Origin of the sequence: Streptomyces sp. R11, from assembly GCF_041051905.1 — a bacterium.
In the GTDB taxonomy this organism is placed as follows: Bacteria; Actinomycetota; Actinomycetes; order Streptomycetales; family Streptomycetaceae; genus Streptomyces.
Genome location: NZ_CP163432.1, coordinates 6,023,046 through 6,080,340 on the forward strand (window position 1 = coordinate 6,023,046; position 57,295 = coordinate 6,080,340).

Consider the following 57,295-nt stretch of genomic DNA (forward strand, 5'->3'; position numbering starts at 1 on the left):
CGACCTCACGCGCGTGACGACGAATTTCCGCAGGAACGGCACAGACGTCACCACGAGCACCAGCACCGCCACCGTCAGCAGACCCGCGATGACGGTCCGGGACGGCGACAGCGACGGCGTCTTTTCGGTGCCGGTCAGATAGCCGAAGGCCAGCAGCATCAGGATGTGGCAGCCGAGCCCGAACAGCTGTGACGCGCCGACGCTCGCCACCGCAAGCCCCGGCCGCACTCCCGCGCGCTGCAGGAACCGCGTGTTGAGGGCGACCCCACCGACCGCGGCCGGTGCGACGATCTTCACGAAGGACCCGGCGACCTGCGCCGACACGGTCCGCCGGAACGGTACCCGCTCGGGCACGAACCCCAGCAGCGCCATCGCCGCCGCGAAGTAGCTGGCCGCCGAGAACAGCACCGCCGCGGCCACCCAGCCCCACTGGGCGTTGGCGATGAGCGGACCGAACTCGATGTGTGTGAGCTGCGTCAGCAGGAAGTACGCGCCGATGGCACCGGCGATGAAGCTGATCAGCGTGCGCGGCCGCACGCGCTCCAGTCGAGCCGGTTCGACGGGTGCCTGCGGCCTGATGAGCAGCACCTCATGGCGGATCTGCGTGAGCAGATCCTCCTCGCGCGCCTCGTCCAGTGCCTCGTCGATGGCCCGCTTCTCGGCCCGCGCCTGCGCCCGTACGGCCTTCTTGTCCGGCTTTTCCGGTTTGTCGATCTTCTTGTCGAGTTCCGTGTCCGGCTTGTCGAGTACCGGCCCGCCATCGTCCGCGGCCTCCTCGCTGCGCGCGTGCTTGGCGTGCCGCGACGCCTCCAGCACCGCCTCACGCTCGCGCTGGGCCCTGTCCCGGGCGAGTCTGCGCAGCGTCGCGCGCGTGGAGCGGCTCAGCGCGATGGGCTGCAGCATCGGCAGGCAGTCGGCCACGGCGTCCGGACCGAGCACGCCCACCGCCGAGGCCACCGCGCGCTCCGCGCCCACGCGCAGGCCGAGCGTCACCAGCAGCTGGGAGATGTCCATGCGCAGCAGCAGATTGTTCGCCGCGATCTCGCCGATCCGCAGGTCGGTGATGATCACCTTGCCGGAACGATCCACCAGAATCGCGTCACCCACCAGCCTGCGGTGGGCGATGCGGCGGGACTGCAGCGCCTTCACCTGGAGCCAGGTGTCGCGTAGCAGGTCGTCGGTGATTGCCTCGTCCGGCAGCGAGTCCAGGGTGTGCCCGCCGGTGTGCTCGTAGACCAACATCACGGCGTCCGGGCCGAGCTCGGAGGTGGCGATCAGCTTGGGCGCGTTGGCGCCGGCCGCGATCGCCGCGTAGGCGAGCAGCGCCTCCTGCTCCAGGGCCTGGCGCAGCGACTGGAGGCTGCTGCGGGTGGCGAAGCCGCGCAGCGTCAGATTGCGCCACGCGCGGTAGAAGAAGCCCTGGGCCTGCTGCTCCCGGTCGACCACCGTGACATCGAGCGGCGGACCCTCCTCGAGGGTGACGAAGTAGCGCCGGCCGCGGTCTCCGGACTCCTCGGCCACCTCCTCGCGGGCCGCGCTCACCGGGCGGAAGCCGACGTGCCTGAGGCCCGCCATCAGGGTCCGCCCCGTGGGCCGGACGTTGGGCGAGCCGACCGCGTACAGCGTGCCGTAGGCGACGGTCCAGCCGATCAGCAGCGTCAGGAGGATCGAGAACGGCGTGGTGTAGCCGGTGACCAGCATGGAGAAGGCGTACAGGACCAGGACCGCCCACAGGACCGCACGCCAGCGGGGTCTGCGGGACATGCCCACGGCCGTCATGTACGCGATGACCGGAGCGAGGTAACCGTGCACCGGGTCGGTGAGGGAGCCGACGTCGCCGGGCGACGGCTGGGTGAGCGCGTCCCGGATGGAGTCCGGGGCGGCACGCGCGACCCACAGGTCGGTGGCGAGCGTCACGCCGTGAGCGAGGACGGCGGCGAGAACGCCGTCGGCGATCCGCAGCCCGTCCCGCTTGATCAGGCGCTCGATGGCGAAGGCGACGGGCACCAGCAGGATCGCGATGCTGGACACGAGCCCGGCGATCTTGCTGAACAAGTCGGGCGCCTGCCCGGTGCCCTTGTTGATGTCCTGCTCGAGACCCGAGGTGGTGCCGTGCGCGAACGCGGCGATCGCGAGCAGCAGGGCGATGCCCAGCACACCCACGAGGAGCCGCATGAGGTCGGAGGGACGGTGCACGCGCGCGGGGAGCAGCGGTTCGTCGCCCTCGACCTCGTCGGCGTGCACCTCTTCGAGGTCGTACCCGGCCTTGCCCTCGACGGCCTTGCGGCCGGCGTCGCTCGTGCCGGGCTCGTCCTGCTTGCCGCCGTCGCTGTCGCCGGAGTCCTTCTTGTCGGCGTTCGCGGCGTTCGCGGCGTCCGGGCGCGACGAAGCGTCAGAGGTGCTTTCCGCGTCCTCCGGGTGCACACCCTGCTGCTTCATCGTCTCTTCTTGGTCTCGTATCACCAGTCACCGCCCGCACGATGGTGGCATGCCCCACCGACACACGGGGGCATCAGGGTGCAAATGCGGGGGCGCACAGTCTGCCCGAAGCTTCGCCTCCGGGCGAGGCACACGCACAGTGGCGAGCGCGTCACATTGTCGGTGGGGTGCGGCAGGATGGGCCGGATGAGCGAGGAGAGCCTTCCGGACGGTACCCGCCCGGAGTACGACCGGGCCCACCCGGAGCACGCGGACGCGCTGCCGGAGTACGCCGAGCGCGTCCTCGAGGTCGCCGACCTGATTCCGCCCGGACGTGTCATGACGTACGGGGACGTCGCGGAGTGGCTGGAGCAGGGTGGTCCGCGGCAGGTCGGCCGGGTGATGGCCCTCTACGGGGGCGCCGTTCCGTGGTGGCGGGTGGTCCGCGCGGACGGGGCCCTGCTGCCCGGACACGAGTTGCGGGCGCTGGAGCACTACCGCGCGGAAAGCACACCGCTGAAGGAGGCGAGCAGGGCCGCCGAGGGCCACCTGCCGCGCCTCGACATGAGACGGGCGCGCTGGGACGGCGGCGAACGCGCACAGGGTCACACCTGACAGCTTCCGCCATCGGACGGCCCGCTGTGTGACCTGTGATCCGTACGGGGGAAAGAGGGCACGCCCGTGGCATGACGTACGTTCGTGAGTCGAGGGACGCACGTGCCACGAGTGCCCGGAGGGATGAACCGGAAGCCCTGCTTCCACGCCACCCCGCGGCGTAGCGTCGGCTGCACGTGTCGCCCTCACCTCGCAGCCACCGCCCTCCACGCGGGAGAGGCGACCCACCAGCACACCCACCAGGACCGGCGAACCACGTGAGCTCCTCTTTCTCCACCAGGCGCCTGTCGCACCCCCAGGTGCGACAGGGAGCCCGTGGCGCTTACCGGCTGGTGCGTACCCCGCCGGTCCGAGTGGCTCCCCCTCGTCTTGACGCGGCACAGCGCTCCGTGGTTGACCATGCCGGCGGTCCGCTTCTCGTTCTCGCAGGTCCGGGCACCGGTAAGACCACCACGCTCGTCGAGTCGGTGGCGGAGCGCATCGCCCGCGGCTCGGACCCCGAGCGCATCCTGGTGCTGACCTTCAGCCGCAAGGCCGCCGTGGAGCTGCGCGACCGCATGGCGCTGCGCATAGGGGCGGCGCGGGCGCCCCAGGCGACCACGTTCCACTCGTTCTGCTACGCACTGGTCCGCGCCCACCAGGACAGCGATCTGTTCGTGGAGCCGCTGCGGCTGCTGTCCGGCCCGGAGCAGGACGTGGCCGTGCGGGAGCTGCTCGCGGGCCAGCCGGACCTGGAGCGGCTCGGCCTCGCACATGTGCGCTGGCCGGACGAGCTGCGCGCCTGCCTGACCACCCGTGGCTTCGCCGACGAGGTCCGCGCGGTCCTCGCCCGCAGCCGCGAACTGGGCCTCGGCCCAGACGCCCTGGACGCCTTCGCCCGCCGCATCGGCCGCCCCGACTGGCGCGCCGCGGCGTCCTTCCTCGCCGAGTACCTCGACGTGCTCGACATGCAGGGTGTGCTCGACTACGCCGAGCTCGTCCACCGCGCGGTGCTCCTCGCCCGCCGCCCCGAGGCCGCCGAGCGGCTCGCCGCGCAGTACGACGCCGTGTACGTCGACGAGTACCAGGACACCGATCCGGCCCAGGTGCGGCTGCTGCACGCCCTCGCCGGCGGCGGGCGGACCCTCGTGGCCTTCGGCGACCCCGACCAGTCGATCTACACCTTCCGGGGTGCCGACGTGAACGGCATCCTGGAGTTCCCGCACGCCTTCCCCCGCGCGGACGGCCACCCCGCGCGCGTGGAGGTCCTGCGCACCTCCCGCCGCTCCGGCGCCGCCCTGCTGGCCGCGACCCGGCTGCTGACCCAGCGCATGCCGCTGACCCGTCTGCCGGCGGAGAAGGTACGTGCCCACCGCGAGCTGGCGCCGGTCCGCGAGGGCGGCCGCGTGGAGGTCTTCACGTACCCGACTCCCGGCACCGAGCTGGACAACGTCGCCGACATCCTGCGCAGGGCGCATCTGGAGGACGGTGTTCCGTGGGGCGAGATGGCCGTGCTCGTGCGTGCCGGGGCGCGCACGATCCCGACCGTGCGCCGGGCGCTCACGGCGGCCGGAGTGCCCCTCGACATCGACGGCGACGACCTGCCGCTGAGGCATGAGCCGGCGGTGGCGCCACTGCTGACTGCACTCCGGGCGGTGGCCACGGCCGAGGCGGCCCAGGCGCCCGAGGGGGGCGTACGGCGGGGCGGCGACCCCGTCGGCGACGACTCCACGGACGAACCCGCCACCTCCTGGCTCGACACCGAGACCGCCCTGACCCTCCTCGCCTCGCCCCTCGCGGGCATGGACGCCGCCGACCTGCGCCGCCTCGGGCGGGCCCTGCGTGACGAGGAGCGGGCGGCTGGAAACCCCCTGCCGCCGCCCTCGGACGATCTGCTCGCGCGTGCGCTCGCCGAGCCGGAGCGCCTGGCGGTGCACGACCCCACGTACGCGCGTGGCGCCCAGCGCCTCGGCGCGCTGCTGCGCAAGGCCCGTGAGCGCCTCGCGGGCGGCGGTACGGCCGAGGAGGCGCTGTGGGATCTGTGGGAGGGCACACCGTGGCCCACGCGCCTGGAGCGGACCGCCCGCCGCGGCGGCGCGGCCGGCCGCAACGCCGACCGTGACCTCGACGCCGTATGCGCGCTGTTCGCGACAGCGACCCGCGCGGAGGAGCGCACCGGCGGCCGTGGCGCACTGAACTTCCTGGAGGAGATCGAGGCCGAGGACATCGCCGCAGACACCCTCACGCGGCGGGCCGTACGCCCCGACGCCGTGCGCCTGATGACCGCGCACCGCTCCAAGGGCCTCGAGTGGCGCCTGGTCGTCGTTGCGGGCGTCCAGGAGGGCCTGTGGCCGGACCTGCGCCGTCGCGGCTCCCTCCTGGAGGCCGACCGCATCGGCCGCGACGGACTAGCCGAACCCCTCACGCCGGGCGCGCTGTTGGCGGAGGAGCGCCGCCTGTTCTACGTCGCCGCCACACGCGCGCGTGAACGCCTTGTCGTCACCGCGGTGAAGGCCCCGGCGGACGACGGCGACCAGCCCTCCCGCTTCCTGACCGAACTCGGTGTGGAACCGAGGGACGTGACCGGCCGCCCACGCCGCCCGCTGTCCGTCGCCGCACTCGTCGCCGAACTCCGGGCGACAACGGTCGACCCGCGCGCGTCGGACACCCTCAGGGAGGCCGCCGCCCGCCGCCTGGCTCGGCTCGCCGCGCTCGCCGACGAGGACGGCCGCCCGCTGGTCCCCGCCGCGCACCCCTACCGCTGGTGGGGCATGTTCGACCCGACCGAGTCCAAGGTGCCGCTGCGCAACCGCGACCAGCCCGTCGTGCTCTCCGGAAGCGCCCTCGACCAGCTCGCCAACACCTGCGCCCTGCAGTGGTTCCTGGGCCGCGAGGTGAAGGCCGACGCGCCCGCGACGGTCGCCCAGGGCTTCGGCAACGTGGTGCATGTCCTCGCCGACGAGGTCGCCTCCGGACACACCCCGGCCGACCTCGCCGTCCTCATGGAGCGCCTCGACTCCGTGTGGAACGCGCTCGCGTTCGACGCGCCCTGGAAGTCGGCGCAGGAGAAGGACAACGCGCGCGTGGCGCTCGAACGCTTCCTCAAGTGGCACGTGATGGACCGCGCGGGGCGAACTCCGGTGGCGAGCGAGCACGACTTCGACGTCACCCTGGGCGCGGGTGACTTCGAGGTGCGCATCCGTGGTCAGATGGACCGCGTCGAGGCCGACGGCGAAGGGCGTGCCTACGTGGTCGACTTCAAGACCGGCAAGCAGGCCCCCAGCGCGGCCGAGGTGACCCGCCACCCGCAGCTCGCCGTCTATCAGCTCGCTGTCAGCGAGGGCGCCGTCGACGAGGCCTTCGACGGCGTACGCCCCGAGCCGGGCGGGGCCGAACTCGTCCAGCTGCGCCAGGGCGCCGCCAAGCGCGACGGCGGCGAGACGCTTCCCAAGGTGCAGGGCCAGGAGCCCCTGGAGGGCGCCGAGGGGGAGTGGGTCGGCGATCTGCTGGCCACGGCGGCCGGCAAGGTCCTGGACGAGCGGTTCACCCCCACAGCGGGTCAGCACTGCACCCACTGCGCGTTCCGGGCGTCGTGCAGCGCGCGGCCCGAGGGACGGCACGTGATCGAGTAACGCACCGTCAGTAACCGGAGTGACCGATCGCACCACCCGTGCTGACCTGCGCTTCTTCCGGCCCGCAAGGTGATCCGGCATCGACTGTCAGTGCCCGCCGCTAGCCTCTCTGAGGTGTCCGCCCGTATCACCGATCCCGAGCAGCTCAAAGAGCTCCTCGGCATCCCGTTCACTCCGGAGCAGACGGCGTGCATCACCGCGCCGCCCGCCCCGCAGGTCATCGTGGCCGGAGCCGGATCGGGCAAGACGACGGTGATGGCGGCACGCGTGGTGTGGCTGGTCGGCACCGGCCAGGTCGCCCCCGAACAGGTCCTCGGCCTGACCTTCACCAACAAGGCCGCCGGTGAACTCGCCGAGCGTGTCCGCAAGGCGCTCATCAAGGCCGGCGTCACCGACCCCGACGTCATCGACCCGGACAACCCGCCGGGCGAGCCCGTGATCTCGACGTACCACGCCTTCGCCGGCCGCCTGCTGACCGACCACGGCCTGCGCATCGGTCTCGAACCGACGTCCCGCCTGCTCGCCGACGCCACCCGCTACCAACTCGCCGCGCGCGTGCTGCGCGAGGCCCCGGGCCCGTACCCGGCACTCACCCGCTCCTTCGCCGACCTGGTCAGCGACCTCCTCACCCTCGACGCCGAACTCGCCGAGCACCTCGTACGGCCCGAGGCCCTGCGCGCGTACGACGCCGGGCTGCTGCTCACCCTGCAAGGCGCCAAGCTCACCAACGCCGATCTGCGCAAGGTCCCCGAGGCGGCCGCGGCCCGCCGGGAACTCGCCGACCTCGTGCGCCGCTACCGCGCGGCCAAGAGGGAGCGGGACCTGCTCGACTTCGGTGACCAGATCGCCCTGTCGGCGCAGCTGGCCGGGATCCCCGAGGTGGGCCCCATCCTGCGCGACGAGTTCCGTGTGGTCCTCCTGGACGAGTACCAGGACACGTCCGTCGCCCAACGCGTCCTCCTGGCGGGCCTGTTCGGGGGCGGCACCGGCCACCCGGTGACCGCCGTCGGCGACCCCTGCCAGGCGATCTACGGCTGGCGCGGCGCCTCCGTCGCCAACCTCGACGACTTCCCCGAGCACTTCGCGCACGCAGACGGCCGCCCCGCCGCCCGCCAGGCGCTCAGCGAGAACCGCCGCAGCGGCGGCCGCCTCCTCGACCTCGCCAACGGCCTCGCCGAGCCCCTGCGGGCCATGCACGCGGGCGTGGAGGCCCTCCGCCCGGCCCCGGGCGCCGAGCGTGACGGCACGGTCCGCTGCGCCCTCCTGCCGACCCATGCCGAGGAGATCGACTGGATCGCCGACTCCGTCGCGCATCTCGTGCGCACCGGCAAGGAACCCGGCGAGATCGCCGTCCTGTGCCGCACGGCGACCGACTTCGCCGAGATCCAGGCCGCGCTCGTCGCCCGGGACATCCCCGTCGAGGTGGTCGGTCTGTCCGGGCTGCTCCACCTGCCCGAAATCGCCGACCTGGTCGCCGTCTGCGAGGTCCTCCAGGACCCCGGCGCCAATGCCGCCCTGGTCCGCCTCCTCACCGGCCCGCGCTGGCGCATCGGCCCGCGCGACCTCGCCCTCCTGGGGCGCCGCGCACGGCGGTTGGTGTCCCACGCGCGCGTGGACGGCGACGACGACCCGGACCGCCGCCTCGCCGAGGCCGTCGAAGGGGTCGATCCCGCCGAGGTCATCTCGCTCGCGGACGCCCTCGACACGTTCCTCGAGACGCCGATGGACGGCGACGGTGACGGGCTGCCCTTCTCGCCGGACGCGCGCGTGCGGTTCGCGCGCCTGGCCACCGAACTGCGCGACCTGCGCCGCTCCCTGTCCGACCCGCTGATGGACGTCCTCCACCGCGTCCTCGCGGTCACCGGCCTGGAAGTGGAGCTGTCGGCGTCCCCGCACGCGCTGGCCGCCCGCCGCCGCGAGACCCTGTCCAACTTCCTCGACATCGCCGCCTCCTTCGCGGCCGGCGACAACGAGGCGTCCCTGCTCGCCTTCCTGGGCTTCCTGCGCACCGCAGCCCAGTACGAGAAGGGGCTCGACAACGCCCTCCCGGGCGGCGAGAACACCGTCAAGGTGCTCACCGCGCACAAGTCCAAGGGACTGGAGTGGGACGTCGTCGCCGTCCCCGGACTGGTCACGGGAACCTTCCCCAGCACCCAGGGCCGCGAGAAGTGGACCGCGCAGGGCAAGGTCCTCCCGCACGAGCTGCGCGGCGACACCGACACGCTCCCGGACGTCGCCTCCTGGGACTCCCGCGGCCTGAAGGCCTTCCACGAGGCCATGAAGGACCACCAGCACACCGAGGAACTCCGCCTCGGCTACGTCACCTTCACCCGCCCCCGCTCCCTGCTCCTCGGCTCCGGCCACTGGTGGGGCCCCACCCAGAAGAAGCCCCGCGGACCCTCCGACTTCCTGCAGGCCCTGTACGACCACTGCGCGGCCGGGTACGGCGAGATCGAGGCCTGGGCCGACGAGCCGGGCGACGGCGAGGAGAATCCGGCCCTGCACCGGGAGAACGCCGACCAGCTGTGGCCCCTGCCTCTCGACGAGACGGCCCTGGCCCGACGCCGGGCCGCGGCCGAGACGGTCCTGGCCCACCTGGAGACCCTCACCGCCCAAGAGGACGGCCACCCGGCTGTCATGCACGACCCGGACACGTACGACGATCCGGACTGGCCTCCGCCGCCGGACGACGACGCGTTCGCGGACCATTTGCCCGACGAGGACGATCCTTTCGCCGACGAGACCTTCGGGGACGAGTCCATCGAGGACGAGTCCTTCGCCGACGAGTCCTTTGTGGACGGATCCCGCCGAGACGGATCTCTCACGGACGGGCCCCCCGGTGACAAGCGCTTCGCGGACGACCACGACGAGTCCTTCGCCGGCGACCAGCCGTCCGAGGCGGACCCCGGCGACTGGGACTCCTGGCGCACCGGCCGCCCGACCATCCCGCACCAGGCGACCTCCCCGGAGCCCCCTGCCGGACCGCCCGCACCCCGCCACCGGACGGAACCGGAACCGCTCACCCCCGAGGAGACCCGCACCCTCGCTTCCTGGGACCGCGACCTCGACGCCCTCACCGGAGAGCTCCTGCGCGCCCGCGCGAGCGTCACCGACGTGCCTCTGCCCGCGTCGTTGACCGCGTCCCAGCTGATGCGGCTGGCCGCCGACCCGGAAGGGTTCGCGCAGGAGCTCGCGCGCCCGATGCCGCGTCCTCCACAACCTGCCGCGCGCCGCGGCACCCGATTCCACGCCTGGGTCGAGGCCCGCTTCGAAGAGCTCACACTGCCGATGCTGGAGCCGGACGACCTGCCCGGCAGCGAGGCCGAGATCGCCGACGAGCGCGACCTGGAGGCCCTCAAGGACGCCTTCGAGCGCACCGAGTACGCGCACCGGACGCCGTACCGGGTCGAGGCCCCTTTCCAGCTCGCGATCGCGGGCCGCGTCGTGAGGGGCCGTATCGACGCCGTCTACAAGGAGGGCGACGGCGACGGGGCGACGTACGAGATCGTCGACTGGAAGACCAACCGGACCCGCACCGCCGACCCGCTCCAGCTGGCCCTGTACCGGCTCGCCTGGGCCGAGCAGGAGGGCGTGCCGCTGGGATCGGTCAACGCCTCGTTCCTTTACGTCCGCAGCGGCGAGGTCGTACGACCGGACGACCTGCCGGACCGGACGGCACTGGAGCGGTTGCTGACCGAGGACCCGGTCACGGAGGCGGAGTGTGAGGAACCGCCCACCGAGGATGTCGGTGCGGGCCGATAGGCTCGTGACCATGAGCCAGACCCCGGACAGCGCTGTCCGCACGTACATCGAGCAGCACCGCGCCGCCTTCCTCGACGACCTCGCCGAGTGGCTGCGCATACCGTCCGTGTCGGCCCAGCCCGACCACGCGCCCGACGTACACCGCAGCGCCGACTGGCTCGCCGCCAAGTTCAAGGAGACCGGCTTCCCGACCGCCGAGGTCTGGCCGACGGCGGGCGCGCCGGCCGTCTTCGCCGAGTGGCCCTCCGACGATCCCAAGGCGCCCACGGTCCTCGTCTACGGCCACCATGACGTGCAGCCCGCCGCCCTCGAGGACGGCTGGGACAGCGAGCCCTTCGAGCCCGTCGTCCGCGAAAGGCGCCTCTACGCGCGCGGGGCCGCCGACGACAAGGGCCAGGTGTTCTTCCACACACTCGGCGTCCGCGCCCACCTCGCGACCACGGGCCGCACCACCCCGGCCGTGCACTTGAAGCTGCTGATCGAGGGCGAGGAGGAGTCCGGCTCCCCGCACTTCCGCGCTCTCGTCGAGGAGAACGCCCAGCGGCTCGCGGCCGACGCCGTGATCGTGTCCGACACCGGCATGTGGTCCGAGGACACCCCCACCGTGTGCACCGGCATGCGCGGCCTGGCCGAGTGCGAGATCCGGCTGTACGGCCCCGACCAGGACATCCACTCCGGCTCCTTCGGCGGCGCCGTCCCCAACCCGGCGACGGCGGCCGCCCGCCTGGTCGCCGCCCTGCACGACGAGCACGCACGCGTGGCGATCCCCGGCTTCTACGACGGCATCGTCGAACTGACCGACCGCGAGCGCGAACTCTTCGCCGAGCTGCCCTTCGACGAGCAGCAGTGGCTGCGCACCGCCAAGTCGTACGCCACCCAGGGCGAGGCCGAGCACACCACCCTGGAGCGTGTCTGGGCCCGCCCCACCGCCGAGGTCAACGGCATCGGCGGCGGCTACCAGGGTCCCGGCAGCAAGACGATCATCCCGTCCTCCGCCATGGTGAAGCTCTCCTTCCGGCTGGTCGCGGGACAGGAGCCCGACCACATCGAGAAGGCCGTCCGCGCGTGGGCCGACACTCAGGTGCCCGCCGGTATCCGCTGCGAGATCACGTTCAGCGGGGCCACGCGTCCGTGCCTGACGCCGCTGGGCCATCCCGCCCTGCAGTCCGTAGTACGCGCCATGAGCCGCGCCTTCGAGGGCCCGGTGCGCTTCACCCGCGAAGGCGGCTCGGGCCCCGCCGCCGACCTCCAGGACGTCCTCGGCGCACCCGTGCTCTTCCTGGGCATCTCCGTCCCCTCCGACGGCTGGCACGCCCCGAACGAGAAGGTCGAGCTCGACCTGCTGCTCAAAGGCGTCGAGACCACCGCCTACCTGTGGGGCGACCTGGCCGCGAACTGGCGTCATGCGCCCTGACCCGCCTTGGCCGTCCGGACGGGCATCGCGCGCGGGGCACACTGAAACAGCCGTCCCGCACCGCCGAGCCCCGATGGACCCGGTCGCCTCCCGTCGCACGTCCCGCCGATCCACCCGCCGAAGCACACCGTTCCACTGGGGGAGTTGGAAGCACCCGTGACCACTTCGACCGACCACACCGCCGACCGCCCCATCTCGCTCACCGCATCGAGCGGCATCGACCGCGCCGCCCACCACCGGCTCGACGAGGCCTGGCTCGCGGCGGCATGGAGCCACCCCACGACCCGCTGCTTCGTGGTCTCCGGTGGTCAGGTCCTCGTCGACGAGACGGCGGACGGGCGCACCGAACTCGTCATGACCCCCTCCTTCGAGGCCCCTCTCACCGAGGCGCACCGCTACTTCCTGGGCATCGACGAGGACGGCGTCAGCTACTTCGCCCTCCAGAAGGACGCGCTGCCCGGCCGTATCGACCAGTCCGCCCGTCCGGCCGGCCTGCGCGAGGCGGGCCTGCTGCTGTCGCCGCGCGACGCCGGCCTGATGGTGCACGCCGTCGGCCTGGAGAACTGGCAGCGCACCCACCGCTTCTGCTCCCGCTGCGGCGAGCGCACCGTGATCGCCGCGGCCGGCCACATCCGCCGCTGCCCCGCCTGCGGCGCCGAGCACTACCCGCGCACCGACCCCGCAGTGATCATGGCCGTCACCGACGAGGACGACCGCATCCTGCTCGGCCGCCAGGTCCACTGGCCCGAGGGCCGCTTCTCGACGCTCGCCGGATTCGTCGAGCCAGGCGAGTCCATCGAGCAGACGGTGCGCCGTGAGGTCTACGAGGAGGCAGGTGTCAGCGTCGGCCAGGTCGAGTACGTCGCCAGCCAGCCCTGGCCCTTCCCGTCCAGCCTCATGCTGGGCTTCATGGCCCGCGCCACCTCCACCGAGGTCAACGTCGACGGCGACGAGATCCACGAGGCCCGCTGGTTCTCACGCGAGGAACTGCGCGCAGCCTTCGAGTCCGGCGAGGTCATGCCGCCGTACGGCATCTCGATCGCGGCCCGTCTGATCGAGCTCTGGTACGGCAAGCCGCTGCCGACCCGCAGCGTCTGAGCGCAAAGAGAGGGTGGCCTCCCCCCGGGGCGGCCACCCTCTCTTTACGCTTCGATGCGCTCCGGTCACACGCCGATCTTCTGCTTCACCTGAGCCAGCGACGGGTTCGTCAGCGTCGAACCATCCCCGAACAGCACGGTAGGCACCGTCTGATTCCCGCCATTCGCCTTCTCGACGAACGCCGCGGACTCCGGGTCCTGCTCGATGTTGATCTCGGTGTACGCGATGCCCTCACGTTCCAGCTGCTTCTTCAGCCGCTGGCAGTAGCCGCACCACGTGGTGCTGTACATCGTCACAGTGCCCTGCATGTCTCGCGCGCTCCTCTGATGGCTCGGGGAAACAGGTCGTCCGATGAGGGAACGTACGCGACAGTGGCGCCATTCCCGCCCGGGGTATGCCCGGGCACGTGACGCCTGCCGCATTGGTACGACTAACAGTGCCTGCCTGTGGACAACCGGCACAGCCGTCTCCGGCGACCTGGCAGCATGGCCGTGTGACAGCAGCAACGCACTCCACCCTCTTCCCGCAGGTACCGGACTCTGCCGACGCGGTGCTCGAAGGGCTCGACCCCGAGCAGCGCGAGGTGGCCACCGCCCTGCACGGACCGGTGTGCGTGCTCGCGGGCGCCGGCACGGGCAAGACCCGGGCGATCACCCACCGCATCGCCTACGGGGTGCGTGCCGGAATCCTCCAGCCCTCCAGCGTGCTCGCCGTCACCTTCACCAACCGGGCCGCCGGAGAGATGCGCGGCCGACTGCGTCAGCTCGGCGCCGCCGGGGTGCAGGCGCGTACGTTCCACTCGGCCGCCCTGCGCCAGCTCCAGTACTTCTGGCCGAAAGCGGTCGGCGGCTCCATGCCGCGGCTCGTCGACCGCAAGATCCAGCTCGTCGCCGACGCGGCCGCCGCCTGTCGCATCCGCCTCGACCGCAACGAGCTGCGGGACGTCACCGCCGAGATCGAGTGGTCCAAGGTCACCCGGACCGTCCCCGCCGACTATCCGCCCGCCATCGCCAAGGCAGGCCGCGACGCCCCCCGAGACCCGGCCGAGATCGCCCAGATCTACAACGTCTACGAGGACCTCAAGCGGGATCGCTCGGTCATCGACTTCGAGGACGTCCTGCTGCTCACCGTCGGCATCCTCCAGGACCGGCACGACATCGCCGACCAGGTCCGCTCCCAGTACCAGCACTTCGTGGTCGACGAGTACCAGGACGTCAGCCCGCTCCAGCAGCGCCTGCTGGAGCTGTGGCTCGGCGACCGCGACAACCTGTGTGTGGTCGGCGATGCCAGCCAGACGATCTATTCGTTCACGGGAGCAACTCCCGACCATCTGCTCGACTTCCGTACCCGTCACCCCGGCGCCACCCTCGTCAAGCTGGTCCGCGACTACCGCTCCACCCCCCAGGTCGTCCACCTCGCCAACGGTGTGCTCGCCCAGGCCCGGGGCCGCGCCGCCGACCACCGCCTGGAACTGGTCTCCCAGCGCGACCCGGGTCCCGAGCCGGTGTACACGGAGTACACCGACGAGCCCGCCGAGGCCGAGGGCGCCGCCCGCCGCATCCGGGAACTCATGGACTCCGGAGTTGCGGCCGGCGAGATCGCCATCCTGTTCCGTACGAACTCTCAGTCCGAGACCTACGAGCAGGCCCTCGCCGACGCGGGCGTCCCCTACCAGCTGCGGGGTGCCGAGCGGTTCTTCGACCGTCCCGAGGTGCGCAAGGCGGGCATCGCCCTGCGCGGCGCGGCCCGCTTCGGCGGCAACGACTCGCTTCTCGACGACGCCGTCGACCTGCCCTCGCAGGTGCGGGCCGTGCTGTCGGGCGAGGGCTGGACGACCGAGCCACCCGCCGGTTCCGGCGCCGTCAGAGAGCGCTGGGAGTCGCTGGCCGCCTTGGTGAACCTCGCCCACGACTTCGCCGCCGCCAAACCCGGCGCCACCCTCGCCGACCTCGTCGCGGAGCTCGACGAGCGGGCGAACGCCCAGCACGCCCCGACCGTCCAGGGCGTCACCCTCGCCTCCCTCCACTCGGCCAAGGGTCTGGAGTGGGACGTCGTCTTCCTGGTCGGCGTCGCCGAGGGCATGATGCCGATCACCTACGCAAAGACGGACGAGCAGATCGAGGAGGAACGCCGGCTCCTCTATGTCGGTGTCACCCGCGCCAGGCTGCACCTCCATGTCTCCTGGGCGCTCACCCGCGCACCCGGCGGCCGCCCGAACCGCCGCCCCAGCCGCTTCCTCGACGGACTGCGCCCCGGCTCGGTCGCCACCGCAGGACGCACCGCCGCCGTCGGTTCCGGAGGCGTCGAGCGCGGCTTCACGAGCAGGCCGGACGCCGCCCCGAGACGCATCCAGCGCTCCCCGGCCCGCTGCCGTGTCTGCGGGCGCACCCTCACCGACGCCGGCGAGATGAAGCTGATGCGCTGCGAGGGCTGTCCCTCGGACATGGACGAGGGCCTCTACGAACGACTCCGTGAGTGGCGTGCGATCCAGGCCCGGCTCAGCGGGCAGCCGGACTTCTGCGTCTTCACGGACCGGACCCTGATGGCCATCGCAGAGGCGGAGCCGGCCAGTCCGGTTGAGCTGTCCCGTATCTCCGGCGTCCTCAAGCGGAAGCTGGAGCGCTACGGAGCCGATGTGCTGGCCATCTGTGCAGGCCAGGAGGTTGGGGAGGACTCCGACGGGGAATGACACGAACTCGTCGAAAAAATAGTTTGCGCATGCCCCAGCAATCCCCATAGGTTCTTAGCCACGGGAACGGAGGCCTTCTCGGAGGCCCCAATTCCGTGTTCTACTTGCATACCCGTCGGACTGGTTCACCCCAGTCCCCCTAGACGCCGAGAGGAGGCGAGTCCAGTGATCAGCATCAACACCAGCTCCATCAGCACCGTGAAAATGACCGATCGCTCGGTCGTCGCTTCCCTGTGCATGCTCGGCGTCTCGAACCAGGGCACCGGTCTGTCCGGCATCCGTGCCGCGCGTCCGGCGTCCGCCCTGTCTCTCGCGGGTCTCCCTGTCCGCGAGGGCAATGAGCGACCGACCAAGGCACTGGAAGCGGCAGTAGTGGCACAGGCCAAGGCCTATGCCTTTACGGCGACCGGTGCCGGATTCCGGAAGCAGACGAAGCACCACCACCTGATGTGGGCCTTCCGTGGGCCAGAACCCTGGAGTGATCCAGCCTGATCGTCGATCAGGCCGGCGCCTTCAGGGCCGCGGAACCCCATCCGGGATCCGCGGCCCTTCTGTTTGTCCCCCACCAGGGATGACGGAGCGAAGGGGCCTCGGGACAAGAAAGACCCGGTACCAGCCGCCACCCGGCCCAACAGGGCCGGAACGACCAGACGAGGAAGACGAACCGTGCAACTCGAAGCGCACGCCCCGTCCGTACCGCCTTCAGACGTGATCCCCAAGCCCGGCCTCACGGAGGACCCCACCTTGACCCCGCTCACTGCGCTCACCGCGCTCGACGACGCCATCGAGAACCTCGGCGTGCCCGTCCCCTGCCGTTCCTACGACCCGGAGGTCTTCTTCGCCGAGTCGCCGGCGGACGTCGAGTACGCCAAGTCCCTCTGCCGCACCTGCCCGCTGATGGAGGCCTGCCTCGCCGGCGCCAAGGAGCGGCGTGAGCCCTGGGGCGTCTGGGGTGGCGAGCTGTTCGTCCAGGGTGTTGTCGTCGCCCGGAAGCGGCCGCGTGGTCGCCCGCGCAAGAACCCGGTCACGGCATGAACACCGTAGGAACAATCGACCGTCCCTTCACGCACGACCCCCAGAAGCAGGCCCCGATGAAGCCGTCCACCCACGAGCTCGCAGGCTCCGCGCCTGAAGACTTCACCACCAGTGGCGCGAACGACTCGCGTCAGAACAGGAACCGAGAGATGCAACTCATCCAAGAAGCCCTGGCCCGTGCGCATATGCACGAGCGCCGGTACGTGGCCGAGCAGGAACGCCGGGCCGTGCGCCTGGCGACCGCTCGCCGCATGCAGCGCCGGGCCGAACGGGCCTCGCTGCGTGCCCGCCGCGCGCTCGCCATGGCGGTCATGCAGTAACCGACTCCACCGCCAGACGGTGGCCTCCCGACCCGGGAGGCGGTAGTCCCCGCGGGGGCCGGTTCCGTGTGAACGGGACCGGCCCCCGCAGTGCGTTGTGACCGCCGATCAGCGGGCGGCGGCGATATCGTCGCGGAGTGACGAGTCTTCCCGGAGGCAGTGACAACGGCGGTTCCGCCATGGAGCCCCAGCCCCTTGTGTGCGCCCGCTGCGGCACCCGGGCCGAGGCCTCGCAACCCACCTGGACGTGCTCCGTGGAGAACGGCACCCGCCGCTACTTCTGCGACACCTGCTCCCGGGAGAACCTCAGAGCGATCGAGGGACGGCTGGACTCGGCCTGGTGGTAGAGCCGCTCACGCCTCCGCCGCCGACTCCTCCTCGTCCGGTTCCTCCGGCACGAATCCGGGCAGCCAGTCCTCCAACTCCTCACGCAGTCGCACCGTCGCTCCCAATTGGCACAGCACGCCGATGGTGCTCAACGTCACCCGATGGATGAGGAGATACGCCGGGGGCAGGTTGAGCTGCTTGGCCAGCTGGTAGGCGGGCGAGCGGGGATCTGCCACACGACCGGCCTGACTGCGCATCCAGCCGCGGGTGAAGGTGAACTCCTCGACCTGAGCCGGTTCGATGATCGGCAGCAGATAGTCGAGGACGGCGTTCGGATCGAGGTCGATCGACTCCTTGACGAAGCCCTCGGCGCAGAGGAGTTCGTAGACCGCCTCCGCCTCGCCGTCCAGGGTCATGCGCAGGGAGTCGCCGATGGGGGTCGGCAGACCGCCCGGGAGCCGGTCGACCGTGCCGAAGTCCAGCACACCCAGCCGCCAGTCGTCCTCACCCTCCGGGCCGCCCGGCAGGAGGCGGAAGTTCCCCGGGTGCGGGTCGGCGTGCAGGAGCCCGGTGCGGGCCGGGCCGGAGAAGAGGAAGCGGGCCAGGAGCTGACCGGCGCGGTCGCGCTGCTCCTCGGTGCCGTCGGAGATCACCTCCGAGAGCGGGACACCGTCGATCCACTCCGTGACCAGGACCTGCTCGCACTGGTGCACCACCGCGGGGACGACGACATCCGGATCGTCGGCGAACTCCTCGGCGTGGGCCTGCTGGGCCTGCGCCTCCAAGCCGTAGTCCAGTTCCTCGGAGACCCGGTCCTTCAGCTCCGCGATCAGAGGCTTGATGTCCATGCCCGGAATCAGCGGGCCCAAGAGTCGGGCGAAACGGCTCAGTTGGTTCAGATCGGACAGCAGGGCCTCGCCGGCTCCCGGGTACTGCACCTTGACGGCCACCTCGCGGCCGTCGTGCCACACACCCCGGTGAACCTGGCCGATCGAGGCCGCGGCGGCGGGCTTGTCCTCGAACTCCAGGAACAGCTCCTGCCAGTCGTCACCGAGCCGCTCCGCCAGCACCGAGTGCACGGTGCGCGTCGGCATCGGGGGCGCGGCCTCCTGCAGCTTGGTGAGCGCGGCGCGGTATGGGCCGGCGATCTCCTCGGGCAGGGCCGACTCGAAGACGGACAGAGCCTGCCCGAACTTCATCGCGCCGCCCTTGAGCTCGCCGAGCACCTTGAACATCTGCTCGGCGGTGCGCTGCTGCAGCTCGCGGCCGACGATCTCCGCGGACTCGCCGACGATCCGCTTGCCCAGTCCCCAGGTCGCCCGTCCGGCGAAGCCGAGCGGGAGCGCGGCGAGCTTGGCGGTACGGGTGACCGCCTTGCGGGGAAGATCAGACATGCGCCCTCCAGGTACCAGCCGACCGCTCCGAGTCTGCCGCACGGCGTGACTCCTTCGGCGGCCGTTGCTCCGTCATTGTCTCGCGCTACTGCTCGTCCTCGGAGGGGTGTTCTCCCTCACCTTTCTCCGTGGCGCCGCACGCGCATGCGTGGTGCGCCCACACCGGCCGTGCGTGCCAGCTCAGAACGGGTAGGGACACCTCCCAGCGTGCACCGGCGCTCGACGGAATCCGTCCATCCAGAAAGGCTAGGGCGTGTGCGGCCGTCAGTCCGGCGACCGTGGTGGCCAGCGCGAGATCGCAAGCGCGTACGTCGCGTGTCCGTACCGTGCCGGAGCGCCACTGCGCGACCAGGCGGGGCCAGGCAGGGTCCCGCTCGGCGCGCCCCTCGTGGAGACAGCCGGCGCAGGCCGTCTCACCGGGCAGGACCAGCGGGCCGACCACGCCGGTGCCCTCCACCACGCCGGCGTACAGATGGGGCGTACCGGAAGCGATGAGGGGTTCGGCGGCGGACGGGGAGGGGGCGTGCACAGCTACGTCGTCCCGGGGCGCGATGATCACCAGGGAGTGGCCGGCGCTGTCCTGCCCCAGAGGTGACTCGGAGCTCCGGCGCGGTGGCCGGTCCGGTGCGCAGCGGCGTGCGGCCCGCCGGGCGGCCTCGTCCCTGCGGTCGCCGACCGCCTCCGCGGGCAGCCCGCCCGGTGCGACGTCCCATGGCTCGACCCGGCCCACGTCGCGCACGTCGACCTCGCCCACCCCCGCGCCCGAGAGCAGCGAGGCCACCATGGAGCCGACCCGCCCGGCGCCCCTCACCTGTACGCGCAGTGAGCGGCGGGCGGCCAGGCGGCCGATCGCCTCGCCCGGCTCGGACGTGGTCAGAGACAGGGAGGCCAGGTCGGGGCGCAGCCGGTCCAGGGCATCCTCCTTGCGCCGCAGGGCGTCGCCGGCCGGACCGCCTCCCTTCGCGTCGTCGAGGAGCCCCGCCCGTGCCAGCCGGCGCACCAGCCCGTCGACATGGCCGTCCGGCAGGTCCATGCGGCGGCCCTCTTCACGCAGCAGCTCCAGCCCGCGCGTGCCGTTGAGCAGATCGAGGAAACTGCCTGTCGCGGTGTCCATCGGACCCAGCGTCAGAGCGTGCGCCGGAGTCATCCCGAACTGCACCGTGTTGAGATCCCGCCAGCCACGCTTGAGCGCGGGCTTCAACAGCGGCGCCAGCAAAGCCGATGGAGCCGGCGGTGCCGGTGAAGTCGGCGTGGTCGATGTAATCGACGGAACCGTCGAATCTCCTGAAACAGCCGAAACCGTCGCTTGCATGAACAGGCCCCCGTAGCCGTCGTTGAACGTCCCCGTGTGCCGGTGGAGCTCGGTCGCAGCCCCGCCGGTGACAGCCAGCATGCCCCGACCGGGCACCCCGAGCCGAAAGTTGTCCACAGGCGGTGGATATTCGTCGTACAAATCAAACGCACGGTGGGGGATCGGCATGGAACCGTCCCGGAGTCGGGACTTACCCCATGCGCAGCGGGTAACGTCGGGGCGTGTCCGCCGACCCACTGCACCGCGCCGGAACGCCACAGCGCAGTACGACGAGTCCGCCGTCGAGCGGCTCGGGGGCGAGCGCGATCGAGGTCCGCAGAAGCGCCCGGCGCCGCCGGACGGTGTCGGCGTACCGCGAGGGCGATCGCACCGTCGTGCTCATCCCCGCCCGGATGTCCGAGGCCGAGGAGCAGCGCTGGGTGAACGTCATGCTCGACAAGCTGGCAGCCCAGGAGAGCAAGCGGGTCCTCGGTGACGCCGAACTGGCCGAGCGCGCGGAGCGGCTGTCGGCGCAGTACTTCGACGGCCGGGCGCGGCCCAACTCGGTCCGCTGGGTCACCAACCAGAACACACGCTGGGGCTCGTGCACCCCGGCCGAGGGCAGTATCCGGCTCTCGCACCGCCTGCAGGGCATGCCCGAGTACGTCGTCGACTACGTCCTCCTCCATGAACTCGCGCATCTTCTGGTGCCCGGACACGGGCCCCGCTTCTGGCGGCTGCTGGAGGGGTACCCCCGCACAGAGCGGGCGAAGGGTTACCTGGAAGGCGTGGTCGCCGCCGAACGGTTGCCTCATCTGCCCGGTGCGCGCGGCGAATGACCGCTCCCTGAGGGCCCCCGGAGACAGCGCTTCCGGTTCGCTTGGGCGAGGGTTGTGTACCGGGTCTGTACCGGCTTGGCTCGATGTCCGAGTTTGCCGTTAGCCTGGCGCGACGCAATCACATTCGGGATGGGGGACGGTCGTTACGCATGGCCAGGGAATTCCAACGCGGCCACAAGGCCAGGATCAGTGACCTCACCGCGGGCACGGATCTGTACGTAGGTGTACAGATCGCCGCTCCGGGGCTGTCGTTCGACATCAGCTGCTTCGGTCTCGACGCCGATGAACAGCTCTCGGACGACCGCTACTTCGTCTTCTTCAATCAGCCGAAGTCACCTGAGGAGTCCATCCAGCTCCTCGGCGCCCAGGCGGGCGACACGGAGTCCTTCCGCGTCACGCTCGACAAGATCCCCCCGCAGATCCAGAAGCTGTCCTTCACGGCGACGATCGACGGCACCGGACAGATGTCGCAGGTCAGCCCCGGGTACATCCGCATCGTCGCCGGCGGCGAGGAGGTGGCCCGGTACGCCTTCAGCGGCTCGGAGTTCTCCACCGAACGCGCCGTGATGCTGGGCGACTTCTACCTCAAGGACGTCTGGCGGTTCGCCGCCGTCGGACAGGGCTTCGACGGTGGCCTCGATGCGCTGCTGAGGAACTTCGGCGGCGAGGTCGCCGAGGAGGAGACGCCGGAAGCCCCGCAGCAGGCCCAGCAGCCGCAGGCCGGTGCGACCCCTGGCTTCGCGCCGCCCGCCCAGGCCACCGCGCCGCCCGCCTTCGGCGCCCCGGCGCCCGCTCCGGCTCCTGCGCCCGCACCGCAGCCCGCCGCGCAGGGCTTCGCACCCCCGCAGGGGGCCACGCCGCCACCGGCCCCGGCACCCTCCGTTCATGCCCAGCCCACGATCGTCGCGCCGATCACGCCGCCCGGTGGCGCCCCGCCGCCCCCCGCCCCGGCTCCCGCGCCCTACGGCCAGCCCGGGCAGCAGCCGCCGTACGGCCAGGCTCCCGCTCCGAGCGCCCCGCCGCCGCCCGGTTACGCCCAGCCTCAGGCCCCGCAGGCACCGGCCCCGCCTCCGGGCTACGGCCAGCCGACTCCGCCGCCCGGCTACGGTCAGGCGACCCCGCCTCCTGGCTATGGCCAGCAGCCCCCCTACGGGCAGGTCCCGGGCCAGCAGGCTCCCTACGGAGCCCCGCAGGGTGCACCTCAGGGTGCACCTCAGGGCCCCGGTGTGGCCGCGGCGCTCCAGCAGTTCAAGGAGACGCCCACCGGTCAGCGCTGGACGCAGCAGAACAAGAAGATGGTCCGGGTCGACCTCGGCATCGGCGGACAGCCCGTGCTGGCCCGGCAGGGCAGCATGGTGCTCTACCAGGGCAAGGTCGACTTCAGCTACAAGGGCGCCGGCTTCTCCGGCCGGATCGTGGGCAACGCGACCGGCCAGGAGATGCAGCTGATGCGCTGTACCGGCCAGGGGCAGGTGTTCCTCGCCGAGAACTCCACGATGCTGCACCCGATCGAGCTCCAGGGCGACGGCATCTGCGTCTCCGCCGAGAACGTCCTCGCTTTCGACGAGAGCCTCCAGTACGAGATCCGCCGTATCGAGGGCCACGGCATCCCCGGCGGCGCGCTGTTCACGATGCAGTTCACGGGCACCGGCACGATCGTCGTCAAGACGCACGGCACGCCCGTGGTGCTGCCGGTCACGCCCACGACGTTCGCCGACGCCAACGCGGTGGTCGCCTGGTCGTCCGCGGCCCAGGTGATCGTCTCCAGCCAGGTACGGATGCGCCGCAACGCCTACCCCGGCGACACCGGAGAGAGCGTCAACCTCCAGTTCCGGGCCGCTCCCGGCAACTTCATCGTCGTCCAGCCGTACGAGATCTGAGGGAGCCCGTCATGAACCAGCCACTCGCGGGCTTCGCCCCCGCACCCGTCACCGCCCGCATGGAGAACCACGGCAACCACATGGCGAAGATCGCCATGCAGACCGGGAACGACCTCTTCGCGCGCGTGGGATCGATGGTCGCCTACGAGGGCTTCGTCCAGTACGAGCCCAACCCGCCGGCCGTGCGCCAGATCGCCAAGGACTGGATGACCGGCGAGGGCGCACCCCTGATGAAGTGCTCCGGCGACGGACTGCTCTACCTCGCCGACTACGGCGCCAACGTGGTCATCATCAACCTCAACGGCGACGGCATCTCCGTCAACGCCACCAACCTGCTCGCCTTCGACGCGCATCTCACGTGGGGCGTCGAGCGGGTTAAGGGCCTGGCGAAGTTCGCCGGACAGGGCCTGTGGAACACCAAGATCTCCGGGCAGGGCTGGGTCGCGCTGACCTCCCGGGGCAAGCCGATCGTCGTCGACTGCGGCGGCGGCGAGGACGAGACGTACGTCGACCCGGACGCGCTCGTCGCCTGGTCCCCGAACCTCAAGGTGAAGGGCAAGCGCAGCTTCAAGGCGCAGTCGCTCATCGGCCGGGGCAGCGGTGAGGCCTACCAGATGGCCTTTTCCGGCCAGGGCATCGTCGTCGTCCAGCCCAGCGAGGACAGCACCGACCGTCTCCGGGTCCGGGGCTGAGGGGGAGCCAGAACGCCATGCAGAGTCCGCTTTTCGCCTACAACGACCAGCAGACCCAGGAACGCTGGAGTCTGCAGAACAAGCAGATGCTCCGCGTCGCCCTGGAGGGCCACGACGACATCCTCGCCCGCAAGGGGACCATGGTCGCCTACCAGGGCCTGGTCGAGTTCGACGCCGAGTTCCAGAGCAACCAGCAGGGACGCGCGCGTGCGCACACCGGTGAGGGACTCGACCTCATGCGCTGCCACGGGCAGGGCACGGTCTACCTCGCCAACCTCAAGCAGCACGTGCACATGGTGGAAGTGGAGCAGGACGGCCTGACCGTCGACAGCAGCTACGTGCTGGCGATGGACTCCTCGCTGCACCACGAGGTCATCGCCGTCGACAGCCTCTACGGCATCTCCGGCTCGGGGAAGTACCAGCTCAACATCACCGGCCGCGGCAAGGTCGCCCTGATGACCTCGGGCATGCCGCTGATGATGCAGGTGACGCCCGACAAGTACGTCAACTGCGACGCCGACGCGATCGTCGCGTGGTCCACCGGCCTGCGCGTCCAGATGCAGTCCCAGACGCACTCCTCCGGGGTGTGGCGGCGCCGCGGCAACACCGGTGAGGGCTGGGAGCTCAGCTTCATGGGCAGCGGTTACGCGATCGTCCAGCCCAGCGAGCTGCTGCCGCCGCAGAACGCCCAGATCGGCTCGGGCCTCGCCGCGCAGTACGGCATGGGCCAGCAGGGAGCGCGGGGGCAGAACCAGGGCAACGTCTGGAGCTGATCGCTCCGCGGGTCGGGCCGAGGGGGTGTGGGGGCTGCGGCGCGCTCTTGGCTGCCGGTCGTGTGTGGCTGGTCGCGCAGTTCCCCGCGCCCCTTACGGGCGCGATCGACCGCCCGTGTGAGGGGCGACCGTATCGGCGGTCGCCCCTCGCACGTTCACAGGCGGGCGCGGGTTGCTTCCAGCAGCCGTACGACCGACTCGTCCGCCACGTCCGCCACCTCGTCGTAGGCGAACCAGCGCAGGTCGAGGGACTCGTCGCTGATCGCCTCCACGGCTCCGGCCGGAGCCAGTGCCGCGTACTGGACGTCGAGGTGCCAGGCGCACGGGGTGTGGTGCCGGTCCAGGCGGACGGGACCGCCGGGCAGCAGGGTCAGCCCCGCGATGCCCGACTCCTCGGTGGCCTCGCGCAGGGCGGCCGCGGCCAGCGTGTCGTCGGATGGCTCGCAGTGACCGCCCATCTGCAGCCACATGCGCATCTTCTTGTGCAGCGTCAGCAGCACGCGCCCGCGCGACGGGTCGATCACCAGCGCGCTCGCCGTGATGTGCCCGTCCCCGCAGGCCTTCCACATTCCGTCCGGATGGGCCTCCAGATGCTCCAGGTAGGTCTGGCGCAGGTCCGGCTGGTCCTCGTAGCCCTTCAGCACGAGGACCGCGTCGTCGTACAGGCTCACTCGGTGTCGTCGTCCTTGGAGTCACCCTGGGCGTCGCCCTTGGTGTCGACGTCCTTGTTCAGGTTCGGCTTCCCGGTCGAGCCGTGCGCCGCCTCGCCGAGCATCTTGTCCAGCTCGGAGAAGTCGATCTGCTCGCGGTGCACGAAGCCGTCCGGGTCGTCCAGGTCGGAGGCCGTCGGCAGCATGTCCGGGTGGGCCCACAGGGCGTCACGGCCGTCGACGCCGCGCGCGTCCGTGACCGAGGCCCACAGGCGGGAGGCGTCGCGCAGACGGCGGGGGCGCAGTTCCAGGCCGATCAGCGTGGCGAACGTCTGCTCCGCCGGGCCGCCCGAGGCGCGCCGGCGCCGCAGCGTCTCACGCAGGGCGTCAGCGGACGACAGACGGGGCTTCGCGGCCGCGTGGACCACCGCGTCGACCCAGCCCTCGACGAGCGCCAGAGCCGTCTCCAGGCGGGCCAGAGCCGCCTTCTGCTCCGGCGTGTCCTCCGGCTGGAACATGCCCTGCTGCAGGGCGTCCTGCAGCTGCTCCGGATTCTGCGGGTCGAACTGGCCGACCACGTCCTCCAGCTTGGCCGTGTCGACCTTGATCCCGCGCGCGTAGCCGTCGACGGCGCCGAACAGGTGCGAGCGCAGCCACGGCACGTGCGCGAAGAGGCGCTGGTGGGCCGCCTCGCGCAGGGCGATGTACAGCCGCACCTCCTCCTTCGGTACGCCCAGGTCCTTGCCGAACGTCTCGATGTTGATCGGCAGCAGCGCGGCCTTGCCCACGGGGCCGAGCGGCAGACCGATGTCGGTGGAGCCGACGACCTCGCCCGCGAGCACGCCGACGGCCTGTCCGATCTGCGTGCCGAACATGGCGCCGCCCATCGAGCGCATCATGCCGATCAGCGGGCCGGCCATGGCCTGCATCTCCTCCGGCAGGACGTCGCCCATGGCGGTGCCGACGCGCTCGGCCACCGGGTCGACGAGCTCCTGCCACGCGGGCAGGGTCGCCTCGACCCACTCCGCGCGGGACCATGCCACGGCGGAGCCCGCGCCGGACGGCAGCGCCGTCGCGTCGTCGAGCCACAGGTCGGCCAGGCGGACGGCTTCCTGAACCGCGTTGCGCTCGGCGGGGCCGACGCTCGCGTCCTTCGTGCCGTCCGAGGTGCCCTGGGAGACCGTCTGGCGGGCGATCTGCTTGGCCATGTCCCAGTTCACCGGGCCGCCCTCGTAGGAGAGCATCTGGCCCAGCTGCTGGAACGCGGCGCCCAGGTCGGTGGGGTTCAGGGAACCGAACATGGCAGCGAACGGATTGTCGGCACCGGTGCCACCGAAGCCACCGGCCCCGGGCAGCCCGCCGAAACCGAACGGGTTGGCCGGGCCCTGACCACCACCGCTCTGCTGGTCCTTCTTCTTGCCCTCGTCGCCGTCGTCCGGCTCCTCCGGCGGAAGGCCGAATCCGAATGGGGTGTCACTCACGGGATTCCTCGGCTGGTAAGGCCACCGGTTTGGCACCGGCGGCGCGACTGCCCGATAACACCACCCAGCGTAGACACCGCGAGCCGTTCGGGCCTCGGTGCTTCGCCGACTCTTGGCCTGCGGCAGGATGGATGCCACCTGGTACGTACGCGTCACTCGCGTCCGTACTGAAGACAACCGCTGGAGACGCCCGGTGAGTTCCCCTGATCCGCAGGTTCGCGCAGCGCGAAACCAGTCAACCCCTCCCGCGCGCGGCGTGCGCGGCCCCGTCGTCGCGGTGACCGGTGCCGCGTCCGGCATCGGTGCCCTGCTCACCGAACGGTTGGTCGCGTCGGACGAGGTCAAGCAGGTCATCGCCATCGACGAGCGGCGCGGCGAGTGCGCGGCGGCGCAGTGGCACATCCTGGACGTACGGGACCCGGCCATCGCGGAGAAGCTGCGGGGCGCCGACGTGGTCGTACACCTGGCGCTCGACCTGGATCTGGAGACGGATTCCGCCGCCCGGACGGCGTACAACGTTCGGGGGACGCAGACCGTTCTGACGGCCGCCGCGGCGGCCGGGATCCACCGCGTCGTGCTGTGCACCTCCGCGATGGTCTACGGGGCACTGCCGGAGAACGAACTGCCGCTGTCCGAGGACGCCGAGCTACGGGCGACGGCGGAGGCCACCGGGGTCGGGGATCTGCTGGAGATCGAGCGCCTCGCACGAAGGGCACCCAGGGCCCACCCCGGACTCAATGTCACCGTTGTCCGGCCCGCGGTTCTCGTGGGCGGCACGGACACCGCGCTGACCAGGTACTTCGAGTCCCCGCGGCTGCTCGTCGTCGCCGGTTCCCGGCCCGCCTGGCAGTTCTGCCATGTCGAGGATCTGTGCAGCGCCCTGGAGTACGCCGTCCTGGAGAAAGTCGACGGGGAACTCGCCGTCGGATGTGACGGCTGGCTGGAGCAGGAAGAGGTCGAGGAGCTCAGCGGGATCCGCCGTATGGAGCTGCCGTCGGCGGTCGCGCTGGGCGCGGCGGCCCGGCTGCACCGGATCGGACTGACGCCATCCCCGGCCGGAGACCTGGCGTACACGATGTATCCCTGGGTCGTGAGCGGGAGCCGGCTCCATGACGCCGGGTGGCGGCCGCAGTGGACCAACGAGGAAGTGCTCGCGGAGCTGCTGGAGGAGGTCTCCGGCAGGCACACGGTCGCCGGGCGGCGGCTCGGACGCAAGGACGCCACGGCGGCCGGCGCCGCGGGAGCGACGGTGGCCCTGCTGGGCGCGGCGGCGGTGGTGCGCAGGGCACGCAAGGCCCGGCGGCGGATCTGAGGTCCGTACGACCCTCCAAACCTCCACGCGTGTGTGCCGGGCGAATCGGCAATTCCCCGGTGCCGGTGACCTGGGGCACGATGGGGGCATGGCACCCACCCATGACCACCCCGGTGAGCAGGCCGCGCAGGACCCCATCAAGCTGCTCGCCATCCGCGATACGCCGCTCTCCGTGGACGAGGTCTTCCGACTCGTCGGGGACGACGCCGCCGGCGGCCTCGCGCTCTTCGCCGGGACCGTGCGCAACCACGACGGGGGTGCCGACGTCGACGAGCTCGGATACTCCTGCCACCCGAGCGCCGAGGCCGAGATGCGGCGCGTCGCCGAGAAGGTCGTCGCCGAGTATCCGGTGCGGGCGCTCGCGGCCGTGCACCGGGTCGGAGACCTCAGGGTCGGGGACCTCGCCGTCGTCGTAGCCGTGTCCTGTCCGCACCGCGGAGAGGCCTTCGAGGCGTGCCGGAAGCTGATCGACGACCTCAAGCACGAGGTGCCGATCTGGAAGCACCAGAAGTTCTCCGACGGTACCGAGGAATGGGTCGGCGCCTGCTGAACCGTCCCCGAACCGCGCCTGCTGAACCGTCCCCGAACCGCGCCTGCTGAACCGTCCCCGAACCGCGCCTGCTGAACCGTCCCCGAACCGCGCCTGCTGAACCGTCCCCGAACCGGTCCGTCGGAACCCGTCCACCCCACTCCGGTTGCGTAACCGCACCCCTGACGTGAGCGTTGTCAGTGCCAGTGGTTAATCTGCTGATCAGTCAGTTGCGGTCGCTCATTGGGGATGGGAGGACGGCATGGCGGCACTCGCATGGTTGCTGATTCCGCTCGCGGCTGCGGTCGGCGCCGGCTTGTGGGGCAGTTGGGCCAACCGGACCCGCAAGGCACGGGGCGACGGGCCCGAGCTCGACGGGTATGCCCGGTTCCGCGAGGCCATGGAGAAGAGGTCCTCCTCCCGCACCTGATGGCGGGGGCGGGTTTGCCGCCCTGACGGGGCACTGACAGGCGTGTCACGTACTGTCTTGGCATGCCACGCCGCACCGCGACGATGCTCGCCTCCACCCTGATGCTGATCGCGCTCCTGTGCGCGGGAGTCTTCATCCCCGTGCCGTACGCGGAGATGTCGCCCGGGCCGACGGTGAACACCCTCAGCGATCATGACGGCGAGCCGGTGCTGCAGGTCAACGGCCGCAAGACCTACCCGACGACCGGACACCTCAACATGACCACCGTCCGGGTCACCAGCGCCGACTACAGGATGAACCTCGTGGAGGCCGTCTACGGATGGCTGGCGCATGACAACAAGATCGTGCCGCACGACACCCTCTACCCAGACGGCAAGACCGAGGAGCAGTCCACCCAGGAGAACGCCGAGGAGTTCAGCCAGTCCCAGGAGAGCGCCAAGGTCGCCGCCCTGGAGGCACTGGACATCCCGGTGCAGAGCTGGGTGATCGTCTCGACCGTGGTCAAGGGGACGCCTGCCGAGGGCAAGCTGCACGCCGGTGACGTCATCAAGTCCGTCGACGGCACGACGGTGAAGGAGCCCGCCGACGTCGCCAAGCTGGTGACCAAGCACAAGCCGGGCCAGGACGTCGTCTTCACGATCGTGCCGGCCAAGGAGCAGGCCGCCGCCGAGAAGGAGCGCCGGACGCCGACGAAGACCGAGAAGATCACGATCAGGACCGCCGAGTCCGACGACAGCGGCGACAAGCGCGCCGTCGTCGGGATCTCCGCCGGGACCGACCACACCTTCCCGTTCACCATCGACATCAAGCTCGCCGACGTCGGCGGCCCCAGCGCGGGTCTGATGTTCGCGCTCGGGCTCTACGACAAGCTCACCCCGGGCAGCCTGACCGGCGGCAAGTTCGTCGCCGGGACCGGCACCATCGACGACGCCGGCAAGGTCGGCCCCATCGGCGGCATCGAGATGAAGACCGTCGGCGCGCGCGACAAGGGCGCCCAGTACTTCCTCACGCCGGCCGACAACTGCGCGACGGCCGCCAGGGACGTCCCCAGCGGGCTCACCCTGGTCAAGGTCGGCACCATCGACGACGCTCTCGGCGCCCTGAAGGACATCCGCTCCGGCGACACGGCCGACCTGCCGAAGTGCACGACCAAGGACTGAGCGACGAACCTTGAGTACGGCAGTGGGGGCGCCCTTCCTTCCGGGGGCGCCCCCACTGCCGTACTGGACCGCCGTACCGGAGGACCTCAGTCCGCGAACGTCGCCGCCAGGGCCTCCGCGAGTCCCGGGACCAGGTCCGGGCCGGTGAGGACCTCCGTCGGGGTGTCCTTCTCGCGCAGGCGCAGGGCCGATTCGCGGGCGCCGTCGCGCAGCACCGCGACCGTCATGCGGACCTCCTGGCGCTCGGGGTGCTCCGCCACCCACTTTGCGAGCTTGGCCTCGCTCAGGCCCTGCGGGACCTGGGTCTCGGCGGACGGGGGCAACATGAGACGCTCGACCGTGAGCGCGCAGCCGGCCACCGCGTCGGGCCAGGCGATCGTGGCGAGGAACTCATCGAGCGCCTTGCCCGTTTCAATTTCGTCCTGCTCGATCGGGGTCAGGCCGGAGGACTCCTGCTCGTCCCCCAGGCCGAGCTGGGCAGCGAGGCCGGGTTCCTGGGCCCGCAGCCGTGCGGTGTCTACGAGGGCGAAGAGGCGGGCGGGCTGGTCCCAGCCGAGGCCGGAGGCGTACTCGTCGATCTCGAGAACGGCCCGGGTCAGCGGGCTCGCCGCCATGGGAGTGTTGGACATGGTCACAATCCTGCCTCGTTCCCGGCCGGAATCGGGAACTGAGTAAAGGGTGAGTAAGTTGCATAGGTGTGGGCCCGCGATCACGGGGGGCCACGGAGGGCCCACGAAGACGCGGGTCTGACGGATCAACAGCGAACCTCGGGGTGCGAACCTTGGCTTTCCAGATGCCGGACCGCGGCGGAGGCCCGACCGGGCCACGGATCAGAGTGGGCCGCCCGTCCCGGCGTGTCCGGACGCTGCTCATGACACTGGGCGTCCTCGCCGTCCTCGGCATGGCCTTCACCATGTTCGCGGGCTTCTGGACGGACTGGCTCTGGTACCGGTCGGTGAACTACTCCTCGGTGTTCACGACCACGCTGTGGACGAAGATCGGACTCTTCTTCGTCTTCGGTCTGTTGATGGCCCTCGCGGTCGGGTTCAACATCTGGCTGGCGCACTGGCTGCGTCCGCCGCTGAGCGCCATGTCGATGGAGCAGCAGAGCCTCGACCGCTACCGCATGGGCATCGCGCCCTACAAGAAGTGGCTGCTGCTGGCGATCACCGCGCTGGTCGGCCTGATCGCCGGTGCCTCCGCCTCCAGTCAGTGGCGGACCTGGCTGATGTGGGTCAACGGCGTGCCCTTCGGTGAGAAGGACCCGCAGTTCCACCTCGACGTCGGCTTCTACGCCTTCGATCTGCCCTGGTACCGGTTCCTGCTCGGCTTCGGCTTCGCCGCCGCGATCCTCTCCGTGATCGCCGCCGCGCTCACCCACTACCTGTACGGCGGGCTGCGCATCACCAGCCCGGGCGCGCGAGCCACGGCAGCGGCCACCGGCCATCTGTCGGTCCTCATCGGTATCTTCGTCGCCCTGAAGGCCGTTGCGTACTGGCTCGACCGGTACGGGCTCGCGGTGAAGTCCAGTGACTTCAAGGCGACCGACAACTGGACCGGCCTCAGGTACGTCGACGCCAACGCCTATCTGCCGGCCAAGACGATCCTGTTCTGCATCGCCGTCATCTGCGCGCTGCTGTTCTTCGCCACGCTGTGGCGGCGCACCTGGCAGCTGCCCGTCATCGGCTTCGGCCTGATGGTGCTCTCGGCGATCCTCATCGGCGGCCTGTACCCGGCGATCGTCCAGAAGTTCCAGGTCCAGCCCAACGAGCAGGCCAAGGAAGCGCCGTACGTCGAGAAGAACCTCAAGGCGACGCGCGACGCGTACGGCATCGACGGCACCAAGGTCACCGAGTACCCGGGCACGAGCAAGACCGAGGACAAGACCAAGCTGCGCGACGACGTGGACGCCACGGCGAGCATCCGGATCATGGACCCGAACATCGTGTCGCCGACGTTCCAGCAGCTCCAGCAGATCAGGAACTACTACGCGTTCCCGACCAACCTGGACGTCGACCGGTATGCCAAGGACGGCAAGGACCAGGACACGGTCATCGGTCTGCGCGAGATCAACCTCAACGGCATCCCGAAGCGCAACTGGATCAACGACCACTTCCGTTACACCCACGGCTACGGCGTGGTCGCCGCCGAGGGCACCAACGCCGACTCACAGGGCCGACCGGACTTCACCGAGTCCGACCTGCCGTCCAAGGGCGACCTCGGAACGTACGAGCAGCGGATCTACTACGGCGAGAAGACCACCATGTACTCGATCGTCGGCGGTCCCCAGAAGGAGATCGACTACTCCGACGACAGTGGTGAGAAGACCTACAGCTACAAGGCCGACAGCGGGGTCAGTCTCTCCAACCCGGTCAACCGGGCCGCTTACGCGGTGGCGTTCGGAGAGCCGCAGATCCTGTACTCCGGTGCGATCGGCGACGGTTCGCGCATCCTGTACAACCGCACGCCCAAGGAGCGCGTCGAGGCGGTCGCCCCGTGGCTGACCATCGACGGTGACGCCTATCCGGCGGTCGTGGACGGCCGTATCCAGTGGATCGTCGACGCGTACACGACGACGAACGGCTACCCGTACTCCTCGCGTACGACGCTCGGTGACACGACGGCAGATTCGCTGACGGCGAGCAACAACCAGCGCGCGGTGGTGGCCCAGCAGAACCAGGTCAACTACATCCGCAACTCGGTGAAGGCGACGGTCGACGCCTACACCGGCGAGGTCAAGCTCTTCCAGTGGGACACCAAGGACCCGGTCCTCAAGACCTGGATGAAGGCGTTCCCGGACACGGTGAAGCCGAAGAGCGAGATCTCGAAGTCGCTGATGGACCATCTGCGCTACCCGCAGGACCTGTTCAAGGTCCAGCGCGAGCTGCTCACCCGCTACCACGTGAAGGACGCCACGACGTTCCTCAGCGGCAGCGAGGTCTGGCAGGTGCCGGACGACCCGACCAACAAGTCGGGCAGCGCCGTGCCGCCGTACTACCTGAGCATGAAGATGCCCGACCAGAAGGCACAGGCGTTCTCGCTGACGACGACGTTGACGCCGAACGGCCGGGACAACCTCAGTGCCTTCATGGCGGTCGACGCCGAGGCGGGCACCAGTGACTACGGCAAGATCAGAATTCTGAAACTGCCGACCAACACCACGGTCAACGGCCCCAGTCAGGTCCAGAGCCAGTTCAACTCCGAGCAGAACATCGCCGAGACGATCAGGCTGCTGAGAGGCGGCGACTCGGAGGTCGAGTACGGCAACCTGCTCGCGGTCCCGCTCGATGGTGGGCTGCTCTATGTGGAGCCGGTCTATGTGCGCGGTGGCGGACTCAAGTACCCGCTGCTGCGGAAGGTGTTGGTGTCCTACGGCGGCACCACCGCCTTCGAGGACACGCTCGGTGAAGCCCTCAACAAGGTCTTCGGAGCGGAGGGCCCGACCACCCAGCCACCGGATGAGGGTGAAGACGAGGGCGGCGGTACGACACCTCCGCCGACGTCCACCAACCCGACGGTCCAAGAGGCGCTGAACGACGCCCAGGATGCCTTCGAGGCCGGCCAGGAAGCTCTCAAGAAGAACGACTGGGAGGCCTACGGCAGGGCGCAGAAGGATCTCGAGGACGCGCTGAAGCGGGCCGAGGACGCACAGGCGCAGGCCGACAGGACCGGCGGTGCCGGCGGTGGCGGCGGTGGCGGCGGTGCGAGCCCGAGTTCCAGTCCGAAGCCGAGCAGCAGTCCCAGCGGCACTTAGGGACGACGGCTGATCGAATAGCCCACCTCGCGCCGTGATACGGTTGCAGAACAACGGCGCGGGGTGGAGCAGCTCGGTAGCTCGCTGGGCTCATAACCCAGAGGTCGCAGGTTCAAATCCTGTCCCCGCTACTGAAGTCGGCGAATATTTCGTACGACAGCGAAGGCCCGGATCCTCTAGAGGATCCGGGCCTTCGTCGTGTGCGAACGCATGTGCCGCAAGGCTGGACGGCCGCGCCGCCTCGGGGAGTTGGGGGAACTGTGTTTGACTTGTCTCTCTGTGGGCATGTCGACAAAACGCTGAAGTGACCTCACTGGCTGCGGTATACCAGGTGTACCCAGGTTGCAGGTGGTGCGACGATGGACGTTATGGGGGACAAGGCAACTCTGTTGGAGACAGGGCGGTTTGTGCAGCCTGCCGACTTTGTGCAGCCGACGGGCGATTTCGTGCGGTCCACGGACGGTGCCTCGCAGCCGATGGGCGGCCTCTCGCAGCAGGTGAGTGACCTCACACAGTCGGACGGCGAGCTCGCGCTCGACCGGCCGACGGACCAGGACGAGACCGGGGACGCAGCCGAGGAGGCGCGGCAGCGGCTCGCCGCCGAGGGCGGGGACGTCGAGGCGATGAGCGTCCTCGGGGCGATGCTGCTGCGCCGCGGCGATCTCGACGGCGCCGAGGCTCATCTGCGTGCCGCCACCGCAGCCGGGGACCGGGCCGCGGCCAACAATCTGGGAGTTCTTCTTCACCAGCGCGGGTACGCCGACGAGGCCGCCGGGTGGTGGCGCATCGCCGCCGTCGCCGGGTCGGCCGCGGCCGCGCACGCGCTGGGGCGCCATCACCGCGAGCGGGGCGACGAGCCCGCCGCCGAGTACTGGCTGCGGCAGTCCGCCGAGCAGGGGCACGCGCTGGGCGCCTACGCGCTCGCCGATCTGCTGGAGCACCGCAACGACGGCGCGGCCGAGCAGTGGATGCGGGCCGCGGCGGAGCGCGGGCACCGGGAGGCGGCGTACCGGCTGGCGCGCGCGCTCGACCGGCAGGCGGTGCGGCCGGGGGAGGACGAACTCGACAACGGTGTCGCGCCGGACGAGTCGCTGCTGGCGGAGGCCGAGCAGTGGTACCGGCAGGCCGCCGCGCGCGGTCACCGCCGGGCCGCGCTGCACCTCGGGGCGATTCTCGAGAAGCGCGGGGAGCTCAAGGAGGCCGGGCGCTGGTATCTGACGTCCGCCAAGGACGGGGAGGCGCGGGCGGCCTGCGCGCTCGGGTTCCTGCTGCGGGACGCGGGGGACACCGAGAGCGCCGCCGTGTGGTGGCTGCGGGCCGCCCAGGACGGCGACGGCAACGCGGCGAACGCGCTGGGCGCATTGCACGCCGAGCGTGGTCAGACGCAGACCGCCGAGCGGTGGTACCGGGCCGCGATGGACGCCGGCGATGTGAACGGCGCGTACAACCTCGGGCTGCTCTGCGCCGAGCAGGGGCGTACCGCGCAGGCCGAGCAGTGGTACCGGCGTGCGGCGTACGCCGGGCACCGTGAGGCGGCCAACGCGTTGGCGATCCTGCTGCTGCAGGGCGGGGACGCGACGGGCGCCGAGCCGTGGTTCTCCAAGGCCGCCGAGGCCGGGAGCGTGGACGCCGCGTTCAACCTGGGGATCCTGCACGCCGGGCGGGGCGAGGAGCGGGCCGCGCTGCGGTGGTACGAGCGTGCCGCGGCGGCCGGTCACACCGAGGCGGCGCTGCAGGTCGGCATCGCGCGGCTGCGGGACGGGGACGAGCTCGCCGCCGAGCGGCATCTGCGCTGTGCGGCCGGGGGCGGCAGCGCGGAGGCCGCGTACCGACTGGCGACCGTGCTGGATGCTCGGCGCCCGCCGGAGCCTGCGCATGAGCTGGGGGAGCCGGCGCACGAGAAGACCGAGTGCGAGGAGTGGTACGAGCGGGCGGCCTCCCAGGGGCATCGGCGTGCCCAGGTGCGGGTGGGGATGCTCGCAGCGGCCCGGGGCGATGTGGTGGAGGCGGCCCGGTGGTACCGGGCCGCCGCGGAGGCCGGGTCCCGCAACGGTGCCTTCAATCTCGGGCTGCTGCTGGCCCGGGAGGGGAGTGAGCCGGAGGCAGCGGTGTGGTGGACGCGGGCGGCCGACGCCGGGCACGGGCGGTCGGCTTTGCGGCTGGCTCTGGTCTACGCGCGTCGTGGGGAGCTGGCGGAGGGGAAGCGGTGGGCTGACCGGGCCGTGGCGCTCGGGCCGCGGGAGGTTGCTGAGCGGGCGGGCCGGTTGCGGGATGCTCTGCGCGAGGAGCTTTCTGCGTGACGTTGCGCTGAGCGTGGGTTTCTCCGCGCTCAGCGTTGACGGGCTGAGCGCCCGGGTCGCGATTGGGGGCTTCGTCTTCCTCGCCGCAGCCCCCTCGACAAGCGATTTGCCTCTGTCCGCATGCTTGACGTAATGTTCAGTTCACCGACGCGGGGTGGAGCAGCTCGGTAGCTCGCTGGGCTCATAACCCAGAGGTCGCAGGTTCAAATCCTGTCCCCGCTACTGAAGGCCTAGGGCCGGGATCCGAAAGGGTCCCGGCCCTAGGTGTATTCCGGGGTGTGTCAGGGTGCGTGGCCCACCGCCTCCTCGTACAGGGCGCGGTTCACCGTCCGGGACTCCGGGACGGCGTCTCCCTCCGCGACTTCCTGCGCCTTGTACGCCGACTGCAGGCGCGTAGTCGTATCGGCGCGGATTTCCCAGTCCATGCGCAGCGGTGGGGTGGATCGCAGGATGGACTCGTCCGACTTCAGGATTTTGGCAAGGTATGTGACGAAGGCCGCATCCTGCTTGTAGTCCGACGCGAAGTAGGTGTTCACCGTGCGGATGTAGGCCCGGATCAGGGCGACGCCCGCGTCCACGTCGTCCTGCAGCAGCGTGCGGCCGTACAGCATGCCGCCCAGTGGTTCGCCCGGTGGCTGACCGCCCAGGAAGGCATAGCCCTGCTCGCCGTCCACCTTGCGCCAGACGGGGTCCAGGACAGGCAGAGTCGACGCCGCCGTTCTGCAGGGCCGTGAGGACGTCGGCCGAGCCCAGTTGCTGGTACTGGATGTCGGCGAGGCCGCCGCCGTGCTGCTCCAGGGCCTTCTCCATGGGGTACGCGATGACCGAGCCCTTGCCGATCATCGTGCCCAGCTTGCGGCCGGCCATGGCGACGCGGCTCGCGCTCTCGCCCTCCTTCAGGCGCACCCACAGGCCGCTCTTCGACTTCGGGTCGGGCGAGAAGTTCCCGGCGACCCACTTGATGTCGAAGCCGCCCTTGATGCCGTTCATGACCGCCGCTTCCGGGGCCGCCCACAGGGCGTCGATGTCCCCCTTGGCAAGCAGCGGGAGCGCGTCCGGGGTCGGCAGGACCTTCAGCGTGACGTCCAGGCCCTCCTTCTTGAACTCACCTTTGTCGAGAGCGACTTGCAGGGGAGCGACGTACTCGGCACTCAGCGTCCCGGTCGCGATCGTCAGTTTGCGGGGCTCGGGCACGGGCTGTGGGGGAGGGGCGCCCGGGAGGCAGCGGGCCGGGGTTCGGGTCGCGGAGAGGTCCTTCGGGTCCGTCCAGGACTTCTCGCCGCAGCCCTCCACCGGGCGGATGGTGCGTCGTCCGGCGCCCGCGGTCGAGGAGGAGTCCGACTCGTACGGGGACGAGCAGGCCGCCGACGCCAGCAGTGCCGCGGCGGCGATGACAGCGCCGTATGCGTGCGTAGTCCTCCGCTTCATGACTGGCCCCTTCCGCGGTCCCTCGGTGCCCAGGGAGTGAGCAGGCGGCCGGCGAAGCGGATCAGTTCGGAGAAGAGAACCCCGAGGATCGCGACGCAGACGATGCCGACGAACATCACGTCGTTCTGGAACAGGGCGCGTGCATCGAAGATCAGATGGCCCAGGCCGTTCGTCGCGGCGATCTGCTCCGACGCGACGATGACCAGGACCGCCACGCCCGCCGCGATGCGTGCGCCCACCAGCACGGCGGGGAGGGAGGCGGGCAGCAGGACGTGGTGGAACATCTGCCACCGTGAGGCGCCGAAGACCTGGCCCGCGTCGCGGTGGCCGGTGGGGATGGACATGACGGCGGACATGGTGGAGATCCAGACGAAGAAGAACACCGTGGCCGCGACCAGGGCCACCTGCGGGCCCTCGCCCAGGCCGAACATGTTCAGGAAGATGGGGAGCAGGGCCAGCTTCGGTACGACATACAGGGCGTCCAGGAGTGGTTCCAACGCCGCTCGTATCAGAGACAGCGAACCCATCAGCAGGCCCAGGGCGTAGCCCGCTGCCGTGCCCACGGCGTATCCCGCCAGGACGCGTTTCAGCGTCGCCCACACGTCCGGCCACAGGTCGCCGGCCGCCGCCCGGTCCCAGCCGTCGGCGAGGATCGTGGAGGGGGCCGGGTAGACGCGGTCGTCGATCCAGGCCTGGGACGCGGCCAGTTGCCACAGCAGGAGGAGGCAGAGGGGGACGGCGAGCGCCAGCGACAGCTCCAGTGCGCGCCTGCGTCGGTGGGTGCGGACGGGGTGCAGTTCCTGCGGGCCGGGGCGGCGGACCAGGACCGCCTCGGCGGGCGGCTTCGCGAGTGTCGTCATGCCGGCACCGCCTCCTTGCGCAGCAGGTCCCACAGCTCGCTCTTCAGCGCGGTGAACTCGGGGGTGTCGCGGATGTCGCCGGTGCGCGGGCGCGCGAACGGCGGGCGGTGCTCGGCGATGATCCGGCCCGGGCGGGCGGACATGACCAGTACCCGGTCGCCGAGGACGATTGCCTCCTCCAGGCTGTGGGTGATGAAGAGCGCGGTGGTCCGCAGCGACTGGGTGATGTCCAGGAGTTCGTCCTGGAGGATCGTGCGGAGCTGGGCGTCGAGCGCCGCGAACGGCTCGTCCATCAGCAGCAGTTCGGGCTCCACGGCCAGCGCCCGCGCGATCGCCACGCGCTGGCGCATGCCGCCGGAGAGGGTGGCAGGGTAGGCGGCCGCGAAGTCCGACAGGCCCATGCGGGCCAGCCAGTCGTCGGCACGGGCGTTCGCCTCGCGGCGCGGGACGCGTTGGACGTCCAGGCCGAAGCGGACGTTCGCGCGGACGGTCTTCCAGTCGTAGATGCCGTAGTCCTGGAAGATCATGGCGGCCGGGCGGCTGCTGGATGTACGGAGCTCCAGGGTGCCTGTGCTCGGGCGGAGCAGGCCGGCGGCGATGCGCAGCAGCGTCGACTTGCCACAGCCGGAGGGGCCGACGACACAGACGAACTCGCCGGGGGCGACGGTCAGATCGAGGGGGCCGAGAGCGTCGACCGTGTGGGGGGTTCGGCCGAAGGCGCGGGTGAGGTCACGTGCCTTGAGTTCGGTGCTCGGTGGATTCGGCTGATTCTGCGGATACGGCTCTCCCACTTCGGTCTCCTCGCGGAGTGCGGAACGGACGTGTGGGTGATGCATGGGGGATGCCGTTGACCATATGACGACCCGTCAGATTCGGAAACCCGTCAGATCCAGAAACCCCGTCCGCTTCGGAAAGCCCATGTGTGAGCGGGCAGCACAAAGCCCCGGCACTCACCGGTGCCGGGGCTCAGGGTGTGGCCGCTAGGCCTTGGCGCAGTTCGGGCAGAGGCCGCGGTACGTCACCTCGACGTCCGAGACCGTGAAGCCGAAGCGCTCGGAGTCGGGGAGGTCGGCCATCGGGTTGCCCGTCGGGTGGACGTCCCGGATGGAGCCGCACTGGGCGCAGACCAGGTGGTGGTGGGGCCGGTGGGCGTTCGGGTCGTACCGCTTCGCGCGCTTGTCGGTGGAGACCTCGAGCACCTCGCCGAGGGTGACCAGCTCGCCCAGCGTGTTGTAGACGGTCGCCCGGGAGATCTCGGGCAGCTTGGCGACGGCCCGGGCGTGCACCTCGTCGGCCGTCAGGTGGACGTGATCGCCGGCGAGCACCTCGGCCACGACGCGCCGCTGCGCGGTCATCCGCCATCCGCGTCCGCGCAGCCGTTCCAGAAGGTCACTCATGCAGAACACCTTAACAGCAGGAGGACCAGCTTCCGAATGGATGTGACTTTGGAGCTTGACTGGACTTGGACAAAATCCAACATGGGACGAGGCGACTTCGGCTCATGGGGCAGGGGCGGCCGCAGCGGGATCGCGGGCGCCGGCGGCCCGGCCCTCGTCTCCCCCCACGCCCTCCGAAGCGGTGGGGAGTGTGGTGCACGCACGCGGCGCCGGGGCCCACGGCACCGTCACGGTGACCGCCGAGTCACCTCGTACACGCGCGCCGCGTTCCTCTCCCACGGGCAACCATGAGTCGCCCGCGCACGCCGAGGACGACGACTTCGTGCAGGCGGCAACCTCGACCGCCTGATGTCGGAGGGCGATCGGGAGCAACTTCCGTCAGGCCGACGAGGGCTTCGGCAAGCGGCTGGAGGCCGCGGTCCAGGCCTGCGCGGCCTGTAACGACGACCAGTGCTGGATCGCTTGCCGTGGCCGGTGGGCCGGGCTCCTTCGAGGCCCGGCCCGTCCGGCCTTCTAGGCAGGCACGTGCTGCCGTACGGGTGCCCAGCAGCGGATGATGTCGCGGACCGAGACGATACCCACGGGCTCCTCGTGGTCCAGGACGATCAGATGCCGGAAGCCGCCGTGCGCCATGGCGCGGGCCGCCTCCTCCAGGGTCCATGACGGGGCCGCGAACACGACGTTGTTGGTGGTGTGGTCGTGGGCGCGCTCGGCGTCCGGGTTCTGTCCGAGGCCGACGGAGTTGAGGATGTCGCGTTCGGTGAGGATGCCGATACCGCCGGCATCGGGGTCGTGGACCACGGCCGCGCCGATCCGACGAGCGGACATCAGCGCGGCGGCCTGGCGAAGGGTGTGGGTGGGGCCGATGGTGAGGACCACGGTGCTCATGGCGTCACGTACGAGCATGGATGGAGCCACCTCCTGAAGTGCCCCCGCACCGTTTGTTCATGGTTTCACAAATTCACAAGTGGGGGGACTCTCAGAGTGACAGGTAAAGAGGGGGTCAACAAGGGGGCGCTCAGTAGCGCTCGTTGAGGTACCCGAGAAGCTCGTCGTGCAGCAGGCCGTTCGAGGCGGCCGCGTTGCCGCTGTGGGGGCCGGGGCGGCCGTCGAGGCCGGTGAAGGTGCCGCCCGCCTCGGTCACGACGATCGCGGTGGCGGCCATGTCCCACAGGGACAGCTCGGGTTCGGCGCACAGGTCCACCGAGCCCTCGGCGACCATCATGTACGGCCAGAAGTCGCCGTACGCGCGCGTGCGCCACACCTCGCGCGTGAGGTCGAGGAAGCCGTCGAGGCGCCCCTGCTCCTCCCAGCCGCTGAGTGAGGAGTACGCGAACGAGGCGTCCGTCAGTTTCGAGACGCGGGAGACGCGCAGGCGGGACGCGGAGGACAGGCTGCGGCCCGTGAAGGCGCCGTGCCCCTTGGCGGCCCACCAGCGGCGGCCGAGGGCGGGGGCGGAGACGACGCCCACGACCGGTTGGTAGCCGCCCTCCGAGGCCTCCGTCAGGGAGATGAGGGTGGCCCAGACCGGGACGCCGCGTACGTAGTTCTTGGTGCCGTCGATCGGGTCGATCACCCAGCGGCGGGGGCCGGTGCCCTCGACGCCGTACTCCTCTCCGAGGACCGCGTCTCTGGGGCGGGCGCGCTGGAGCTGCCCGCGGATGAGGTCCTCGGCGGCCTTGTCGGCCTCGCTCACCGGGGTCATGTCCGGCTTGGTCTCGACCTTGAGGTCGAGTGCCTTGAAGCGGTCCATGGTCGCGGCGTCGGCGGCGTCCGCGAGGACGTGGGCGAGGCGGAGATCGTCGAGGTAGTCCGGCATGGAACGAACGCTATCTGTCGTGGTCGGGATGGGGCTACAGGGCCCTGTGGATCAAGTTCCCGGGCCGAGAGCCCGCGCGCCGCGACCGGCTGGCGCCCCCGCGTGCCCTCGCGAACCCTTGACAGTGCCGTTGTGCGCGTCAAATCTGGGCGCAGAGCCGCTCGTCCCAGGGAGGCGATGATGCCTGCAGCGCGGGAATCCCTGCTGGACGCCGCTTACACGGCGCTGGCGCGCAGGCCCTGGTCTGCCGTGCGGATGGTGGACGTGGCCGCCGCGGCCGGCGTGTCCCGGCAGACGCTGTACAACGAGTTCGGGAGCAAGGAAGGCCTGGCCCGCGCACTCGTGAGGCGAGAGGCCGACGGGTACCTCGCCGGCGTCGAACGCGCCCTCGCCACCCCCAGCGACGCCCGCGACCGGCTCACCGCCACCGCGGAGTGGACCGCCGGACTCGCCCGCGACAACGCCCTCGTCCGCGCCATGCTCACCGGCTGCTGGAGCGAGCGGCTGCCCTCGCCGACCCTGTCAGCGGTCCCGTCCTCCTCCGCAGTTCCGGCACAGCGGCGGGCCGACGGGCCGCTCCCGTCACCCGGCGACTTCGTGGGCATGGTGCGCGACCGTGCCGTGGCGGTCCTCACCGGACCCGGCGCCGACAAGTCCGAAACCGCCGACCTCGCCCGCTCCTGCGAACTCGTCGTCAGGCTGGCCCTGTCCTGCGTCGCCGCGCCACCCGGCGAGGGCGGCGTCACCGACCTCGTACGCAGCGCGCTGCACCGGCAGTTGGCGGGCTGATGGCAGCAGGAGACCAGGCTCAGTGGGCCGAGCCCGACAGCTGCAGGCCGACGACGCCCACGATCACCAGGCTGATCGACACGATCTTCAGCGTCGACACGATGTCACCGAGGAAGATCATCCCGTAGATCGCCGTACCCGCCGCGCCGATCCCCGTCCACACCGCGTACGCCGGCCCGACGTCCAGCTTCCTCAGGGCCAGCGTCAGCAGCCCGAAACTGCCGAGGGCGAAGACGCAGAACGCGACCGTCGGCCACAGGCGGCTGAAGCCGTGCGACAGCTTCAGGCAGACGGCGAACCCGGTTTCGAGCAGCCCCGCCACGATGACCAGCAGCCACGCCATGTGCTGTCCTCCCGTATCCCCGCGTTCTGTGACCGCTTCGTCAGGTTCGTCAGGCTTTGGTCAGGCTTGGTTCCGGCTCGGTGCGATTATGCCCTTACCAGCCCTACAGGGAGACAAACAACGCGGAGGTCAGTCGCCTTCCTCCGTCGACCTCTCAGTCACCTTCCGTGGGTTCACGCGTCGCCAGCAGCCGCCGCAGCGAGTACAGCCGTGCCGGATCGGCGTGCCCCTGAGCCACCCATTCGTCCAGCGCGCAGTCCGGTTCATCATGACTGCACGCACGCGGGCAGCCCTCGGTTCCCGGTTCCAGGTCGGGGAACGCGTTGATCACCCGGGACGGGTCGACATGAGCCAGGCCGAAGGAGCGGACGCCGGGGGTGTCGATCACCCAGCCGTCCACCTCCGCCAGCGGCAGCGCCAGCGCGGACGTCGTCGTGTGCCGGCCCCGGCCCGTCACCGCGTTCACATGACCTGTGGAGCGCCGCCGTTCCTCCGGCACCAGCGCGTTCACCAGGGTCGTCTTGCCGACACCCGAGTGGCCGACGAACGCCGTGACCCTGCCGCCCAGTTGCTCCCGTACGCGGTCCGCCGCGCCGCCGTTCTCCAGCTCGTCGCGGCTGGTGACGACGTACGGGATGTCCAGGTCGCCGTACAGCTCAAGGAGTTTGGCCGGTGGGGCCAGGTCCGACTTCGTCATCACAAGCAGCGGCTCCAGGCCGCCGTCGAACGCCGCCACCAGACAGCGGTCGATCAGCCGCGGCCGCGGCTCGGGGTCGGCGAGGGCGGTGACGATGGCGAGTTGGTCGGCGTTGGCCACGACCACGCGCTCGAAGGGATCGTCGTCGTCGGCCGTCCGTCGCAGTACTGACGTCCGGCCCTCGATCCGAACGATTCGCGCGAGGGTGTCCTTCTTGCCGGTCAGATCGCCGACCAGCGCCACCCGGTCACCGACGACCGCGGCCTTGCGGCCCAGTTCGCGGGCCTTCATGGCCATCACGATCCGGTCGTCGACGAGGACGGTCAGCCGGCCCCGGTCGACGGTGAGGACCATGCCCTCGGCGGCGTCCTCGTGCTTGGGGCGGATGTTCGTACGGGGCCGGGTATTACGACGGCCGGGACGGGTGCGGATGTCGTCCTCGTCGGTGTGCTTGCCGTAGCGGCGCATAGCGGTGTCCCTACGCTCCGAGCATCCCGGTCCACAGTTCGGGGAAGTCCGGGAGGGTCTTCGCCGTCGTCGCCACGTTCTCGATCCGTACGCCCTCGACCGCGAGGCCGATGATCGCGCCGGCCGTCGCCATGCGGTGGTCCTCGTACGTGTGGAAGACCCCGCCGTGCAGGCGGCGCGGGCGGATGTGCAGACCGTCGGCGGTCTCGGTGACGTCGCCGCCGAGTTCGTTGATCTCCTTGGTCAGCGCGGCCAGGCGGTCGGTCTCGTGCAGCCGCAGATGCGCGACGCCGCGCAGCGTGGACGGGGAGTCGGCGAGGGCCGCGACCGCGGCGATGCCCGGGGTGAGCTCGCCGACCTCGCTCAGGTCCACGTCGATGCCGTGGATGGCACCCGAACCGGTGAACACGAGCCCGTACTCGTTGAGTTCGCAAGCACCGCCCATCTCGGTGAAGATCTCGCGCAGCCGGTCACCGGGCTGGGTGGTCCGGGTCGGCCAGTCCGGGACGAGGACCTTGCCGCCGGTCACCAGCGCCGCCGCCAGGAACGGCTGGGCGTTGGACAGATCCGGCTCGATGGTCAGGTCACGGCCGAGCAGGGCGCCCGGCGTGACCCGCCAGACGTTCGGCTCGCCGCCCGACTCCGGGGTGTCGACCTGGGCGCCGACCGCGCGCAGCATGTCGACGGTCATGCGGATGTGCGGCATGGAGGGGAGGGAGGAGCCGGTGTGCCGGACCTCCACGCCCTGGTTGAAGCGCGGGCCGGAGAGCAGCAGCGCCGAGACGAACTGGGACGACGACGAGGCGTCGATCTCCACCGGGCCGCCCTCCAGCGCGCCCCCGCCATGGACCGTGAGCGGCAGCGCGCCCCGCCCGTCGTCGTCGATCCGGACACCGAGGACGCGCAGGGCGTCGATCACTCCGTGCAGGGGACGCTCGTACGACCTGGGGTCGCCGTCGAAGCGGATGGGGCCGTCGGCCAGCGCGGCGACCGGCGGCAGGAAGCGCATCACCGTGCCGGCGTTGCCGACGTCGACCGTGGCCGGGCCCCGCAGGCCCGCGGGGAGCACCCGCCAGGCCTCGCCGGTGCCCTCGGGGCCCACGCCCTCCTCGATACCGACGCCCATCGCCCGCAGCGCCCCGGCCATCAGCAGGGTGTCGCGGGAACGCAGGGGGCGGCGCAGCCAGCCGGGCTCGCTCGCCAGCGCGGCGAGCACGAGGGCGCGGTTGGTGACCGACTTGGACCCCGGCACGTGGACCGTCGCGTCGACGGCTCCGCTCGCGTGCGGGGCGGGCCATAGGGCGGTGTGGGCGGCGGGGTTTTGGGCCATGGGTTCACTTTATAAGGAGGGGGTTGTACCGGCCGTTGTTCGGGTGCGGCGCCGTTGGGGCTGGTCGCGCCCGCGCGGCGGAGCGCACGGCGAGACGGTCCCGCGCCCCTTGAAGCCGGCCGTCACGCCTCGAGCAGCCAGCGACCGCCACCTATCAGCGAGCACAACGACACCGCGTGGAACAGGAACAACCACAACCCCGCCGGCACGTGCGTCAAGCGCGACAGCTGGTCCGCGTCCGAGTCCCCCGCCCCGCCCCGTGACCTCTTCGCCTGCAGCTCGAACGCCGGGCGTACGCCGCCCACCAGCAGGAACCACACCACCACGTACGCGAACGCCGCCTGTACCTGAGGTCCGGTCAGCCAGGACACCAGGACGAAGGTGCCGCCGGTCACGAACACCGTCAGCGCCCCGTACGCGTTCCGGATCATCACCAGCATCGCCACCAGCAGGGCCGTCGCCAGCCACAGCAGGAGCGTGATCCGGCCCGCGCCCAGCAGGGCGGCGCCGCCGAGGCCCAGCAGCGGGGGAGCCGTGTAGCCCGCGGCCGCGGTGAGGATCATGCCGATGCCGTGCGGCTTGCCGCGGCTGACGGTGAGGCCGCTGGTGTCGGAGTGCAGGCGTATGCCGGTCAGCGTCCGGCCGGTCAGCAGCGCGATCAGGCCGTGGCCGCCCTCGTGGGCGATGGTGATGGCGTTGCGTGAGAGACGCCACAGCGGGTGCGGGACGACGACGGCCAGCGCGACGACCAGGGCGGCGATCACCACCCACATGTCCGGGTCGGGCTGAGTACCGGAGACCTCGTCCCAGAGGGAGGCGAGCGAGGCGGATGCGGTGCTGTCCATGTAAGGCGGTGGCTCCCTGTGGGCGAGTTGAGGGGGGCCGGCGCGTAGCGCCGTCGTTGAGGGGTGGTGGTCGGGCGACGGGCGGGCCTGGCAGTGTTGCACGTATGTGCGGACGGTATGCGGCGAGTCGTGGGCCCGAGGATCTCGCAGGAATCTTTGAGATCGAGAAGTGGGAGCCCGAGGAGACCCTCGATGCGGACTACAACGTGGCTCCGACCAAAGAAGTTCACGTCGTCCTCGACCGTGCCTTGAAAGACGCGGACGACCCCCGGCCGGTTCGGCAGCTGCGCAAGCTCAAGTGGGGCCTGGTGCCCAGCTGGTCCAAGACCCCCGAGAGCGCCTTCAAGATGATCAACGCCCGCGCGGAGACGGTGCACGAGAAGCCGTCGTACCGGCGGGCCTTCAGCTCCCGGCGCTGCATCATCCCCGCCGACGGCTACTACGAGTGGGTCACCGGCACGCAGGAGCGGGACCTGGAGGTCGAGGGGAAGCGGAAACGGTCGCGCAAGCAGCCGTACTTCGTGCTGCCCGCCGACGGCTCGGTGTTCGCGATGGCCGGGCTGTACGAGTTCTGGCGGGACCGGACGCTGCCGGACGAGCACCCGCAGGCCTGGTGGGTGACCTGTTCCGTGATCACGACGGAGGCGGAGACGACGCCGCTGGCGGTGGCCCCCGCTGAGGGGCCGTCCGCGCTGGCCGACATCCACCCCCGGATGCCGCTCATGCTGACGCCGGACCGCTGGGACGCCTGGCTCGACCCGGCCCGCAAGGACCCGGAGGAGCTGCGGACGCTGCTCGCCCCGCCGCCCGCCGGGCTGATGCGCGCCTACCCCGTCTCCACGCTGGTCAGCAACGTCCGCAACAACGGCCCGGAGCTGCTGAAGGAGCTGGCGGGCCCCGAAGAGGGCACACTCTTTTGATGTGACGACCGAGTCCGACGTGACGACCGAGATCATTGGCACCGACGCCGGGGACGCCCGCATCACCTGGCACCCCGCGAAGAAGGCCCGGCTGGCGCTGGCCGTGAGCCACGGGGCCGGCGGCGGCATCGGGGCGCGGGACCTGCAGGCGCTCGCCCAGGTCCTCCCGGCCCACGGCGTGACCGTCGCCCTCGTGGAGCAGCCCTGGCGGGTGGCCGGCAAGAAGGTGGCGCCCGCGCCCAAGACCCTGGACGTCGGCTGGCGGGGCCTGTGGCCCGCGCTCGCCGCGCGCGGGCTGCCCGTGGTCTCCGGCGGGCGCAGCGCCGGCGCGCGCGTCGCCTGCCGTACCGCCACGGAGCTGGGCGCCCACGCCGTACTCGCGCTGAGCTTCCCCCTCCACCCGCCGGGCAAGCCCGAGAAGTCCCGCGCCGACGAGCTGCTCGGGGCCGGGGTGCCCACCCTGGTCGTCCAGGGCGGGAACGATCCGTTCGGAAAGCCGGATGAGTTCCCCGACGGTGACTTCGAGCTGGTCGAGGTGGCGTACGGCGATCACGGGTTCGCCGTGCCCAAGCGCGCGCCCCTCGATCAGGAAGAGGCAGTGGCGATCGTCACGGACGCGGTGGTGAAGTGGGCCGGGTCACTCGGGTAAAGACTCGGGAATGTCGGGGCCCCGGCCTCTGTTGTGGCGGACAGCGGTGCTGAACCAGCAGCGCTCACGTCGTAGGAGAGGAAGTCCGCCGCATGGGTTCGACCTTCTGCCCGACCGCCGGGAGCCGCGCCGACCTGGAGTGGACGGTGCTGCATGCGGCCAGGACCGCTCCTATTCGAGGGGCGGCAGGTACGGCAGGTCGTCTATCCTCCGATTCAGGTGGGTCCGGATTCGGCCCTGCCCGGAATCTTGAGGAGGTGGGTCCGGTTCCCGGTACCGACGCAGGGACCGACAACGGCCAGGCGGAGCAGCCCGAGGGCCAGGGCATGAGCGGGGACACGTCCGCGGAGTCGACCGCCGAGCGCAGCGCGCGCTTCGAGCGGGACGCGCTGGAATTCCTCGACCAGATGTACTCGGCCGCGCTGCGCATGACGCGCAACCCTGCCGACGCCGAGGACCTGGTGCAGGAGACGTACGCGAAGGCCTACGCGTCCTTCCACCAGTTCCGCGAGGGCACCAACCTCAAGGCGTGGCTGTACCGGATCCTCACCAACACCTTCATCAACTCGTACCGCAAGAAGCAGCGCGAACCCCAGCGCTCCGCGGCCGAGGAGATCGAGGACTGGCAGCTCGCCCGCGCCGAGTCGCACATGTCGACGGGCTTGCGCTCCGCGGAGTCGCAGGCGCTCGACCACCTGCCCGACTCGGACGTGAAGGAAGCGCTCCAGGCGATCCCCGAGGAATTCCGCATCGCCGTGTACCTCGCCGACGTAGAGGGCTTTGCGTACAAGGAGATCGCGGACATCATGGGGACACCCATCGGTACGGTGATGTCCCGGCTGCACCGGGGCCGCCGTCAACTGCGCGGCATGCTCGAGGACTACGCCCGTGAGCGCGGGCTCGTCCCGGCCGGCGCCGGAGAGTCGAACGAAGCGAAAGGCTCGGGCTCATGAGCTGCGGAGAGCCGCACGAGACGGACTGCAGTGAGGTACTCGATCATCTCTACGAGTTCCTCGACAGTGAGATGCCGGACGTCGATCGCGACAAGTTCAAGCAGCACTTCCGGGAGTGCTCGCCGTGCCTCGAGAAGTACGGCCTCGAAGAGGCCGTGAAGAAGCTCGTCAAGCGGTGCTGCGGGCATGACGACGTGCCGACGGACCTGCGCGCGAAGGTCATGGGGCGGATCGACCTGATCCGCTCGGGTCAGGCAGTGCCCGACCACGACGTGACGGCAGCGCCGCAGGAGTCCTGAACGCGCGGCCGTCACTCGAACGTGCTAATCCCGCTGTCATGGACTGCGGACCTCCCCTGCCCGCCCTAGGGTCCCGTGCTTGAAGCGCGTTGCCGGGGAGGGGCGTTATGGAGGCGACACCCACACGGGTACGTGGCTACGTCGTCTGTGTCGCCCTCGGCGCCCTGTTCTGTCTGCACACGCTGCCATCGACGCGTACCCCCTGGTGGGCGCCGGCCCTGCTCGCCGCGCTCTACGCCGGGGGCGCGCGGCTGTCCGGCTCGTTCTATCCCGTGCTCCTCGCCGGGGCCTTCCTGCTGCCACCGTCCGCCGCCGCGCTGGTCGCGGTGCCGGGGGCGCTGATCGCCCCGGTCGCCGGCCGACCGCACCTGCTGCGACGGGTGTGGCGGGGGGCGCAGCTCGTGATCGCGGTGTGGGTGGCCGCCCGCGTGCACTGGGCGCTCGGCGAGCACGACGCCGTACAGGCGTCCGACTTCCCGTACGCGCTCGCGCCCGCCGGAGCCGCGGTGCTGGCGTTCTGCCTGGTCCTGACGGCGCTCGACGGCGGGATCCTGACGCTCGCCGACCACGTGCCCGCACGGCGTGCCTGGCGCGGGCTGTTCCTGCGGTCGCTCGCGCCGATCGCCGTACACGGTCTGGCCGGGCTGATGATGGCCGTGCTGTGGCGCAGTCCGTACGGTCCCGTCGCCGCGTTGCTCGTGCTGCTGCCGATGTGCGTGTCGTGGTGGATGTTCGCCCAGTACCACCGGGAACGCGCGGCTCATCAGGCGACCATCCGGGCGCTCGTCCAGGCCGTCGACATCAAGGACGGCTACACCCGCGGCCACAGCGAGCGCGTCGGGCAGGCCTCGATGATGATCGCGCGCGAGCTGGGCATGACCGACGAGCGCGTCGAGGTGCTCCGCTTCGCCGGGATCCTGCACGACGTCGGCAAGCTCGGGGTGCCCACGCGGCTGCTGCGCAAGGACGGACCCCTCACGCCCGAGGAGCGGCGGGTCATCGAACTGCACCCCGAGTACGGACACGAGATGGTCCGCGGGATCTCCTTCCTCGGCGAGGCCCGGGCCGCCGTGCTGCATCACCATGAGCGGCTGGACGGGAGCGGGTACCCGTACGGGCTGATGGGCAGCCAGATCCCGGAGCCGGCACGGGTGGTGGCGGTTGCCGACGCCTTCGACGCGATGACGTCCAACCGGTCGTACTCGCGGGCCCGGCCGGTGCCCGTCGCCCTGCGCGAGCTGGAGAAGTGCGCGGGCTCGCAGTTCGACCCCCGTATGGTCACCGCCCTCGTCAGGGCCGTGGACCAGCACGGATGGCATCCCGCCGTGACCGCAGACGAAGCCTCCGGGCGCCCTCCCCGCCCACCGGTCGCCAGTGCGCCGGGGGCACACCGATGAGCGCCCCGAGACCACCCCTCCTGCTCGGTCTCGTCCACGCCTGCGCGGCCCTCCTCGCCACCGTGTGCCTGCTCACCACCCTGTGGAGCGGCCTGAACGAACGCGGTACGGCCCTCGCCTTCGGGGTTCTCGTCACGCTGGGCGAGCTCACCCGGTGGACGGCGGCGGAGGGCAGGGAGGCCGCACCGCTCGGGGCCGCCGCCGCGCTGTCGTACGCCCTGCTGGGGGCGAACGGCGGTCAGCCGTCCGAGCACGGCGTCGCGCAGGTCCTCAGCGTCGTCCTGGCCGCCTCGCTCCTCGGCAGCGTGCCGCACATCGCGCGCGGCCGGCCCGTGCTCGACCACCTGGCCCGGCGCGTGCTCACCGTCGGCTTCGCCGCCGTCTGCTTCCAACCCCTGTACAACCAGGGCACGTTCCACGGCTGGGGCACCGCCTACGCCCTTGTCCTGCTCGCGATCCTCACCCTCACCTTCCTGTGCGACGCCCTGCTCGCCGCCGCGCTGGCACGCTCCCGCACGAGATGGCCGTTCGGGCCTCTGCTGCGGGACGAGCTGCGGGCGACGCTCGGGATCGGGTCGGCCGTCTGCGCGACGGGCGCCGTGATGGCGCTCGCGGTCGCCGTGGCCGGGCTGTGGGCGCTGCCCGTCTTCTCGCTCCCGCTGCTGCTCACCCAGATGTCCCTGCGCCGGTACACCGCCGTCCGGGCCACCTACCGGCAGACCATCGCCTCCCTCGCCCGGGCCACGGAGATCGCCGGGTACACACCGGCCGGACACGCCCGTCGCGTCGCCGCGCTCAGCCGCGAGGTGGGGCGGGACCTGGGCCTGTCCGAGGCCGAGCTCACCGTGCTGGAGTACGCCGCCCTCATGCACGACATCGGACAGCTCAGCCTGGTCGACCCGGTGCCGGCCGGTGCCACCGCGGAGCTGCCCGCCGAGGAACAGCGGCGGATCGCGCTGCTCGGCGGGGCCGTCGTACGGCAGACGGGGGTGAACCCGCAGGTGGCGATGGTCGTGGAGCGGCTCGCCGACCCCTGCCCGGAGCAACCGGTCGCAGCGCGGATCGTGCGGGCGGTGAACGCCTATGAAGAGAAGGCGCGGGACGCCGGGCCCGGCGGGCCACTGAAGGCGCTGGAGGAACTCCGGCTGGGCACCGCCGGTGACTATGCGCCGGAGGTCGTGGGGTCGCTCACAAGGGTGCTGTCCAGAGACTGTCTGACACCCCCTGCGGCTGGGTAACCCATGGGTAATGAGCGCCCTTCCAGCCGTACGTGGTTGGATGCGAATGAGAGTGTGTCCGGGGGCGAGCACTAGCCAGCCCACTCCACGGAACTGGCAGGCGGGAATCGTGAGGATCTTCGGCAAGGGACGGCACCGGCCCTCCGCCTCCTGGCGGCAGGCCACCGACCGGGCGTTCACGCTCATCGGCGACGGCCGGTACGAGGATGCGGGCGCGCTGTTGACACGTGCCGCCGATCTGGAGCCCTGGCTTTCGGAATCCTGGTTCAACCTCGCGCTGCTGCACAAGTTCCGGCACGACTGGGAGCAGGCCCGGGCGGCCGGGCTGCGGGCCGTGGCGCTGCTGGACCGGGAGACCGGGGCGCCCGACTGGTGGAACGTCGGCATCGCGGCCACCGCCCTGCAGGACTGGCCGCTGGCCCGGCGGGCCTGGCAGGCCTACGGGCTGCGGGTGCCCGGCGGTGCGACCGACTCCGGCGAGCCGGTCGGGATGGACCTGGGCAGTGCGGCCGTACGGCTGTCCCCGGAGGGGGAGGCCGAGGTCGTGTGGGGGCGGCGGCTGGACCCCGCCCGGATCGAGGTGCTGTCGATTCCGCTGCCGTCCTCCGGGCGGCGCTGGGGCGAGGTCGTGCTGCACGACGGGGTGCCGCACGGCGAGCGGACCACGTCCGCCGGGCACGCCTACCCCGTCTTCGACGAGATCGAGCTGTGGGCGCCCTCGCCGGTCCCCACCTGGGTGGTCCTCCTGGAGGCCGCCACCGAGGCCGACCGGGACGCGCTGGAGCAGCTCGCCGCGGACGCCGGGTTCGCCGCGGAGGACTGGTCCTCCTCGGTGCGGCTGCTGTGCCGGATGTGCTCCGAGTCGCGGATGCCGTCGGACGAGGGCGACGGGGAGCATCTCGACCCGCACGATCACAGCGAGCCGGGTCACCCCGGTCCGCTGGGGCACCGGACCGACGGGCAGCTGTGGGTGCCGGAGCGGGAGTGCGGGGTGGCTGCGCCGGCTGCGCTGGTGCGGGGGTTGCTGGACGGGTGGGTCGCGGACAGCCCCGATTCCCGGGACTGGCGGGATCTCGAAGAGGTCTGCTGAGCGACCGCCGTACCCTGTATCAGCATCACACACCCTTTTCTTGTGCAGGAAGGCATACGTCGGTCATGGCCCAGCAGGACACCGAGCAGCAGCACGCGGGCGTGCTCCCCGTGGATGACGAGGGTTTCGTCGTCGACACCGAGGACACGGAGGAGCGCGAGAACGCCTGGCGTGAGCGCGGCACGTCGCGGCCCATCACCGTCGTGGGGAACCCGGTGCTCCACAAGGAGTGCAAGGACGTCACCGAGTTCGGCGCCGAGCTGGACCAGCTGATCGCGGACATGTTCGCCTCGCAGCGCACCGCCGAGGGTGTCGGGCTCGCCGCCAACCAGATCGGCGTCGACTCGAAGGTCTTCGTCTACGACTGCATGGACGACGAGGGCAAGCGGCACGTCGGTGTCGTGTGCAACCCGAAGCTCGTCGAGCTGCCCGCCGAGCAGCGCCGTTTGGACGACAGCAACGAGGGCTGCCTGTCGGTGCCGACCGCGTACGCGCCGCTCGCCCGGCCCGACTACGCCGAGGTCACCGGGCACGACGAGAAGGGCAACCCGATCAAGGTGCGCGGCACCGGCTACTTCGCTCGGTGTTTGCAGCACGAGACCGACCACCTGTACGGCTACCTCTACATCGACCGTCTCTCCAAGCGGGAGCGCAAGGACGCGCTCCGGCAGATGGCCGAGAACGAGCCCCGCTACCCCGTGGTCGCGAACGACTGAGGCCTCCCCGTAGGCCCCACAGGTCCCTTGTGCACGGCGCCTGGTCAGGTTCCCCTTCCTGACCAGGCGCCGTTCGCATGTCCGTCGCACATTCGATCCCATACATGCGAGCAGTGATCCAAATTCAGTCACATAGGGGGAGATTCTCGGCACCCCGGGGTAGTGAATGAAGCAAATCCGTTCCCAGATCGGTCAGTTGTGGTGCTGAATGGAAGTGCGGGGATACGCAACGGCGCACGCCCGGTACAGCGGGAGGGGGCGTGCACAACTACACAACTGGCGGCTGAGAGGGGTTTGTTCGTGCATGCTTTCTCACACAGCACCACAGCGACACCGACGGCGGTCCCGGTTCCACCAGCACTCTCTCTTCCGGTGATCGAATCAGCGTTTCCCAGGCAGCTCCATCCGTATTGGCCCAGGCTCCAGGAGAAGACCCGCACCTGGCTGCTGGAAAAGCGGCTGATGCCGGCCGACAAGGTCGAGGAATATGCCGACGGACTGTGCTACACCGACCTCATGGCGGGGTACTACATTGGCGCCCCCGAGGACGTACTCCAGGCGATAGCCGACTACAGCGCGTGGTTCTTCGTCTGGGACGACCGGCATGACCGCGACATCGTCCACCGCCGCCCGGCCGCCTGGCGACGGCTGCGGTTCCGCCTGCACGCGGCTCTCGACTCACCCGAGGACCATCTGCACCACGAGGACCCGCTGGTCGCGGGGTTCGCGGACAGCATGGTGCGGCTGTACTCGTTCCTGCCCGGCACCTGGAACGCCCGGTTCGCCCGGCACTTCCACACGGTGATCGAGGCGTACGACCGGGAATTCCGCAATCGCACCGAAGGAATCATCCCCTCGGTCGAGGAATATCTTGCGCTGCGTCGGCTCACTTTCGCGCACTGGATCTGGACCGATCTGCTGGAGCCGGCTGCGGGGCTGGAACTGCCGGATGCCGTACGGAAACACCCGGCATATCGACGGGCGGCGTTACTCAGCCAGGAATTTGCCGCCTGGTACAACGACCTGTGCTCCCTTCCCAAGGAAATCGCGGGCGACGAGGTCCACAATCTCGGAATCAGCCTCGTCAAACACGACGGGCTGACCCTGGAAGAAGCGGTTACGGAAGTCAGGCGACGGGTCGAGGAGTCCATATCCGAATTCCGGGTGGCCGAGCATGATGCTCTGGAATTCGCGGACTCCCTGGCCGACGGCACGGTGTCGGGAAAGGAACTCAGTGCCGCCGTGCGTGCCTGCGTCTGCAATATGCGCAACTGGTTCAGCTCGGTCTACTGGTTCCACCACGAGTCCGGCCGGTACATGGTCGACAGCTGGGACGACCGGTCCACGCCCCCGTACGTCAACAACGAAGCGGCAGGTGAGAAATGACCGTCGAGTCCGTCCGTCCCGAAGCCCAGCCCCGTGTGGCTTCGGAACTGCGTGAGCCGCCCCTCGCGGGCGGTGGAGTTCCACTTCTCGGCCATGGCTGGAAGCTGGCCCGAGATCCGCTGGCCTTCATGGCCGCGCTCCGGGGGCACGGCGACGTCGTGCGCCTAAGGCTCGGCCCGAAGACGGTGTACGCCGTCACGACGCCGGAGCTCACCGGCGCGCTGGCGCTGAGCACCGACTTCAAGATCGACGGGCCGCTGTGGGAGTCCCTGGAAGGCCTGCTCGGCAAAGAGGGCGTGGCCACCGCGAACGGCCCCCGGCACCGGCGTCAGCGGCGCACCATCCAGCCCGCCTTCCGGCTCGACGCGATCCCCGCGTACGGGCCGATCATGGAGGAGGAGGCGCACGGGCTGGCCGAGCGCTGGAAGCCCGGCGAGACCATCGACTGCACCTCCGAGTCGTTCCGGATCGCGGTGCGCATCGCCGCCCGCTGCCTGCTGCGCGGCGACTACATGGACGAGCGGGCCGAGCGGCTGTGCAACGCCCTCGCCACGGTCTTCCGGGGCATGTACCGGCGGATGGTGATCCCGCTCGGGCCGCTGTACAAGCTGCCTCTCCCGCCCAACCGCGAATTCAACCGTGCCCTGGCCGATTTGCATCTCCTGGTCGACGAGATCGTCGCCGAACGCCGGGCATCCGGTCAAAAGCCGGACGATTTGCTGACGGCATTGCTGGAGGCGAAGGACGAGAATGGCGACCCCATCGGGGAACAGGAGATCCACGACCAGGTCGTCGCGATTGTCACGCCCGGCAGCGAAACCGTGGCCTCCACGATCATGTGGCTCCTGCATGTGCTCGCGGAACATCCGGAACACGCCGACAAGGTGTGCGCGGAGGTCGAATCCGTCACCGGCGGGCGGCCCGTGGCATTCGGGGACGTCCGCAGCCTCAGGCACACGAACAATGTCGTCGTGGAGGCGATGCGTTTGCGCCCCGCGGTCTGGATTCTGACGCGACGGGCGGTGACCGATACGTCACTTGGTGGCTATCGCATTCCGGCCGGGGCCGACATCATCTACAGCCCCTACGCGATACAGCGCGACGCGAAGTCGTATGCGGACAACCTCGAGTTCGACCCGGACCGCTGGCTTCCGGACCGCGTCAAGGACGTGCCGAAGTACGCCATGAGCCCGTTCAGCGTGGGCAACCGCAAGTGCCCGAGCGATCACTTCTCGATGGCGCAGCTGACGCTGATCACGGCGGCGCTGGCCACCAAGTACCGCTTCGAGCAGGTGTCCGGTTCGAACGACGCGACCCGAGTGGGCATCACGCTCCGTCCGCACAAGCTGCTGCTGAGGCCGGTGCCGAGGGACTAGTGCCGCCGGGACCGGTGCCGCCTGGGACGGCTCACGCCGCGTTCGGCCCCTGGAACGTCCTTCGGTAGGCGTTCGGGGTCGTCCCCAGGGCGCGTACGAACTGGTGGCGCAGCGCGGCCGCAGTTCCGAACCCTGTTCGACTCGCGATCGCGTCCACCGTCTCGTCCGTCGCCTCCAGCAACTCCTGCGCCAGCAGCACGCGTTGGCGCAGGATCCAGCGGTAGGGGGTGGTGCCGGTCTCCTGCTGGAAGCGGCGGGCGAAGGTGCGCGGGGACATCAGCGCACGTTCGGCGAGCTGCTCGACGGTGACGTCCTCGTCGAGGTGCTGTTCCATCCAGGCCAGCACCTCGCCGACCGTGTCGCAGTGGGAGCGGGGCAGCGGGCGCTCGATGTACTGGGCCTGCCCGCCGTCCCGGTGCGGCGGCACCACCATGCGCCGGGCGATCTTGTTGGCGACCTCGGGCCCCTGCTCCTGGCGCACGATGTGCAGACAGGCGTCGATGCCGGCGGCGGTGCCGGCGCTGGTGACCACCGGCCCCTCGTCGACGTACAGCACGTCGGATTCGACGATCGCCCCCGGATGCCGTAGGGACAGCTCCCCGGCGTGCTTCCAGTGCGCACTGCACCGCCGCCCGTCGAGCAGTCCCGCGGCACCCAGCACGAAGACGCCGGAGCACACGCTGAGCACCCGGGCGCCCCGGTCGACGGCCCTGACCAGGGCGTCCAGCAGTGCGGGCGGATAGTCGCGGGTGACGTACTCGCTGCCGGCCGGCACCGCGATCAGGTCGGCCTCCTCCAGCCGCTCCAGGCCGTACGGCGTGGAGACGGTGAGTCCGCCGACGTGGGTGCCCAGCGTCGGCCCCTCCGCCGAGACGACCGCGAAATCGTAGGTCGGCAGCCCCTCGTCGCTGCGGTCGATGCCGAACACCTCGCAGACGACGCCCATTTCAAAGAGATGTACACCGTCGAGGAGGACGGCGGCGACGTTTTTCAGCATGCTGCAATTGTGCCTCGTTGCTGGCAGTAAATCGAGGTTCTACGGCAGTCCTGCCACTGTTCGTAAGGAGTGTACGGAGCGACAGTGGTGACATGACTGCAGAACAGACACAGACACTGCTCGCCATGATCGTCGTCCTCGGGATGTTCGTCCTCCTGGCCCTCCCGTCACTGATCGGCGCGGCGCGCGACCGGCGCATCGACCGTCAGATCAGGGAGGCCCAGGAACACGACAGGACCGAGGCTCAGAAGTCCTCGTCCAGGTCGACGGTGCCCTCCACCGCCACCTGGTACGCCGAGGGCCGCCGCTCGAAGAAGTTGGTCAACTCCTGAACGCCCTGCAGCTCCATGAAGGAGAAGGGGTTCTCGGAGCCGTACACCGGAGCGAAGCCGAGACGCGTCAGGCGCTGATCGGCGACACACTCCAGGTACTGCCGCATCGAGTCGGTGTTCATCCCCGGGAGGCCGTCACCACACAGGTCGCGCGCGAACTGCAGCTCGGCCTCGACGGCCTCCCTCAGCATG

49 protein-coding genes, 2 tRNA genes and 3 pseudogenes (2 of these 54 only partly in view) are annotated in these 57,295 nt (G+C 70.6%); 35 read left to right on the forward strand and 19 right to left on the reverse strand.

The genetic code is table 11. The features are described 5' to 3' along the window. Positions 1-2,439 carry the 5' portion of a lysylphosphatidylglycerol synthase domain-containing protein gene (locus AB5J55_RS27960; RefSeq protein WP_369273275.1) on the reverse strand. The gene continues 390 nt to the left of window position 1, outside the view, so only the first 2,439 of its 2,829 coding nucleotides appear in the window; the start codon lies at positions 2,437-2,439; the stop codon falls past the left edge of the window. 186 nt (positions 2,440-2,625) lie between these two features. On the opposite strand from AB5J55_RS27960, the gene AB5J55_RS27965 reads away from it, so the two are divergent. From AB5J55_RS27965 to nudC, 5 genes are all read left to right on the forward strand, one after another. Then, positions 2,626-3,033, forward strand: a complete 408-nt coding sequence (locus AB5J55_RS27965; protein ID WP_369273276.1) for an MGMT family protein — start codon at positions 2,626-2,628, stop codon at positions 3,031-3,033. 257 nt (positions 3,034-3,290) lie between these two features. After that, entirely contained in the window at positions 3,291-6,644 is a 3,354-nt protein-coding gene (locus AB5J55_RS27970) for an ATP-dependent helicase (protein ID WP_369273277.1), read from the forward strand. A 114-nt stretch (positions 6,645-6,758) separates the two neighbouring features. Continuing rightward, on the forward strand, positions 6,759-10,406 hold the full coding sequence (locus tag AB5J55_RS27975; protein ID WP_369273278.1) for a UvrD-helicase domain-containing protein: 3,648 nt from the start codon (positions 6,759-6,761) through the stop codon (positions 10,404-10,406). 10 nt (positions 10,407-10,416) lie between these two features. Beyond that, the gene (locus AB5J55_RS27980; RefSeq protein WP_369273279.1) at positions 10,417-11,820 is read left to right on the forward strand and encodes a dipeptidase; all 1,404 of its coding nucleotides are present in this window, start codon (positions 10,417-10,419) and stop codon (positions 11,818-11,820) included. 156 nt (positions 11,821-11,976) lie between these two features. Further along, positions 11,977-12,918 (forward strand): NAD(+) diphosphatase, encoded by a 942-nt coding sequence (nudC, locus tag AB5J55_RS27985; protein WP_369273280.1) that lies wholly within the window; start codon positions 11,977-11,979, stop codon positions 12,916-12,918. 65 nt (positions 12,919-12,983) lie between these two features. On the opposite strand, the gene AB5J55_RS27990 is transcribed toward nudC, so the two are convergent. Next, the gene (locus tag AB5J55_RS27990; protein ID WP_190069482.1) at positions 12,984-13,226 is read right to left on the reverse strand and encodes a mycoredoxin; all 243 of its coding nucleotides are present in this window, start codon (positions 13,224-13,226) and stop codon (positions 12,984-12,986) included. Between the two features lie 185 nt (positions 13,227-13,411). On the opposite strand from AB5J55_RS27990, the gene AB5J55_RS27995 reads away from it, so the two are divergent. The 5 genes from AB5J55_RS27995 (at position 13,412) to AB5J55_RS28015 (ending at position 17,309) form a co-directional block, all read left to right on the forward strand. Further along, complete coding sequence (locus AB5J55_RS27995; RefSeq protein ID WP_369273281.1) at positions 13,412-15,607, forward strand: ATP-dependent DNA helicase UvrD2; 2,196 nt, start codon at positions 13,412-13,414, stop codon at positions 15,605-15,607. A 165-nt stretch (positions 15,608-15,772) separates the two neighbouring features. Continuing rightward, on the forward strand, positions 15,773-16,099 hold the full coding sequence (locus AB5J55_RS28000) for a hypothetical protein (protein WP_369273282.1): 327 nt from the start codon (positions 15,773-15,775) through the stop codon (positions 16,097-16,099). A gap of 174 nt (positions 16,100-16,273) precedes the next feature. Next, positions 16,274-16,642 (forward strand): WhiB family transcriptional regulator, encoded by a 369-nt coding sequence (locus AB5J55_RS28005; RefSeq protein WP_369273283.1) that lies wholly within the window; start codon positions 16,274-16,276, stop codon positions 16,640-16,642. Next, positions 16,639-16,962, forward strand: a complete 324-nt coding sequence (locus AB5J55_RS28010; RefSeq protein ID WP_369273284.1) for a hypothetical protein — start codon at positions 16,639-16,641, stop codon at positions 16,960-16,962. The genes AB5J55_RS28005 and AB5J55_RS28010 overlap by 4 nt, the downstream gene beginning before the upstream one ends. Positions 16,963-17,099: 137 nt before the next feature. Beyond that, on the forward strand, positions 17,100-17,309 hold the full coding sequence (locus AB5J55_RS28015; RefSeq protein ID WP_369273285.1) for a hypothetical protein: 210 nt from the start codon (positions 17,100-17,102) through the stop codon (positions 17,307-17,309). A 6-nt stretch (positions 17,310-17,315) separates the two neighbouring features. Here AB5J55_RS28015 and AB5J55_RS28020 read toward each other — a convergent pair whose 3' ends face one another. Next, entirely contained in the window at positions 17,316-18,683 is a 1,368-nt protein-coding gene (locus tag AB5J55_RS28020) for an ABC1 kinase family protein (protein ID WP_369273286.1), read from the reverse strand. Beyond that, positions 18,676-19,896 (reverse strand): annotated as a pseudogene (locus tag AB5J55_RS28025) (ThiF family adenylyltransferase). Before AB5J55_RS28025 ends, AB5J55_RS28020 begins: the two are co-directional and overlap by 8 nt. Positions 19,897-20,216: 320 nt before the next feature. Between AB5J55_RS28025 and AB5J55_RS28030 the strand changes: the two are divergent. The 4 genes from AB5J55_RS28030 (at position 20,217) to AB5J55_RS28045 (ending at position 24,158) form a co-directional block, all read left to right on the forward strand. After that, a complete protein-coding gene (locus AB5J55_RS28030; protein ID WP_369273287.1) occupies positions 20,217-20,813 on the forward strand; it encodes a M48 family metallopeptidase in 597 nt (198 codons plus the stop codon). A gap of 149 nt (positions 20,814-20,962) precedes the next feature. Continuing rightward, complete coding sequence (locus tag AB5J55_RS28035) at positions 20,963-22,693, forward strand: TerD family protein (RefSeq protein ID WP_369273288.1); 1,731 nt, start codon at positions 20,963-20,965, stop codon at positions 22,691-22,693. Between the two features lie 11 nt (positions 22,694-22,704). Then, the gene (locus tag AB5J55_RS28040) at positions 22,705-23,385 is read left to right on the forward strand and encodes an AIM24 family protein (RefSeq protein WP_328423668.1); all 681 of its coding nucleotides are present in this window, start codon (positions 22,705-22,707) and stop codon (positions 23,383-23,385) included. A 17-nt stretch (positions 23,386-23,402) separates the two neighbouring features. Further along, positions 23,403-24,158, forward strand: a complete 756-nt coding sequence (locus tag AB5J55_RS28045) for an AIM24 family protein (protein ID WP_369273289.1) — start codon at positions 23,403-23,405, stop codon at positions 24,156-24,158. A gap of 155 nt (positions 24,159-24,313) precedes the next feature. Here the strand turns inward: AB5J55_RS28045 and AB5J55_RS28050 are convergent, their stop codons facing one another. Together AB5J55_RS28050 and AB5J55_RS28055 are read right to left on the reverse strand one after the other, a co-directional pair. Continuing rightward, the gene (locus tag AB5J55_RS28050) at positions 24,314-24,829 is read right to left on the reverse strand and encodes an NUDIX hydrolase (protein WP_369273290.1); all 516 of its coding nucleotides are present in this window, start codon (positions 24,827-24,829) and stop codon (positions 24,314-24,316) included. Further along, positions 24,826-26,289 (reverse strand): zinc-dependent metalloprotease, encoded by a 1,464-nt coding sequence (locus tag AB5J55_RS28055; RefSeq protein ID WP_369273291.1) that lies wholly within the window; start codon positions 26,287-26,289, stop codon positions 24,826-24,828. Before AB5J55_RS28055 ends, AB5J55_RS28050 begins: the two co-directional genes overlap by 4 nt. A gap of 193 nt (positions 26,290-26,482) precedes the next feature. Between AB5J55_RS28055 and AB5J55_RS28060 the strand changes: the two genes are divergently transcribed. The 4 genes from AB5J55_RS28060 to AB5J55_RS28075 all read left to right on the forward strand — a co-directional run bounded on the left by AB5J55_RS28060 (position 26,483) and on the right by AB5J55_RS28075 (position 29,720). Next, positions 26,483-27,601: an SDR family oxidoreductase gene (locus AB5J55_RS28060; RefSeq protein ID WP_369273292.1), complete on the forward strand. Its 1,119-nt coding sequence runs from the start codon at positions 26,483-26,485 to the stop codon at positions 27,599-27,601. An 88-nt stretch (positions 27,602-27,689) separates the two neighbouring features. Then, positions 27,690-28,151, forward strand: a complete 462-nt coding sequence (locus tag AB5J55_RS28065) for a molybdenum cofactor biosynthesis protein MoaE (protein WP_369273293.1) — start codon at positions 27,690-27,692, stop codon at positions 28,149-28,151. Positions 28,152-28,392: 241 nt separating this feature from the next. Continuing rightward, on the forward strand, positions 28,393-28,560 hold the full coding sequence (locus tag AB5J55_RS28070; protein ID WP_369273294.1) for a hypothetical protein: 168 nt from the start codon (positions 28,393-28,395) through the stop codon (positions 28,558-28,560). Positions 28,561-28,622: 62 nt separating this feature from the next. Beyond that, positions 28,623-29,720, forward strand: coding sequence for a PDZ domain-containing protein (locus AB5J55_RS28075; protein ID WP_369273295.1), 1,098 nt, complete (start codon positions 28,623-28,625; stop codon positions 29,718-29,720). Between the two features lie 86 nt (positions 29,721-29,806). Here the strand turns inward: AB5J55_RS28075 and AB5J55_RS28080 are convergent, their stop codons facing one another. Next, on the reverse strand, positions 29,807-30,349 hold the full coding sequence (locus tag AB5J55_RS28080) for a PPA1309 family protein (RefSeq protein WP_369273296.1): 543 nt from the start codon (positions 30,347-30,349) through the stop codon (positions 29,807-29,809). 164 nt (positions 30,350-30,513) lie between these two features. On the opposite strand from AB5J55_RS28080, the gene AB5J55_RS28085 reads away from it, so the two are divergent. From AB5J55_RS28085 to AB5J55_RS28100, 4 genes are all read left to right on the forward strand, one after another. After that, positions 30,514-33,474, forward strand: a complete 2,961-nt coding sequence (locus tag AB5J55_RS28085) for a UPF0182 family protein (protein ID WP_369276322.1) — start codon at positions 30,514-30,516, stop codon at positions 33,472-33,474. Between the two features lie 57 nt (positions 33,475-33,531). Next, positions 33,532-33,605 (forward strand) — tRNA-Met (locus tag AB5J55_RS28090). A gap of 228 nt (positions 33,606-33,833) precedes the next feature. Continuing rightward, positions 33,834-35,774, forward strand: coding sequence for a tetratricopeptide repeat protein (locus AB5J55_RS28095; protein WP_369273297.1), 1,941 nt, complete (start codon positions 33,834-33,836; stop codon positions 35,772-35,774). Between the two features lie 148 nt (positions 35,775-35,922). Further along, positions 35,923-35,996 (forward strand) — tRNA-Met (locus tag AB5J55_RS28100). Positions 35,997-36,055: 59 nt separating this feature from the next. On the opposite strand, the pseudogene AB5J55_RS28105 reads toward AB5J55_RS28100, so the two are convergent. The 4 genes and pseudogenes from AB5J55_RS28105 to AB5J55_RS28120 all read right to left on the reverse strand — a co-directional run bounded on the left by AB5J55_RS28105 (position 36,056) and on the right by AB5J55_RS28120 (position 39,459). Next, positions 36,056-37,202: pseudogene (locus tag AB5J55_RS28105) on the reverse strand (ABC transporter substrate-binding protein). Next, entirely contained in the window at positions 37,199-38,062 is an 864-nt protein-coding gene (locus tag AB5J55_RS28110; protein WP_369273298.1) for an ABC transporter permease, read from the reverse strand. Before AB5J55_RS28110 ends, AB5J55_RS28105 begins: the two are co-directional and overlap by 4 nt. Further along, positions 38,059-38,853: an ABC transporter ATP-binding protein gene (locus tag AB5J55_RS28115; RefSeq protein ID WP_369273299.1), complete on the reverse strand. Its 795-nt coding sequence runs from the start codon at positions 38,851-38,853 to the stop codon at positions 38,059-38,061. Before AB5J55_RS28115 ends, AB5J55_RS28110 begins: the two co-directional genes overlap by 4 nt. A 189-nt stretch (positions 38,854-39,042) precedes the next feature. Further along, positions 39,043-39,459: a Fur family transcriptional regulator gene (locus AB5J55_RS28120; protein WP_328423642.1), complete on the reverse strand. Its 417-nt coding sequence runs from the start codon at positions 39,457-39,459 to the stop codon at positions 39,043-39,045. Between the two features lie 277 nt (positions 39,460-39,736). Between AB5J55_RS28120 and AB5J55_RS28125 the strand changes: the two are divergent. Then, positions 39,737-39,886: pseudogene (locus AB5J55_RS28125) on the forward strand (catalase); the annotation flags it as partial. An 86-nt stretch (positions 39,887-39,972) separates the two neighbouring features. On the opposite strand, the gene AB5J55_RS28130 reads toward AB5J55_RS28125, so the two are convergent. Next, positions 39,973-40,365, reverse strand: a complete 393-nt coding sequence (locus AB5J55_RS28130; RefSeq protein ID WP_328423640.1) for a CBS domain-containing protein — start codon at positions 40,363-40,365, stop codon at positions 39,973-39,975. A 112-nt stretch (positions 40,366-40,477) separates the two neighbouring features. Further along, positions 40,478-41,278 (reverse strand): histidinol-phosphatase, encoded by an 801-nt coding sequence (hisN, locus tag AB5J55_RS28135; RefSeq protein WP_369273300.1) that lies wholly within the window; start codon positions 41,276-41,278, stop codon positions 40,478-40,480. A gap of 177 nt (positions 41,279-41,455) precedes the next feature. On the opposite strand from hisN, the gene AB5J55_RS28140 reads away from it, so the two are divergent. Further along, positions 41,456-42,067, forward strand: coding sequence for a TetR/AcrR family transcriptional regulator (locus AB5J55_RS28140; protein WP_369273301.1), 612 nt, complete (start codon positions 41,456-41,458; stop codon positions 42,065-42,067). Positions 42,068-42,086: 19 nt separating this feature from the next. Here the strand turns inward: AB5J55_RS28140 and AB5J55_RS28145 are convergent, their stop codons facing one another. The 4 genes from AB5J55_RS28145 to AB5J55_RS28160 all read right to left on the reverse strand — a co-directional run bounded on the left by AB5J55_RS28145 (position 42,087) and on the right by AB5J55_RS28160 (position 45,750). Further along, complete coding sequence (locus AB5J55_RS28145) at positions 42,087-42,410, reverse strand: multidrug efflux SMR transporter (RefSeq protein ID WP_369273302.1); 324 nt, start codon at positions 42,408-42,410, stop codon at positions 42,087-42,089. A gap of 154 nt (positions 42,411-42,564) precedes the next feature. Then, positions 42,565-43,575 carry a ribosome small subunit-dependent GTPase A gene (gene rsgA / locus AB5J55_RS28150; RefSeq protein ID WP_369273303.1) on the reverse strand — a complete coding sequence of 337 codons (1,011 nt, stop codon included), beginning with the start codon at positions 43,573-43,575 and terminating at the stop codon, positions 42,565-42,567. A gap of 10 nt (positions 43,576-43,585) precedes the next feature. Beyond that, positions 43,586-44,905 (reverse strand): 3-phosphoshikimate 1-carboxyvinyltransferase, encoded by a 1,320-nt coding sequence (aroA, locus tag AB5J55_RS28155; RefSeq protein ID WP_369273304.1) that lies wholly within the window; start codon positions 44,903-44,905, stop codon positions 43,586-43,588. A gap of 122 nt (positions 44,906-45,027) precedes the next feature. Continuing rightward, on the reverse strand, positions 45,028-45,750 hold the full coding sequence (locus tag AB5J55_RS28160) for a M50 family metallopeptidase (protein ID WP_369273305.1): 723 nt from the start codon (positions 45,748-45,750) through the stop codon (positions 45,028-45,030). A gap of 104 nt (positions 45,751-45,854) precedes the next feature. Here AB5J55_RS28160 and AB5J55_RS28165 point away from each other — a divergent pair, with 104 nt between their 5' ends. The 10 genes from AB5J55_RS28165 to AB5J55_RS28210 all read left to right on the forward strand — a co-directional run bounded on the left by AB5J55_RS28165 (position 45,855) and on the right by AB5J55_RS28210 (position 55,774). Continuing rightward, positions 45,855-46,670: an SOS response-associated peptidase gene (locus AB5J55_RS28165; RefSeq protein WP_369273306.1), complete on the forward strand. Its 816-nt coding sequence runs from the start codon at positions 45,855-45,857 to the stop codon at positions 46,668-46,670. A gap of 19 nt (positions 46,671-46,689) precedes the next feature. Next, on the forward strand, positions 46,690-47,319 hold the full coding sequence (locus AB5J55_RS28170; RefSeq protein WP_369276323.1) for an alpha/beta family hydrolase: 630 nt from the start codon (positions 46,690-46,692) through the stop codon (positions 47,317-47,319). Between the two features lie 257 nt (positions 47,320-47,576). Next, on the forward strand, positions 47,577-48,272 hold the full coding sequence (gene sigR, locus AB5J55_RS28175) for an RNA polymerase sigma factor SigR (protein ID WP_369273307.1): 696 nt from the start codon (positions 47,577-47,579) through the stop codon (positions 48,270-48,272). Next, complete coding sequence (gene rsrA / locus AB5J55_RS28180) at positions 48,269-48,571, forward strand: mycothiol system anti-sigma-R factor (RefSeq protein ID WP_328423624.1); 303 nt, start codon at positions 48,269-48,271, stop codon at positions 48,569-48,571. Before sigR ends, rsrA begins: the two co-directional genes overlap by 4 nt. Positions 48,572-48,678: 107 nt before the next feature. Further along, positions 48,679-49,968 (forward strand): HD-GYP domain-containing protein, encoded by a 1,290-nt coding sequence (locus AB5J55_RS28185; protein WP_369273308.1) that lies wholly within the window; start codon positions 48,679-48,681, stop codon positions 49,966-49,968. Beyond that, positions 49,965-51,206 (forward strand): HD-GYP domain-containing protein, encoded by a 1,242-nt coding sequence (locus tag AB5J55_RS28190; protein WP_369273309.1) that lies wholly within the window; start codon positions 49,965-49,967, stop codon positions 51,204-51,206. Before AB5J55_RS28185 ends, AB5J55_RS28190 begins: the two co-directional genes overlap by 4 nt. A 109-nt stretch (positions 51,207-51,315) precedes the next feature. Further along, the gene (locus tag AB5J55_RS28195; protein ID WP_328879411.1) at positions 51,316-52,296 is read left to right on the forward strand and encodes a hypothetical protein; all 981 of its coding nucleotides are present in this window, start codon (positions 51,316-51,318) and stop codon (positions 52,294-52,296) included. 65 nt (positions 52,297-52,361) lie between these two features. Continuing rightward, positions 52,362-53,012 carry a peptide deformylase gene (gene def, locus AB5J55_RS28200; RefSeq protein WP_369273310.1) on the forward strand — a complete coding sequence of 217 codons (651 nt, stop codon included), beginning with the start codon at positions 52,362-52,364 and terminating at the stop codon, positions 53,010-53,012. 300 nt (positions 53,013-53,312) lie between these two features. Continuing rightward, positions 53,313-54,398 carry an epi-isozizaene synthase gene (gene cyc1, locus AB5J55_RS28205; RefSeq protein WP_369276324.1) on the forward strand — a complete coding sequence of 362 codons (1,086 nt, stop codon included), beginning with the start codon at positions 53,313-53,315 and terminating at the stop codon, positions 54,396-54,398. Continuing rightward, positions 54,395-55,774: a cytochrome P450 gene (locus AB5J55_RS28210; RefSeq protein WP_369273311.1), complete on the forward strand. Its 1,380-nt coding sequence runs from the start codon at positions 54,395-54,397 to the stop codon at positions 55,772-55,774. Before cyc1 ends, AB5J55_RS28210 begins: the two co-directional genes overlap by 4 nt. A 31-nt stretch (positions 55,775-55,805) precedes the next feature. Here AB5J55_RS28210 and AB5J55_RS28215 read toward each other — a convergent pair whose 3' ends face one another. Next, positions 55,806-56,771, reverse strand: coding sequence for a helix-turn-helix domain-containing protein (locus tag AB5J55_RS28215; RefSeq protein ID WP_369273312.1), 966 nt, complete (start codon positions 56,769-56,771; stop codon positions 55,806-55,808). Between the two features lie 92 nt (positions 56,772-56,863). Between AB5J55_RS28215 and AB5J55_RS28220 the strand changes: the two genes are divergently transcribed. Beyond that, a complete protein-coding gene (locus AB5J55_RS28220; protein WP_369273313.1) occupies positions 56,864-57,103 on the forward strand; it encodes a hypothetical protein in 240 nt (79 codons plus the stop codon). Here the strand turns inward: AB5J55_RS28220 and AB5J55_RS28225 are convergent. Next, positions 57,016-57,295, reverse strand: the final stretch of a protein-coding gene (locus AB5J55_RS28225) for a ribonucleotide-diphosphate reductase subunit beta (RefSeq protein ID WP_369273314.1). It continues 734 nt past the right edge of the window; the window shows 280 of its 1,014 coding nt (coding positions 735-1,014); the start codon falls outside the window, past its right edge; its stop codon occupies positions 57,016-57,018. The genes AB5J55_RS28220 and AB5J55_RS28225 overlap by 88 nt on opposite strands.

Bases quoted from the DNA above. Each gene is read 5' to 3' on its own strand.
- AB5J55_RS28045 (WP_369273289.1), top strand. From the start codon at position 23,403: ATGCAGAGTCCGCTTTTCGCCTACAACGACCAGCAGACCCAGGAACGC.
- AB5J55_RS28215 (WP_369273312.1), bottom strand. From the start codon at position 56,771: ATGCTGAAAAACGTCGCCGCCGTCCTCCTCGACGGTGTACATCTCTTT.
- AB5J55_RS27980 (WP_369273279.1), top strand. From the start codon at position 10,417: ATGAGCCAGACCCCGGACAGCGCTGTCCGCACGTACATCGAGCAGCAC.
- rsgA (WP_369273303.1), bottom strand. From the start codon at position 43,575: ATGCGCCGCTACGGCAAGCACACCGACGAGGACGACATCCGCACCCGT.
- AB5J55_RS28095 (WP_369273297.1), top strand. From the start codon at position 33,834: ATGGACGTTATGGGGGACAAGGCAACTCTGTTGGAGACAGGGCGGTTT.
- AB5J55_RS27965 (WP_369273276.1), top strand. From the start codon at position 2,626: ATGAGCGAGGAGAGCCTTCCGGACGGTACCCGCCCGGAGTACGACCGG.
- AB5J55_RS28070 (WP_369273294.1), top strand. From the start codon at position 28,393: ATGGCGGCACTCGCATGGTTGCTGATTCCGCTCGCGGCTGCGGTCGGC.
- AB5J55_RS28075 (WP_369273295.1), top strand. From the start codon at position 28,623: ATGCCACGCCGCACCGCGACGATGCTCGCCTCCACCCTGATGCTGATC.
- AB5J55_RS28130 (WP_328423640.1), bottom strand. From the start codon at position 40,365: ATGCTCGTACGTGACGCCATGAGCACCGTGGTCCTCACCATCGGCCCC.
- def (WP_369273310.1), top strand. From the start codon at position 52,362: ATGGCCCAGCAGGACACCGAGCAGCAGCACGCGGGCGTGCTCCCCGTG.
- AB5J55_RS28220 (WP_369273313.1), top strand. From the start codon at position 56,864: ATGACTGCAGAACAGACACAGACACTGCTCGCCATGATCGTCGTCCTC.
- AB5J55_RS28110 (WP_369273298.1), bottom strand. From the start codon at position 38,062: ATGACGACACTCGCGAAGCCGCCCGCCGAGGCGGTCCTGGTCCGCCGC.
- AB5J55_RS28035 (WP_369273288.1), top strand. From the start codon at position 20,963: ATGGCCAGGGAATTCCAACGCGGCCACAAGGCCAGGATCAGTGACCTC.
- AB5J55_RS28210 (WP_369273311.1), top strand. From the start codon at position 54,395: ATGACCGTCGAGTCCGTCCGTCCCGAAGCCCAGCCCCGTGTGGCTTCG.
- hisN (WP_369273300.1), bottom strand. From the start codon at position 41,278: ATGCCGGACTACCTCGACGATCTCCGCCTCGCCCACGTCCTCGCGGAC.
- AB5J55_RS28040 (WP_328423668.1), top strand. From the start codon at position 22,705: ATGAACCAGCCACTCGCGGGCTTCGCCCCCGCACCCGTCACCGCCCGC.
- AB5J55_RS28065 (WP_369273293.1), top strand. From the start codon at position 27,690: ATGGCACCCACCCATGACCACCCCGGTGAGCAGGCCGCGCAGGACCCC.
- aroA (WP_369273304.1), bottom strand. From the start codon at position 44,905: ATGGCCCAAAACCCCGCCGCCCACACCGCCCTATGGCCCGCCCCGCAC.
- AB5J55_RS28020 (WP_369273286.1), bottom strand. From the start codon at position 18,683: ATGTCTGATCTTCCCCGCAAGGCGGTCACCCGTACCGCCAAGCTCGCC.
- AB5J55_RS28145 (WP_369273302.1), bottom strand. From the start codon at position 42,410: ATGGCGTGGCTGCTGGTCATCGTGGCGGGGCTGCTCGAAACCGGGTTC.
- AB5J55_RS28160 (WP_369273305.1), bottom strand. From the start codon at position 45,750: ATGGACAGCACCGCATCCGCCTCGCTCGCCTCCCTCTGGGACGAGGTC.
- AB5J55_RS28190 (WP_369273309.1), top strand. From the start codon at position 49,965: ATGAGCGCCCCGAGACCACCCCTCCTGCTCGGTCTCGTCCACGCCTGC.
- AB5J55_RS27990 (WP_190069482.1), bottom strand. From the start codon at position 13,226: ATGCAGGGCACTGTGACGATGTACAGCACCACGTGGTGCGGCTACTGC.
- rsrA (WP_328423624.1), top strand. From the start codon at position 48,269: ATGAGCTGCGGAGAGCCGCACGAGACGGACTGCAGTGAGGTACTCGAT.
- AB5J55_RS28140 (WP_369273301.1), top strand. From the start codon at position 41,456: ATGATGCCTGCAGCGCGGGAATCCCTGCTGGACGCCGCTTACACGGCG.
- AB5J55_RS28120 (WP_328423642.1), bottom strand. From the start codon at position 39,459: ATGAGTGACCTTCTGGAACGGCTGCGCGGACGCGGATGGCGGATGACC.
- AB5J55_RS28085 (WP_369276322.1), top strand. From the start codon at position 30,514: ATGCCGGACCGCGGCGGAGGCCCGACCGGGCCACGGATCAGAGTGGGC.
- AB5J55_RS28010 (WP_369273284.1), top strand. From the start codon at position 16,639: ATGAACACCGTAGGAACAATCGACCGTCCCTTCACGCACGACCCCCAG.
- AB5J55_RS28080 (WP_369273296.1), bottom strand. From the start codon at position 30,349: ATGTCCAACACTCCCATGGCGGCGAGCCCGCTGACCCGGGCCGTTCTC.
- AB5J55_RS28185 (WP_369273308.1), top strand. From the start codon at position 48,679: ATGGAGGCGACACCCACACGGGTACGTGGCTACGTCGTCTGTGTCGCC.
- AB5J55_RS28165 (WP_369273306.1), top strand. From the start codon at position 45,855: ATGTGCGGACGGTATGCGGCGAGTCGTGGGCCCGAGGATCTCGCAGGA.